Genomic DNA, 46,232 nt, shown 5'->3' with positions numbered 1-46,232 from the left:
ATGTGGCAGCCGTTGTTTAGAAGGCATGACTTTTATCCGGGCTTATTTGTGGAACGCAGGAAGCCCTTGGTTGATGTTAAAGGGAAATTACAAGCGGAGAATCCGCAAGTCGATTACCAAAGCAACCAAGGGTGGCGGATCAGACCGTATTAGTGAAGGTTTTGTAATGAAACCGGAGTGAAGGGGCTGACAAGTTCAGGGTATCTATGGTCAACTATGCAAATGGGAGGAACCACTGAAAACCGCAACCTGAAATGGTTGCAGGAACTTGAAGAGCCGTATGATGGGAGACCATCACGTACGATTCTGTGAGAGGGGCGAGGTGAAATTCCTCGTTCCTACTCGACAGTTACTTCCGTGACCCCCACCTGGCTCCAACTACCGATGAAGTCACTTCCATGACACATATCCACTAAGCAAATTCATTACCGGATGCATGAAAATAGGTAGCAAAAGAAGATCAGAAAAAAAATGTTGCAGGTAAGCACGGAAGTAACTTCCGCGCCAGAATAGAATTTATTTCTTTATCCTGCTGAAAACCCTCAGCTTGATCTCCGTAAGCCTTCTCTTGGTATCCTGGGGAAATTCCCCATTCATCATCCAGTCATAGTATGAAGGCTCCTTTTCAAAAACAGTGGTAACAGGGGTGTTTCGGTGCTTTCCGAAGTTAAAGCACTCAACACCATCACTATTAAGCACGATGCGGCCAGCGAGATCTACCATATTGGAGGCAGTAAGCTCATGCAATATCTGCATGTCATTTTTGATGATACCAATTTTATTACCGAGGTTATCCTCGACTTCCTGGCCTTCGTATTTGGCTACCTGCGCTTTTAACACTTCAAAGGTGGCCAGCGTATCTACTTCGGCGCTATGAGCTCCGTCAAGGCATTTGTCGCAATAGAATTTATAAGCGGCTGATAAGGTTCTTTTCTCCATCATGTGGAATATCTTTTGCGCATCGATGAGCTTGCGCTTGCTCACATCAAAATCCACACCGGCACGTAAGAACTCCTCAACCAGCATTGGTACATCAAACTTCAATATGTTAAAGCCCGCCAGATCGGAACCCTCGAGAAATTTCGCCAGGCTTTTGGCAATATTTTTAAAGGTAGGCGCCTCTTTTATATCTTCATCATAGATACCGTGAATAACACTGGTTTCAGCAGGTATAGGAATGGTGGGATTTATTTTAGTAGTCTTGGTAATGTTCTCACCATTGGGCATTACCTTCACTACCGATAACTCAACAATTCTGTCTTTGACAATATTGGTGCCTGTTGTTTCCAGGTCGAAGAAAGTAAGAGGGTTTTTGAGATTTAAAGTCATGACAATAATTTGGAGTTATTTTAATGTATCTTTTAATTTTTCGAAATCAAGATTGTTAAATGTTCCGGAGCTCATCAGTAGTAGGTTTTTTTCGTCCCATTCTTGTTTTTTGAGGAACGCTACCATCTCTGAGGCGTCATCAAACACATTCAAGTGTTCATCTCCAAAGCCTTTTTTGATATCGTTGGGTGTAATTGGTTCAAGCCTCTTGTGTTCCAACGTCTGAGGATTATAATAAATAACACCAACGTTGGCATATTTCATAGTGCCATTGTATTGCTTCAGGAAATCTTTATTGAGGCTGCTGAACGTATGAAGCTCGAGGCATGCCACCAAATCCCTTTCAGGGTACTGCTCTTTCACCGCCAAAGTGGTTGCCCTTACCTTGGAAGGCGCATGAGCATAATCCTTTATGATGGCCGTGGACTCATTTTCATATACATATTCTAATCGTTTGGATGCTCCTTCGAAGTTCTGGATAGCCTCATAGAACTGGTCATCGGATATGCCAATTTTTTTCAATACTTCTCGTGCACCATTAATGTTTTGCAGGTTATGCTTCCCGAAAAGCCTGATAGGTATACTGTCGTTGCCATTAGTCAGGAACGTAGTGCCGTTCTCAATGGTGAAAGGATGGGTTTTATAAGTTACATTCAGCACATCGGGGCGCTCTTTACTACCGATAACGGTGGCCAGAGGATCTTCTTCACAATACACCAGGGTTCCTCCCTTTGGTGTTGCATCTGCGAACTTATCAAACTGCCTGACATATTTTTCCTCCGAGGGGAATACATTGATATGATCCCATGCCACGCCACTAATGAGGCCAATGTGGTGATGATACTTTAGGAATTTCGGACTGTCATCAATTGGTGAGGATAAATACTCATCACCTTCGATAATAATTACTGGAGCGTCATCTGATAGCTCTACCATTGTTTCAAAACCTTCAAGCTGAGCGCCAACAGCGAAATCAAACTTTCTGTTGAAGAATTTTAACACGTGGATGATGATGGAAGTAATGGTTGTTTTTCCATGGCTGCCCGCTATTACTATTCGCTGCTTGTCCAGCGACTGTTCATACAGATAATCGGGGAACGAATATATCTTTATCCCCATTTCCCTGGCTCGCAATAGTTCAGGGTTATCCTTTCTGGCATGCATGCCCAGGATCACTGCATCCAGACCCTGATGTATTTTATCCGGCTCCCACCCTTCCTTCTGAGGGAGAAGCCCGTATTTTGATAATTTACTAAGTGATGGTTCAAAGATCTCATCATCCGAACCGCTGATGTTATAGCCCTTTTTATGTAAAGCAATGGCCAGATTGTGCATAATACTACCTCCAATGGCAATGAAGTGTATGTTTTTGGCAGTGTTATTCATTTAGTAGCTTAATTAAGCTTCAAAATTAAGATAAAAAAAATAAAATGGAGAGACAATTTAACTTCTTTAGCCACTGTTAATAATTATGTGTATAAACAACTATTTTGTGGATGACCTATTGATTTTTCCACAAAAATGGTGATGCTTTGTGGATAGAAAATGTGGATAATGTGGAAAACCTGTTTAATCTTTAGCGATTTTTTTGGTATATTCTGCACAGGTAAATGTTTTTTGTTGATGGGCTTTATGCAGGCGTTGGAATCCACCTGAATTGCTAGTGCCCGATTTTATTTTTACGTTTGGAGCGTCATTCAGTTAATCAATAACCACTACATGGAAAACAAGTCATCGTCATTGAGGGTAGGTCATAAGTCTAGCAGATTATCCAGGGATATTACCGATGGATTAGGCAAGTTACCACCTCAGGCGATCGATTTGGAAGAGGCTGTTTTAGGCGCCCTTATGCTTGAGAAAGATGCGCTATCCACTGTTATTGATATTCTCAAGCCTGGAAGCTTCTATTCCGATGCTCACAAAGAAATTTATACAGCTATAGTTGAACTCTTCAACAACTCTGAGCCGGTGGATATGCGTACAGTGGCCAACCAGCTTCGAAAGAATGGAAAGCTCGAAATGGCTGGTGGTGCATATTACATAGCTGAGCTTACCTCAAAAGTGAGTTCTGCCGCTAACGTAGAGTATCACGCCAGGATAGTAACAGAGATGGCGATCAAGCGTGAGTTGATCCGCGTGGCTTCTGAGATCCATCACGATGCCTATGAAGATACTACCGATGTATTTCAACTGTTGGACAAAACGGAGCAGTCACTTTTTGAGATTTCAGAGGCTAACATCAGGAAAAATTATGACAATATGCGCTCTCTGATGGCGCAGGCTATCCAGGAGTTAGAGGAACGCAAGAACCATAAAGATGGTCTTACAGGTATTCCCAGTGGATTTTCTGCTCTTGATCGAGTTACCTCAGGATGGCAAAAGTCGGATCTCGTTATTATTGCTGCTCGACCTGGTATGGGTAAAACGGCCTTTGTGGTTTCTGCACTCCGTAATGCCGCGGTAGATTTCAACCATGCAGTGGCCATATTTTCTTTGGAGATGTCCTCTGTTCAGTTGGTCAACAGACTAATCTCCGCAGAAGCGGAACTGGAAAGTGAGAAGATCAAGAAAGGAAATCTTGCAGACTACGAATGGCAGCAGCTTATCCATAAAACTACCAAGCTGAGTAATGCCCCGATTTTCATCGATGATACTCCTGCATTGTCTATCCTGGAGCTCCGTGCCAAGTGTAGAAGGTTGAAAGCACAGCACGATGTACAGTTGATAGTAATTGACTACCTGCAGTTGATGAGCGGGGACAGCTCCAAAGGAGGTGGCAATCGTGAGCAGGAAATCGCATCGATCTCACGGGCGTTAAAAGGGATTGCCAAAGAGCTTGACGTGCCCGTACTCGCCCTTTCCCAGTTAAGCCGGGCAGTGGAAACCAGGGGAGGCGATAAGAGGCCGCAGTTGTCTGACCTTAGGGAATCCGGATCTATTGAGCAGGATGCTGATATGGTGATGTTCCTGTACCGTCCGGAATACTACGGTATCACGGAAGATGAAAGTGGAATGCCTACCATAGGCACTGGAGAGGTGATCATTGCCAAGCACAGGAATGGTTCTCTTGAAAATGTACAACTCAAATTCATTGGTAAGTTCACTAAGTTTGGCGACCTCGACACAGGAGGCTTCGGTGGCGATTTCCCCGGTGGCGGAGGTATTCCATCTGAGTTTGACGATAATCCCGGCACCATCACATTGAGCAGCAGGCTGAACGAAGATAAAGGCAATGCCGGTCCTTCCTTTGGATATGATGCACCCGATGAAGAAGAGGACGCTCCGTTCTAGTCACTGGTTTCTGGTCACTGGTCACTGGTTGATCACACACTTCTGAAAACCGATAAACTGAGAACCGAGAACAGAAAACCTGAACAGAGAACTCAGAACTCAGAACTCAGAACTCAGAACTGAGAACTCAGAACTATAAACACCCCTTCGGTATCCCATTTGTACTCACTTACGGTGTTAAACCAAACTACTAAGTGAGTTATGAAAAAAATAAGATTGATGCTAATGGCATTGCTCCTTCCAATGCTACTTATAGCACAGAATAAAAGCGATATGAAGGACCAGATGGAGCAAAGAGTGGAGGAGACAGCCTCTGAACAGACCGAGTGGATGAAAGCGAACCTAAGCCTCAATGGCGACCAGTTGGAAGATGTGAGGGAGATTAACCACAAATATGTGGAAAAGCGGGAAGAAGTTTTCATGGAAGAGGAAAGCGCTGAGAATAAATGGGAAGAGCTGGAAGAAAACTGGAATGAACAAATGGAAGAGTTGGAAGATGTGCTTGATGCCAATCAGTATGCCAAACTTCAGACTGTGAAAAACCAGTGGTATAATGAGATGCGTCTCCGCTGGCAAACAGATACCAGACATGAGAAGGATGATGGTATGGAAGACGATGATTATTGACGATCTTTAAAGTAATTAGTGTCTCTAAGAAAACGTCAATGTCTGCGTTATGCTCGCCCCAAAAATGCTCACGTACCCCAGTACGCTCCGCTTTTTGGCGGGAACGTTTTCTAAAAGCCACTTAGAGTTTTCTTACAAACACTAAATTAAGCAAGGGCTACCGTGGTAATATGCGAGTAGCCCTTTTTCTTTACCTGTTGCTTTCAATTTTCTGATGCGCAACAATGATATTTCAGGTCTTATCTCTAAATTTAATTTTCGGACTTCCTCTTATAGTGGAGCATATGGAAATAGTAAAAGAAGTTTACGATCAGTGGTGACCATAAAACAAACAACACACCCATGAAATGAGCATAAACTTAGGTTATGGCCATTGAAAATCAAATTACATACAAATGAAAGGACTCGTATTAACAGCACCGGGACGTATTGAGATAGTAGATCTTGAACGACCTAAGATCACAGGATCGCAAGTATTAATCAAATTGAAGGCAGCCGCACTCAACAAGCGCGATCAATTTATCAGGGAAGGAAAATATCCAAATATCCAAATGAACTGTGTGCTGGGATCTGATGGAGTAGGGGAAGTGGTGGAGGTAGCAACTGAGGCTAATGGTACATGGAAAGGTAAAAATGTTGTGATTAATCCTAATATGAATTGGGGAAGTAATCCTGCTGTGCAGTCGCGGGAGTATTCCATTCTTGGTATGCCATCGCATGGCACTTTTGCTGAGTATATAGCCGTAGAGGACGGTCGTATTCATGAGGTACCCAAACACCTCACCCCTGAGCAGGCTGCTGCTCTCCCATTGGGTGGACTGACCGCCTTTCGGGCATGTTTCCATCACGGGAGGATCAGGGGTGGAGAGAATGTTTTGATCTCCGGATTCGGAGGGGGTGTGGCGCAGTTTGCTTTTCAATTTGCATTAGCAGCCGGAGCCAACGTATTTGTTACCTCAGGTAAACAGGATAAGTTAGACACTGCTTTGAAAATGGGAGCAGCAGGGGCATTCAATTATGTCGAAAAAGACTGGTATAAAAATCCGTGGCAGACCAAAGGCGGTTTCGATGTGGTTATTGACAGTGCGGGTGGCGATCAGATCAACAACTTTATTAAGATAATGCGACCAGGGGGAAGGATAGTTTTTTATGGGGCTACCAATGGACTGCCGGGCTCATTAGACCTGTATAGAATGTTTTGGAACCAACTTACCTTGCAAGGATCCACCATGGGCAACGATGAGGAATTTAAAGAAATGATCGACTTTGTTTCGGAGAAAAAGGTTGAGCCGCTGATCGATTCAGTAAGACCCTTTGAGGATATAACGTCAGCTTTTGATACCATAGCCAAAACCACCAAAACCGGTAAAATAGTAGTTAAATTTTAACTTCAATAAGTTTATTTTAATTATTCTGATTTACAAATGTTTATAAAATGAATTGCTAAAAATATTAGTATAATTAATCAATAATAGATCAGCTATAGATTGAGAGGCCGGAGTATATTTTTTTGTGAGGTTTATCTACTCATCATCGAACAAAAATTCGTTGTAAGCGTTTTGAAGTTCGCGAAGAGCCAGGCTGTTGTTTTGCGTTTTTGCCAGGTCGATTCCCTTAAGGAAGGATTCTTCGGCTTGTTGTTTAAGACCAAGCGCCATGTAGAGTTGCGCAACATGATAGTAAGTGGGCAGGTAGTCCGGATGATCCTTTAATAGCTTTTCGAAGTACATGCGTGATTTTGAAGCATCATGGGTTTTATATTCCGTAGCAAGGGCATAGATGGTAAAAGGGTCATTAGGATCTTCCTGAAGAAATTTCAGGAGTTGATTTAATCGGGACGAATTCATTTATGATACAATTTTTATTTGCTCCATTATTCATTATCTTCACGGCAAAAATAATAGGTAATTAAAGAACCAATAAAATAGTTCCAATTTTAAATGAAAATATTAGTTTGTATAACACATGTACCTGATACGACCTCCCGTATCTCTTTCACCGATGGTGATACAAAGTTTGACACTACTGGCGTTCAGTTTATCATTGGCCCTTATGACGATTACGCATTGGCCAGAGCCGTGGAGTTAAAAGAACAGCAAGGTGGGTCTATTACAGTGCTCAACGTGGGAGGTGCAGAAACTGAGCCTACTATTCGTAAAGCCCTGGCTATTGGTGCCGATGAAGCGATAAGAGTGAATGCCGAACCCGGGGATTCATTTTTTGTGGCAGAACAAATAGCCAATGTAGCAAAAGATGGTGGATATGATTTAATTTTAATGGGACGAGAGTCAATAGATTTCAACGGTGGTATGGTGCATGGTATTGTAGGTGAAATACTGGGCTTGCCATCTATCTCACCTGTGATGACGCTGGATATCGAAGGCGATACCGCTAAAATGGCAAGAGAGATAGAGGGGGGTAAGGAGTATCTTGAAGTGAAACTCCCTTTGGTGGCGGGCTGTCAGGAGCCTATCGCTGAGTGGAAAATACCTAACATGCGCGGTATTATGTCTGCCAGAACCAAGCCATTGAAGGTTGTTGAGCCCTCAGGAGATGCTACAAATACCAAACTGCAGAAATTCGAGCGCCCACCTGCAAAAGGTGATGTGAAAATGATAGATGCAGAAAATGTAGGTGAGCTGGTAGGTCTCTTGAAAAACGAGGCAAAAGTTTTGTAAAACCGAAATCAAGTACTAAACCACAAAGAAAATATATCAAATGTCAATATTAGTTTTTGTAGAAAGTTCCGAGGGCCAGGTAAAGAAAACCTCTATTGAGGCTGTGGCATATGCAGCGGCTATGGGGGGCGATGTAACAGCAATAGCCTTAGGTAACAATATAGAAAATTCCGAACTGGAAGGTCTGGGAAAATACGGAGCTTCGAAAGTCCTTCATGCTGATGATGAGCGTTTAAACCAGGGCGTGATCCAGGCGTATGCAGCAGTAATTGCCAAAGCCATGGAAGACACCGGTGCAGAGGTGCTGGTGTTGGCCAACTCATCTTTGGGTAACCCCGTATCTGCGAGAGTTTCCGTTAAGGTAGACGCCAGCCTGGTGTCTAACGTTACAGACTTGCCTGATACTTCCGGCGGGTTTAAAGTAAAGAGAAGCATTTATACAGGTAAGGCATTTGCTGTTGTGGAGCTTACCAAAAATAAAAAGATATTAGCTATAAAAAAGAATGCAGCGGAAGTAAAGGAAACAGGTGGAAGCGCTGCCGTTGAGAAATATAAAGTAACCATTAGTGATAACGATTTTGGTGCTAAGATCACCAATACGGATAAAGCTACAGGTGAAGTGCTGTTGCCTGAAGCAGAAATAGTAGTGTCAGGTGGCCGTGGATTAAAAGGGCCTGAAAATTGGGGTATGGTAGAGGAGTTGGCAAAAGAGCTTGGAGCAGCTACAGGTTGCAGTAAGCCCGTTTCTGATATGGGATGGAGACCTCACCATGAACACGTAGGACAAACCGGTGTTAAGGTAAGTCCTCAGTTGTATATTGCAATTGGAATTTCCGGTGCCATTCAACATTTAGCCGGTGTTAACTCTTCTAAATATATTGTTGTTATAAACAAAGACCCCGAAGCGCCTTTCTTTAAGGCGGCAGATTATGGCATTGTAGGGGATGCCTTTGAAATAGTACCTAAGTTAACGGAAGCATTAAGAGCAGCTAAGTAATTTTGGACAAGATAAAATTAGAAATACTAGGACTTTCATCAAGTCAGTCTCAATCAGGGTCATTTGCCCTTGTACTGGGAGAAACCGAGGGTAGTAGGAGATTGCCTATTATCATCGGTATGTTCGAGGCTCAGGCCATTGCTATAGAGATCGAAAAGATAATACCTAACAGGCCAATGACGCACGACCTTTTCAAGTCTTTTGCACAAAGCTTTGATTATAAGGTTGAGGAAATTGTCATTTCAGATCTTAAGGAGGGCGTATTTTTTGCCAAGATTGTGTGCAGCAATGGCACCAAAGAGGTAGAAATTGACGCCCGGCCATCAGATGCAATTGCCATTGGACTAAGGTTTGATTCACCGATCTATACTTATGAATCGATATTAGCGGAGGCGGGTATCGTTCTTACTGATGAATCGGAAGACGATATTGCCGAAATAAAAAGCGAGATAAAATCATCGACTAAAAAGTCCGGAGCGAAAAGTGACGATCTGAAAAACTTCTCTGTCGATAAGCTTAACGAACTTCTCAATGATGCCATTGAAAAGGAAGATTATGAGAAAGCCGCTAAGATCAGAGATGAATTGAGCCGTAGAAACTAAATTTTATAACAAGCACAAAAGGCCTTTCTAGGTGAATAGAAAGGCCTTTTTGCTTTCTGACACACCAATGGATTACTTACGTGGACTAATAGGGTTGGCTGTTCTGATAGGTATAGCTTTCCTTTTTTCAAAAAATAAAAAAGCAATAGACTGGCGTCTTGTGGGTATTGGCGTTACCCTCCAGATCATTTTTGCCCTGCTTATCACTAAGGTTGGTCTTGTGACCACCGCCTTCGACTGGATCAGTGATAAATTTGTAACCTTCCTGAGCTTTTCAAGTAATGGTGCGGCATTCCTTTTTGGAGACCTTGTAACAACAGATAAGTTTGGGTTTATTTTCGCTTTTCAGGTACTCCCTACGGTAATCTTCTTCTCTACTGTTTCTGCGGGACTATACTACCTCGGTATCCTGCAGAAGATCGTCTATGGTATAGCATGGATAATGGCCCGCACCATGCGCCTGTCAGGAGCCGAAAGCTTATCGGCAGCAGGCAACATATTTCTTGGTCAGACCGAAGCGCCATTGCTGGTACGACCTTTCGTGAAGAATATGACGACCTCTGAATTGATGTGCCTTATGACCGGTGGTATGGCTACCATTGCCGGAGGTGTTCTGGCCGGCTACGTAGCTTTTTTAGGGGGAGATGATCCTGTGGAACGGGCCAAATATGCTGCATACCTGCTCAGTGCTTCTATAATGAACGCTCCCGCAGCAATTGTTTTAGCAAAAATAGTAATGCCTGAAACCCACCCTGAGGAAATAGATACAGACCTGAAAGTGAATAAAGAAAATCTTGGGGTCAACCTCGTTGATGCTCTTGCACGAGGAGCTGCTGACGGTTTGAAACTGGCACTTAATATCGGGGGGATGCTACTGGCTTTTATTGCCATTATTTATGCATTGAATTGGATACTTGTGGATGGTATTGGCTCATGGACCGGACTCAACGACTATGTGGTAGCCAGTACCAACGGAACGTTTCAGGGGTTCTCTCTTGAATACATTCTTGGACAGATATTCAGGCTGTTTGCTTTCGCTATGGGAGTAAGTTGGGATGAAACAATCCGTGTAGGTAGCTTGCTGGGTCAAAAGATTGTGATCAACGAATTTGTAGCGTACTTAAGCCTGGCTGATCTTAAAGGAGCCGGATTGCTGAGTGAAAAATCAATTGTAATTGCTACCTATGCATTGTGCGGCTTTGCCAATTTCAGCTCTATTGCCATTCAGATCGGTGGAATAGGGGGTATGGCGCCAAACAGACAAAGTGACTTGTCACGGCTAGGCATGCGGGCCCTGTTTGCAGCTACATTGGCTACTATGATGACAGCTACTATAGCCGGAGCGCTTTTTGGTTAGTTTACCCGAGTTATGCAATAGACTTCGTGATGAGCGACAAAGTGGCTGTGAGATAAGTGCTCACGCAGAATTTTGCAACGGAGGCATAGCACCGCTATGGTGAGTAGCAAAATTTGAGTAATGCCTGTCCCGGCGAATGACGGGATGCTTAGATTACTGCCAGTTTTGACGCGGAATAGATTTCTATTGCATAACTCGGGTTTAACGTGAGTTCGATTTAATATACTCAGTCATCCTCACAAGTTTTAATTGTCGGCAGTTGGCAAAAGTCATGAATACTGAGTCGAGAGTATTGCGTAGAAGAACGGCAATACGAACTATAAAATGAGATACTCTAGTATTAATACTCAATACTAATATCTCAATACTAAATTCAGGGGCAGGCAGAATGACCTTAAAAAGAGGTATTTTGGCTCTGTTTTCTGATATGCATACCTCTATCGGTTCTTCTATGTCGAATTTCACGTTAGTCTACATAGGAAAATTATATCGATTACCATATACGTCCTCGATGTATTTGAAATAATAGTATAATTTGTAATTTAGCTCCAATCCATAAGCTTTTGCAGGATCATAGTCAATCCTGTTTTCGAATGGGGAATTGGGGCCGTACAGGCCCTGCTGGCTGACTTTTTCATTCCAGGCCTGCACATAGCGCTGGTTTTGATTTTCATAGAATGAAAGCTCGTGAAAATTGACAGGCCTTCTATTCGATACAAACCATCGGTCAAACCCGGGGTCTATTATGATCAATTCATATTCTTCGCCATTTTTGCTCTCAACTATATTAGAACCTTTTGGCTTGTCCTCCATGCTGGTGTAAGATGACCGGCAGCTAATAAGAGCAAAAAATAATAGAAACACCATTGTTGCTTTCATATCACCTCCTTGCTTTATACTAAAACAAAATTCGTTGCTACTTGTTATATCTGATTGGAATTTGTCAGGTGGTACTGATTGAAAAAATCCTTAAATAAATTATTTTAATTTTATTTTGATTATTTTGGTCTTTTGTTAATTTTTCAAAGCCACTTTCCTCTCATGACGAATTTAGTCGATACTACTCCAACCGATATACTTAAAAAGCATTTTGGCTACGATAGCTTCAGACATCAACAAAAGGAGATCATTCATCACATATTAGAGGGTAGGGATGCACTTGTACTCATGCCTACCGGTGGAGGAAAATCATTGTGCTACCAGGTTCCGGCTTTAATTTTTGAAGGAGTAACCATAGTGATATCGCCATTGATAGCCCTAATGAAAGACCAGGTGGATGCGTTGCGATTAAATGGTATCTCTGCAGCATATCTGAATTCAAGTCTATCGCAACAGGAGCAGGCGGAAGTAATGAGGCTGTTGAGAGATAACCGGTTGAAATTGTTGTACCTGGCTCCGGAGCGCCTGGTGTCTGGTGATAAAGGATTCATTAACTTTTTGAAAGACCAGGCAAAGCTGTCTATGATTGCCATTGATGAAGCCCATTGTATCTCGCAGTGGGGGCATGATTTCAGGCCTGAATATACTCAACTGGCGACTCTTAAAAGTGTGTTTCCTGAAGTCCCTGTAGTGGCGCTTACCGCTACCGCAGATAAACTGACGCAAGATGATATTTTGCAACAGCTCAAGCTTCACAACCCGAAGAAATTTGTATCCAGCTTCAACCGTGAGAATATTTATTATTTCGTATCTCCAAAGAGAAGGAGCTATGATCAACTGCTCCAATTTTTAAATAAGCACAAAGATGACACAGGCATTATATATACACTGTCACGGGCATCTGCAGAGAGCCTGGCAGAACAACTTATAGCTGATGGATATGATGCCAGGCCCTATCATGCAGGACTCGACAGGGATGTTAGGGATAAACACCAGGACCTCTTCATCAAAGATCAAATAAAGATCATCACAGCTACCATTGCCTTTGGTATGGGTATCGACAAATCTAACGTACGCTTTGTGGTACATATGGACCTTCCTAAAAATATAGAGGGTTACTATCAGGAAACCGGTAGGGCAGGTCGTGATGGATTGAAGAGCGAAGCGCTGTTGTTTTACAGCTATGCAGACGTGAAAAAGCTGAAGAGCTTTGTCGAGGTGGAGGGGAATACTCAGCAATCGGAAATTATGCTGAAGAAACTTAATGAAATGGCTGAATATGGAGAATTGAGAACATGCCGGAGAAAATACCTGCTTAACTATTTTGATGAGGAGGCTGCTGATGAATGCGGTAGCTGCGATGTTTGCCTCAGCGAGGAGGAAAAATTCGATGGCACAGTTATCGCCCAGAAAGTATTGTCAGCCGTTACCCGCTTGGAGGAACGCTTCGGAACAGGGTATGTTATTGACTTTTTACGTGGATCAAAATCCGCGAAGATCTGGGATAAGCATAAAAGCCTGAAGACATATGGTGTAGGAGCAGATATTGGGAAAGAAGAATGGAACCATTATATCAAAGACCTGATCCACCTCAACTACCTGGCTAAAGATGATGGAAAGTATCCTGTTCTCAAGCTGACGCATAAAAGTAAAAATGTGCTTCAGGGAAAGGAGCAGGTACAGCTATTTATGATCAAACAAATAGAAGAACCGGTTATCTCTGTTCAGACTATTCCTGTCAACCAGGAGCTGTTCACGACATTGAAGGCATTAAGAATGGAAATAGCCCAAAGAGAAAACGTACCTCCCTACATCGTCTTCTCTGATGCTACGCTTCAGGAACTGGCAACGTATAAACCGCTCAGTAGGGAAGATCTTGCTGAGATTTCAGGATTTGGAGCCGTGAAAATGGATAAATATGGGGCTGTGTTTTTAAAGGCAGTTGTGGATTTCTGTCAGGGTAACAGCATTCATTCCCAGATGCACCAAAAACCTAAAAAACGAAAGAAAAAACCAAGTAACACGAAAGCGCCTACCAAGAAGGAAACTTTGAAAATGTTCAGGGAGGGAAAGACCATTGAAGAGATTGCAGACCTGCGTGATCTGAAATTTTCAACAGTGGAAAATCATCTGAATGAGTTCGTACAAACGGGAGAGTTGAATGTATTAGACCTGATATCAAAGGAGGTTTTTGATGAAATTTTGCCGGTTGTGCAAGCCAATGACGGTCTGGCTTTAAAACCTGTGAAGGAGAAGCTCAGAGATGAGATCACATATGGACAGATACGTACTGTTGTGAACCACCTGCGTTATGAGGAAAAGCAGCGGAAATAATAGGCTAAGCGAGTTACATGAGTTCGGTATAAAATGCTTTAAAAAGATCCCTTTTATGCATAGAAATACTGTCAATAAAAAAGGCCGATCCTTTCGGATCAGCCCTTCTTCTTCGTTTAGGTTAATTAACGGTCTATACATTTACTTTAGCTCTTGGCGCAGCCGCCAGTATCTCATCGTTTGCGTTTTCTGCAAACTTTTCGAAGTTTTTATTGAATGCATTAGCCAGGTCATTTGCTTTTGCATCATATGCTTCTTTGTCTTTCCAGGTATTTCTTGGATTCAATACCTCAGAAGGTACGCTCGGACAGCTTACCGGCATGTTAAGTCCGAAGATTTCATGTTTCTCATACTTAACATCTTCCAGGTCACCATTCAGGGCTGCGGTAATCAGCGCACGGGTAATCTTCAGGCTCATTCTGCTTCCTATACCGTAAGGTCCGCCAGACCACCCTGTGTTTACCAGCCAAACGTTCACACCTGCTTCCTGCATCTTCTGGCTTAGCATTTCGGCATAGCTTGTAGGATGGAGGGGCATAAAAGGAGCTCCGAAACATGCTGAAAAAGCAGTTACGGGTTCGGTAATACCAGCTTCAGTACCTGCCACTTTTGCTGTGTAGCCCGAGATGAAGTGGAATGCGGCCTGACCTGGGGTCAGTTTAGAGATAGGAGGCAATACCCCGTATGCATCACAAGTAAGAAAGAATATGTTTTTAGGGTTTTTACCGATAGAAGGCTCGGCTATATTATTAATATGGTAGATCGGGTAGCTTACTCTTGTGTTTTCAGTTTTAGAACCGTTCTGGTAGTCTACTTCACCATTTTTTATAACTACATTTTCCAAAAGAGCGCCATCTTTAATCGCTCTGTAGATGTCCGGTTCTTTTTCCTCTGAAAGGTCGATCACTTTAGCGTAGCAGCCACCTTCAAAGTTGAATACCGTATTTTCATTTGACCAGCCATGCTCGTCATCACCGATAAGTTTTCTTGCAGGATCAGCCGACAATGTTGTTTTTCCGGTACCGGAAAGCCCAAAGAAAACAGCGGTGTCACCTTGCTCTCCTATATTGGCAGAGCAGTGCATGGATAGTGTGTTTTTCTGATGAGGTAAAATAAAGTTTAAGGCGGAGAATATACCCTTTTTGATCTCACCGGTGTATCCTGTACCACCTACAAGCGCTATTTTTTTCTTAAAGTTCAGGATCGCAAAGTTATGCTGGCGTGTTCCATCCACTGCCGGGTCAGCTTTAAAGCCTGGGGCATTGATCACCAGCCATTCGTGTTCGAAAGATCTTAACTCTTCGTGTGAAGGTCTTAAGAACATATTGAAAACAAACAGGTTGGACCATGCATATTCATTGACTACACGTATATTGGTTCTGTATTTTGGATCTGCGCAGGCATAAGCATCGCGTACATATATTTCTTTTCCTGACAGGTAATCAACCATTTTGTCATATAGCTGATCAAATTTGTCTGATTCGAAAGGTATATTTATGTTGCCCCACCATACAGCATTTTCAGTTACATCATCTTTAACTATAAATCTATCTTTAGGCGAACGGCCGGTAAACTCTCCTGTGTCTACCGAAATAGCCCCTGTGTTGGTTCTCTCCGCCTGTCCTTTCTCAACCGATATTTCGGCCAGTCTTTCAGGAGATAAGTTCCAATGAGCAATAGAATTCTTGATTCCCAGTTTTTCAACTGAGGCCTTCTCTGATTTTACCCCTAATTCTTGCATAATTAAGATTTGATTAATTCCTTGTCGATTTCAAAATTAAAGGAGCAAAAATAATAAATTATTCAGTGCAGTAATAGGAATTTTTTATATTTCAATCGTTTGCAAGATGCCTTTCAATCGTTTTCTGCCCAAGAATATACCCACACTGGAATTATATTTGGTTATGTAAATGAACAATGTTAGCTTTAGCGGTATTTTTTGGAACAACGATAATAATTTAATATGTCAAATTTATCTATTAATCACCCTGACCATGCTGCAAATGGTAAGCACTTATTCGGTCATCCGGTAGGGTTATACATCCTGTTTTTCACAGAATTGTGGGAGCGCTTTTCTTATTATGGTATGCGCGCATTGTTTGTATTATTTCTCACCGCAGCAGTTACATCTGAAAACCCCGGTTTTGGCTGGGCTGATAGTCAGGCTCTGGAACTTTATGGCTGGTATACTATGCTTGTGTACGTGGCTTCTATTCCGGGAGGGATATTGGCTGACAAGGTATTTGGTCAGAAGAAAATGGTGATTATTGGTGGTATTTTGCTATGTATCGGTCATGGTATCCTGGCTGTTGAAGCTCTTTGGGCGTGGTATGCAGGTATTACTTTGATCATTTTAGGTGTAGGAGGCCTGAAACCCAATATTTCTACCATGGTGGGCGGCTTGTATAAAGCCAAAGATGAAAGAAGGGATATCGGGTTTACCATTTTTTATATTGGGATTAACATTGGGGCTTTTTTAGCCGGTCTTACTGTTGGGCCACTTGGTGAAAATGTTAACTGGCACCTTGGCTTTGGACTTGCGGGAGCCGGTATGGTAGTGGGGCAAATCCTCTTCATATGGGGAACCCGGTATTTAAAAGGGGTTGGTGAGTTGGAGACCGAGGAGAGTACATTGGGTGTTGAGAAGACGAAAGGGCCATCGTACATCCAGAAATTAATAAGTAACAAGCTTGCTCTGGCAATTAACCTGGCAGTCTTTTTGACGGGAGGGTATTTACTGTTTGACGGCAAAATTGGTTACGGTCTTTTAGTTATGGGTGTTTCCTTTTTTGCGGGCTTTTTTGCTGTGATGCTAAGCGAGCTGGAGGGCATGGAAAAGGATAGAATAGTTGTACTCATTTTAAGTTATTTTATAGTTATCGTTTTTTGGGGAGCCTTCGAACAGGCAGGCGGCCTGATGAATATATATGCTAAAGAAAAGACAGACCGGCTGATAAGCCTGTTTAACCTGGATATGATCTTTGCTATTGCCATACTGCTGATATTTGCCAGGGGAGTATGGTCTAAGGTGAAGAAATCAGTCAGCATGTACTGGTTTTTAGGAGGAGCATTTCTATTGATGGTATTCTTACTGCTAAGAGCATTTATTTTTACCACCACACCGGACACCGTTCCTGAAGGATATTATGAAGTGCCGGCCACGGTGTTTCAATCAGTAAACTCCTTCTTTATTTTCACACTGGGCACGTTGGTAGCATTTTTCTGGTATAACCGTAAGATGAAGGGTAAGGAGTCCAGTTCGTTGTTTAAAATGGCTATGGGGGTGATCATTATGGGGCTCGGCTTTACCTTCATGAGTATTGCCACGAAACAATGGGCGGCTGACGGAAGCTCTGCTATGTACTGGTTGATCCTGGCTTACATGTTCCATACCATTGGTGAGTTGTGTCAGTCACCTGTAGCGATGTCATTCATTACCAAACTGGCTCCTGCCAAATATGTGTCTATTATGATGGGCTTTTATTTTGCTGCTACCGGCTTTGGAAATAAGTTGGCCGGTGAGTTGGGAGTGTTATCTACTGAAGCTGGTGAATTTGAAGTTTTTACAGGTATTACTATTTTCTGTGTGGTATTTGGCCTATTGGTAATTGCACTGCTCAAACCTTTGAAGCGCCTTACCCATGGTGCCGAAGACAAGTCTCCGGATCCGGTTATAGTGGATGAAGGATATTCCAGAAAGGACCAGGCTGATGTGTAATTTTTGATAATTTATATGTAAAAATCAGAGCCCTTATGAAGTATGAGGGCTTTTTTTGTAATAAATAATAAATTAATGGACATTTTCCATTAATTTATTGTTATATTTACAACTTAGTCCTATGTTAATGAATATCAGTGCTTTTGATATAAAAGAGCGTTATAATAAACTTGCACGAAAAGATACTATTTTCAGCTACCTTGGGAGCTTGACTCACCACGAACTTAACCATGTGCTGAAGAGTATCGAGTTATTGCTAACTAATAATTATTCATCCAAAGGGCTAAAGAAAAAGCTATTCAACCTGCTCATCGAAATTACCCAAAATCTCTTTAACTACCTCAATAACCCCCGATTAGAAGACCGTAACGCAGTGTTTGTGTTCATGACCGAATCTGATAATACCTATAAGATCATTACCGGTAATTATTTATTGAACTCCGAAGTGGCGGGCATAAAAACCCGGATAGAAATGATTAATTCATTAAATAATGAAGAGTTGCGAGAGCTGTACAGAAGCATCCTTGATATTGGAATTGTTTCCACTGCGGGTGGTGCCGGCTTAGGTCTTGTGGATTTGGCACGAAAATCAGGAAGAAAATTATCGTATCGATTTGAAGAAGTTGATGATAAATTTTCCTTTTTTACACTGGAAGTTACCTTTACAAATGATTAAATTGTAAGGTAGATTACAAATGAAAATCCATTTTTTAATTTTTTAATATGAACAATTATACGTTGACCCCAACCCCTAAAACTCCGAGGTTATATTTTAATGGTCAAAATGGTGAATTTGAAATATCAGGCCGTTCCATTCCGGAAAACTCAATTGAGTTCTACAAACCATTACTCGAATGGCTTGATAAGTATATAGAAAGTCCTTGTGACGAGACTAAGCTCAGCGTTAATCTGGAGTACTTTAACACCAGTTCATCAAAATGCCTGGTGGAAATATTGAGAAAGCTGGAAAGGGTACACGAAATTAAACCGGTAAATGTGAAGTGGCACTATGAAGAGGAAGATGAAGATATGATGGAATCAGGAGAAGATTTTAAAAAAATAATAAAAGTGCCTATAGAACTCGTAGTGGTAAAAGGAGATAACGATTAGCAACAATATTTTAGTAATTGATACAAAAAAAGGCCTCATCCAAGATGAAGCCTTTTTTGTTGGGATGCTGTTGATATTACATCATACCAGGCATTCCGCCACCTGCAGGCATTCCATGGCCTTTGTCTTCTTCTGGAAGATCAGCCACCACAGCCTCAGTAGTAAGCAGAAGACCTGCGATTGAAGCAGCATTTTCCAAAGCAAGGCGAGTAACCTTTGTAGGGTCAATTACACCGGCTTCGAACATATTCTCATATTTGTTATCGCGAGCATTGTAACCATAGTCATTCTTGCCCTCTCTGATCTTTTGAACGATAACAGAACCTTCAAGACCAGAGTTTTCAACGATAGTTCTCAATGGAGCTTCTAATGACAGTCTTACGATGTTCACACCTGTTGACTGATCTTCATTGGCAGTTTCTACATTGTCCAATGCAGCAATAGCCCTGATCAAAGCAACACCACCACCGGCAACTACACCTTCCTGTACAGCAGCTCTGGTAGCGTGTAAAGCATCATCTACTCTGTCTTTCTTTTCTTTCATTTCTACTTCTGTAGCAGCGCCTACATAAAGGATAGCTACACCACCTGAAAGCTTGGCAAGTCTCTCTTGCAGCTTTTCTCTGTCATAGTCAGAAGTAGTATTCTCAATTTGGCTTTTTATCTCCTTAATTCTGGCTTCGATAGCAGATTTTTCACCGGCACCATTAACGATCGTGGTATTATCTTTATCGATATTTATTTTTTCTGCTGTACCTAAGTAATCAAGAGTAGCATTTTCAAGCTTGTAGCCTCTTTCCTCTGATATAACAGTACCACCGGTTAGAACAGCGATATCTTCAAGCATGGCTTTTCTTCTGTCGCCAAAGCCAGGAGCTTTTACAGCGGCAATTTTCAAAGCACCTCTGATCTTATTTACTACCAATGTAGCAAGGGCCTCCCCATCTACATCTTCAGCGATGATCAACAAAGGTTTGCCGGTTTGAGCTGTAGCTTCAAGAATAGGAAGGAGCTCTTTCATTGAAGAGATCTTCTTGTCGTAGATCAGGATGAAAGGATTTTCCAACTCTGCTTCCATATTTTCAGTATTGGTAACAAAGTAAGGAGACAAATAACCTCTGTCAAACTGCATACCTTCTACAGTTTTTACTTCAGTTTCAGTTCCTTTAGCTTCTTCAACGGTGATCACACCATCTTTACCAACTTTCTCCATAGCATCAGCGATCATTTTGCCGATCTCTGAATCGTTATTGGCAGAGATTGTACCTACCTGGGCTATTTCATGAGAAGTCTCTATAGTTTTAGATTGCTTGTTCAGATCAGCCACCACAGAAGCAACCGCTTTGTCGATACCTCTTTTCAGGTCCATAGGGTTAGCACCTGCAGCTACGTTTTTGAGGCCGTGCGAAAAGATAGCCTGAGCAAGTACAGTAGCAGTAGTTGTACCATCACCGGCATCATCAGCAGTTTTAGAAGCTACTTCTTTTACAAGTTGTGCTCCCATGTTTTCTACTGCATCTTCCAGGTCAATATCTTTAGCTACTGACACACCATCTTTAGTAACTGTCGGTGCACCAAATTTTTTATCAAGGATAACGTTCCTTCCTTTAGGCCCTAAAGTCACCTTCACAGCATTAGCCAGAGCATCAACACCCTTTTTTAGCTTTTCACGAGCTGAAGTATCAAATAATATTTCCTTAGCCATAGTTTTCTAATTTTTTGTTTTTTAGAATGGTTCTTAAAATTCTTTGTTTGTACAATTAGATGATTGCAAATATGTCAGACTCTCTCATAATGAGATACTCTTTACCATCTACAGTAATCTCGGTGCCTGCATATTTACCGTAAAGTACTTCATCACCTTCTTTTACAGTCAAAGGCTCATCCTTTTTGCCATTTCCTACTGCTATAACTTTTCCCTTTTGGGGTTTTTCTTTAGCAGTGTCAGGAATGATAATACCTGATGCGGTCTTTTCTTCAGCGGCAGCAGCTTCTACAAGAACTCTGTCTGCAAGAGGTTTGATATTTACTTTTGACATCTTAGTTATAGGTTTAAATTAAAACTTTTAAAGTCTGTATACGTCACCTCCCATACATGATTTGTGCCAATGTATAATCAGGGGAGTCAAACGGACATTTTAACAGAAATTGACGCATATGTGTTGCCCAAAGTCAGTGAATTCTGTCATATTTTCATTTTGTGACATATGGCAGAATGTCAGTTGTTGATAATTTTGTCATTTTTTTCTATCTTCTCTTTTTGAAAAGCCTGTTAAAATGGCAAAAAAATTGTATCTGATTTTTAAATTATAGAAGTCATGGAGAAGTTGAATAATGATTGGCTTACAGATGGCCTGATCGATTTTGAATATAAAAAGTATGTGCTTTTGGCATATTTTAAGAAGGTACGGGCTTCCTTTCAGCAGCAGGAGCTTTACCCGATCCTTGGTGATTTGGTTTTTCATTACAATAACCTTCTACAGTTCAAAAATAATCACGAATTGATCCAGCAGAATTTCCCCAAAGAGCTGACCGGCGTGGACCTGAAAAAACTGGAGCTGACCTATCAGAAAATTGTTGAAGATGATGAACTGATGTCAGAAATTGAGGAGATTATTGCATATGCACTCCCGTTGTTCAAGGGCTCGCTGTCTGAAGGAAAGGAGATATATGAGTTTGTAGAAAGCAATTGTGAGTTAACTCCTGTTGGATTGCTCCCACTTTATACAGATGAGGGGTATTTTTTTATCAGCCACGATCCGTCCCGTCATACACGGGTATATCGCTATCAGCTTACGTTACTGGAGACCTCTGATGAAAAGTACAGAGGTATCCATGCTACTTTGGTCGATAAGCTGAGACGGGGAATAGGAGATACGTATGAAAACATAAAGATCGGACTTACCAGAAGGTTTAAAGATCTGCCAAATCCTGCCACATTTCTTATACATTCCAAGGTAAAGTTTCCCTATACTTCTACATTGGAGCCGGTGGCTAAGAGGTTGCTTGTCAGGTATATTTCATCTTCATAACCCTGGGCTCTTTTTCTGCGGCAGACAAAAAATGCCGTCCTTTTAAGAGACGGCATCTATGTATTTTTGATATCCGGGTGTTTAGTTGGATGTATCAGGATCAGTTGAAAGATCTTCCAGTCCACGGCCTTCATCATTAGCGGGTTGCTCTTCGATGTCTCCTAAGTCAAGAGTAGGGGCTCCTCCGGCCTCCTCACGAGCTCTGTCTCTGAATTCATCGGTAGGGCCTTGTCTTTCGTTTAAAATGAAATTAGTTGACAGGGTCAAAGCAAAAACAACTATGACCAGTCCCCATGTCATCTTCTCCAGCAGGTCGCCAGTTTTTTTAACGCCTATCATATTGCTTGCCCCTGCACCTCCAAATTGACTTGAAAGCCCGCCTCCTTTAGAGTTTTGAGCCAAAATTACCAACACCAACAATACTGCGGCTAAAATTATTAAACTTAAAATGAGTGTAAACATCTGTCTGACCTATTATTTTTGCAGTTCTTCAATTCGAGATGCAAAGTAAGCCTTTTTTTGCGGAAACTTCCAAATTAATTTTTTATAAATGTCAATGGCTTTATCCCTTTTGCCCTGATTTATGAAAATATTAGCGAGGTTCTCAGACACCAGGTCCTCATTAAAAGAAGTGCTGGCTGCTGATAGATCCGGCTGATTTTCAGATGATTTAAGGGGCTTAGCTGTTATGCTGGGTTCTTTGCTTATAAAATTTTCTATGAGCTTGTTTTGATCTTCTTTCGGAGCTTTGGGCGCCTTATTTTTTTTCTTAGGCTTTTCCTCCTTTTTTTTCTTGGCTTTTGTACCCTTTTTTACCGATAGCTTCTTTTTTGCTGTTTCCTCTCCGGATTTTATGTCAGGTGTGGTTTCCTGATGCTTTTTTGTATCCTTCTTTTCTTTCTGAGTAGAGGTCTTTTCTGATGTTTTTGGGGCTTTTTCATCTCCTGCAATAGGCAAAGTGTCTTCACTTCCTGTAGTAGTTTCCTTGAGCCACTCCATATAGGTGGCTTTACTTTTTTTCAAAGCTTCAAGCTCAAACCAGATCTCGTCTCTTATTAAATCTCCCTCCGGGTTGATCTCTTCCAGATTTACAGTTATCTTCTTTTCTTCTCGTGAAATGACTGGCGTCTGATCAGGTTTGCTGTCAACCGGTGTTTTGGCAGAAGGGTTCACTTCATCTACTTCTTTGGTACCAGAGGGTATGGTGGCTGGTCTTGTCAGCTCCGGAGCATTAGTATGTGTGGCTTTAAGCTGTATCACATCTTTTAAAACCCCGCGGTCGGTGGCATACATGGCTGCGTAGTTCAGGGTTTGACTGGCAATGGAAGTTTGCGCATCATGATTTGCCTTTGCTACCAGGGTATGGATTACCTGGCTGTAGGGATAAGTTTTTGCCAGCTCATGCAGCTTCTCCCGGTCATCGTCCGGAATATTGTGGTAGTTTTGTATGATCTTTGTGAATTTCTGTTTATTCAAAACACTGCAGTTAGTTGACTTTTATTCAAAAAGTTAGTGAGTAAAAATATACCAAAAATTACCAATTGGCAACTGAGGCATTGAATATATCCAAAATTATTTGGTCAAATATCCGGTCAAGCAACTGACTTTCAATGGCTGTCAGATTCTGGTTGCTATCAAAATCTTCGTAAAAGGAGAATGAACGATTTTCAAAATTGAACTGATCATCCTCGGTATTGACATAGGTGACCTGTACCGTGATCGTTAACCTGGTCAGGGCTGATGTGTTACCTCCCAGAAGTTCAGCATTGGCGGCAGTTGGCGCAATAGGGGAGAGCCTGTAACCTGTAACTACTCCTTCAATTTGTAGTTCGCCATCCTCTTTTACCAATGTGAGATTCGTGTTGGACTGGTAATAATCCTGAAGTTTATTGGTGAACGTTTGTGCCATATCAGGCGGCCCACCTTCAGCATCGTTATAAAAAGCAGCAATGGAGATCGTTTCGGCTGTGATGGCCACGCCGGTAAATGAATATACACCACATCCACACAATAGGGCCAGGGGCATGATTTGGAGCAGAAACTTAATGCTTTTAGAGATCCTCAAGTTCGTATTGTTTGATTTTCCTGTACAAAGTCCGTTCCGAAATACCCAAATCCCGTGCCGCATGCTTTCTTTTATTGTTGTTTTTTTGTAATGCTCTGATGATCAGCTCTTTTTCCTTTCGCTCTAGTGATAGAGATTCCTCTTCTTCAGTTTCATGAACGATATCTTCTATGTCAGCATCGTCTTCGTAAGCCTGCGCAGGAACATTACTTGGATGGAGATTGAGTAAAACAGGCTTTTCAGGCGGGGTAGTGTTAATACTATTATCATCCAGGTCCTCAAATAGTTCACTATGGTTTTCTATAACCTTACTGGTCGATCCCTCTGTTTGTAATGCCTCAAGAACGAACTTTTTCAGGTCGTTCATATCCTTTTTCATATCGAAAAGCACTTTATAAAGCAGGTCTCTCTCTGAAAGACTTTGCCTTTCTTTTTCCGGATCATGGTATATGGCAGGAAGCTGGCTTTGATCTTTTGGTAGATAATGTAGTAGCATTTCGGCATCTATAACTTTATTTTCAGTAGATAGCACCGACATCTGTTCTGTTAGGTTCTTTAACTGTCTGATATTTCCCGGAAACCGATACTTTACTAATATTTCTTTGGCTTCATCGGTAAGGGTGATTGGCTTTACTCTATACTTTTCAGCAAAATCTGTGGCAAATTTTCGAAACAACAACTCTATGTCAGCTCCACGCTCACGTAGTGGTGGTACGTAAATAGGGACTGTGCTCAAACGGTAATAAAGATCTTCCCTGAATTTACCTTCCTGTACATTTTTCATCAGGTTGACATTTGTTGCCGCAACCACTCTTACATCCGTTTTCTGCACTTTTGAAGAACCTACCTTGATAAATTCTCCGTTTTCTAATACGCGAAGCAGACGCGCCTGCGTTCCGAGTGGCATTTCACCAATTTCATCCAGGAATATCGTTCCTCCGTTTGATACTTCAAAGTATCCCTTCCTGGCTTCATGAGCACCAGTAAACGATCCCTTTTCATGGCCAAAAAGCTCAGAATCAATTGTGCCCTCAGGGATAGAACCGCAATTGATAGCAATAAACTGATTATGCTTACGTGGACTCAAATGGTGGATTATCTTGCTGAAGGATTCTTTACCACTACCACTCTCGCCTGTGATTAACACAGACATATCCGTAGGCGCTACCTGTGCGGCTACCTGTATAGCATGACCGAGCAAAGGCGAATTGCCAATAATGCCAAAGCGCTGTTTTATACTTTGAATTTCTGATTCTTGCATAGCCATGACTAATCAACAATTTCTCCAAACAATGTTGCGGCAGAGCAATCACTGATTTTTACATTCACATATTGCCCTTTTTGATAGTGTTTTTTTGGAAAAATAACCACTTTGTTAGCTGAGTTTCTGCCCTGAAGCTGGTCTTCAGACCTTTTCGAATATCCTTCGATCAGCACTTTGTGGACTTTTCCTATATCCCGTTTATTACGTTCAAGGGAGAGTTCCTGCTGCCTGGCTATGATCTCATTTAATCTTCTTTTTTTGACCTCAAGAGGAATATCATCGGTAAATTTTTTTGCGGCCAAAGTTCCGGGCCTTTCACTGTAAAAAAACATGTAAGAGAAATCATACTTTACATAGTCCATCAGCGACAGAGTGTCCTGATGCTCTTCCTCAGTTTCCGTACAGAACCCAGCGATCATATCTGATGAAATACCGCAGTCTTCACCAATAATACGTCTGATAGCATCTACACGGTCTATATACCACTCCCGGGTGTACGTTCTGTTCATCAACTCAAGTACTCTGGTATTGCCACTCTGTGCCGGCAGGTGAATGTAATTGCAGATATTCTCATATTTGCTCATGGTATGAAGTACCTCATCGGTGATGTCTTTCGGATGTGATGTAGAGAATCGTACTCTGAGATCGGGGCTTACACCGGCCACCATCTCAAGCAACTGTGCGAAGTTGATGATCTCACTTATATCTGCTGTTTTCTCTAATTTGGCTTTGTTGTTTACCTCGGGAGACCACTTGTAAGAGTCAACATTCTGGCCAAGCAGGGTCACTTCACGATACCCGTTGTTAAACAGGTCCTCCGCTTCTTTAACAATGGAATGCGGATCTCTGCTTCTTTCTCTACCTCTGGTAAACGGTACTACACAAAAGGAGCACATATTGTCGCAGCCCCTCATAATAGAAATAAAGGCGGTAACTCCGTTTGAATTCAATCGTACGGGGCTAATATCTGCATACGTCTCTTCTCTTGATAAGAAGGTATTTACTGCTTTCTGTCCATCATCAACCTGTCTGACCAAGCCAGGGAGATCGCGGTAGGCATCGGGGCCAACTACAAGGTCAACAATTTTCTCTTCTTCCAGCAGTTGGCTTTTCAGGCGCTCGGCCATACACCCCAACACGCCTATCATCATTTCAGGTCTGTTCTTTTTGACAGTATTGAATTGAGCCAGCCTGTTTCTTACCGTTTGTTCTGCCTTTTCGCGGATCGAGCAGGTATTGAGAAATACTACATCTGCTTCATTAAAATCGGAGGTAGTATCAAACCCCTCTTTTTTCATGATGGACGATACTATTTCGCTGTCAGAGAAGTTCATCTGGCAACCGTAGCTTTCTATATAGAGTTTTCTTTCTTTTCCTGTGTTTTCATCGGTTGATACTTTGAAAGTCTCACATGCTTCCGTACCTGTATTTTCGGCAGCCAAAATATCAATATCTTCAATCACCTTTCGCATGATGCTATTCCATTTTTATAGAATTGCAAAGGTAAGAATAACCTGTAAAAGTGACATTATGTCAGGTATATTTTATCTAAAAATTTAGGGTTTTTCATTAATTGACGCCCGTAGGAGCTGGAGTATGGCCTTGGCTTTGAGCAGGCATTCTTCATACTCCAGTTCGGCAATAGCGTCATAGGTGATAGCGCTGCCGACCTGAAATGATAGCTTTTCCAGGCGCTGGTTATATAAAAGGCTTCGGATCACCACATTGAAGTCAAAGTCGCCCTCAGGGGTAATAAAGCCCATAGCCCCTGAGTACAAACCCCTTCTGGCACTTTCGTATTGCTCTATGAGCTGCATTACTTTTATTTTGGGCGCTCCGGTCATACTGCCCATTGGAAATGCGTATTTTATGGCATCAACAAAATGGACTTTTTCGTTCAGTTCCGATGTTACCGTGGATATCATCTGATGCAATTGGCGGAAAGTATAGATCCCGAACATTTCTTCTACTGTTACTGAGCCTGTCTTAGCGCTCCTTGCCAGATCATTCCGAACGAGATCTACGATCATCATATTTTCTGCCAGCTCCTTTTCATCGGTTCGCAACTTTTGCTTGATTATTTCATCTTCGTATGGTGAGACGCCTCTTTTTGCAGTTCCTTTAATAGGCTGAGAGATGAGTTTTCTCCCGCTTTTTTTTAAGAACCTTTCGGGACTGGCACAAATAAGGTAGCTGTCATTGAACTTATGGAACACAGAAAAGGGAGTAGGAGAGATCTCTACCAGTTTTTGATAGATAGTGAGGGGATCCAACCTCACCTGGCTGGCGCCAAATTCCATACAGTAATTGATCTCATAGATATCGCCTTCTTCAATATGTTTTTTAAGCCGGTTGACTGTTTCTATGTATTTTGAACGGCTGGTATTGGCTTCAATGGTGATCTGTTCCCTTCCGGGCGCTTCTTCATAGTTGGTTTGATCATCAACTGCCCCTATACCAGCCATTACTTCATCGGGAGATAAATGGCTCTCAACATAGACGCTGTCGTTTTGAAAGAAGAGCATATGCTCCGGGTTGTAAAAGTGGATCACAGGAAAGTTAACATGATCAGGGTGATCACTGGAAAGCTTTTCTATCTGATTCTTCAGGTCATAGCCCAAATAGCCGATTAACCAATCGTTAAGGCTGTTATGATATTCTCTAAGTTGTACGAAATCGTCCTTTCCGTCAAAATGCAACTGCTTTTGGCAGCCTATAGCCAATATTTCCTCAAAAGGTCCGTATGGATAACGTTTGACATTATTATGGTTGAAGTAGGAGCAATGGCTAAAAGTGGAAGCCCAAAGAAGTGCTTTTTTTCTGAACTGAGAAGGGTTGTCGAGTTTATAGCGAAAGGAATGATTTCTCAATTTGCTGCAAATTTGCGCAAAAGTATATAAAAAAAGGGAATCAGCAGTCAGATTCCCTTTTGTTCTAGTGTAGTGATCACTAATTTCATTCCTTTGTACTCCTTTGTACTGCGCTATCCCGTACAGTTGTTACAGTTGTCGGGATGAGCATTTTTGGGGTGAGCGTAACGCAGACATTGGCGTTTTCTTACAAACACTACACGCTAGTTCTGTGATATGGATGAATTTTCGGTCGCGCTAATATCAAAACCGACATTTACGGTGTTGTATATGAATTTATCCTTGGCTTTGTCTACTACATTGGCTTCGTTGTTGTACTGTAATCCCCATAGCGTTCGGTCGATGTTGAATTTAGCCCTGGCCAACACCTTGTTGTTCTGTATTTTTATGTTGGCAGGAAATGATACGCTAAGCGTTTTACCCCTCATTGTAAGGTTGCCCGTAACTTTATGGGTTGGAGATTCCACCATGTGTTCTTTGGCAGAAGCCGGCTTATATTCAGAATCAAACTCCTTTTTCACCTTTACAGAATCCTCTTTTGAGTAAGTTTCTACAGAGGTAATGACAAACTCCGCAGATGGATGATTTTCCGTATCAAAAAAATCGGGTGATCTCAGGTGGTTTATAAGTTTGAGCTGCATTTCCTGATCACCAGCCAGATCATCATTGCTGATCTCGTTGATGTTCATAGCTATCCTGCCCCCTACAATTTTACCATCTTCTACGGCAATGCTTCCATCGTTTATGGGAATGGTGCCGTTATGTTTACCGGTAGGTTTGCTTCCGATCCATGTTATAGCGCTTTCTGTGGTATTTATGGCATAGGTGTCGGAGCCATTAACATCCTGTACTTCTTTAGCTTCAGAGACCTCCGCATCGGTGCCGTTCTTCTGCTGATCGCAGGCTGTCATCAAGATCATGATGAGAGCCAAGCTTAAAAAATTAAGATTCTTCATTGGTCTTCAGTTGGTTTGATTGATATTTATGTGCATTATTTGAGCATTAACAAATCTAATAAAGAATAACGACATTATTAAATGTTTAAACACTGAAATGGCAATTATTAAAACGATAAGAGATAAAAAGCCGCAATTTGGTCAAAACTGCTTTCTTGCTGATAACGCAGTTGTGGTAGGTGAAGTTACAATGGGGAATAACTGTACCGTATGGTTCAATGCCGTTGTAAGAGGTGATGTGCATTCAATAACCATTGGGAATGATACTAACATACAAGATGGCGCTGTGGTGCATTGTACCTATCAAAAAGCAAAAACCGTAATCGGAAGCAACGTATCCATTGCCCACAATGCTATAGTTCATGGCTGTACTATTGAGGACAATGTGCTGATAGGCATGGGGGCTATAGTAATGGACGATGCGGTGGTGAAAAGCGGGGCTGTAATTGCTGCCGGTGCGATAATACTTCCCGGAACCATTGTTGAGGCTGATTCTATCTATGCAGGGGTGCCCGCAAAAAAAGTAAAGGATACAGGCCCGGAAATGATGGAAGTGATCAGAAGAACAGCCCGGAATTATCCTATGTACGCGGAGTGGTATAAAGAATAAATATGAAGCAGCCCGGCTTTTGTAAAAACCGAACTGCTCTTAGACTACCTTGCCGGGGTGGGAAACACAGGTAAACTGTTTGTATCATTGTTCCCTACGGACTGTACAGCAAAAAAGAAGTTATCTTTTGAATAGGGGATGATAGCAGTTGTATCCTCTACATAAATACTTTGCTCCCAGGTGGCTTGATACGTTTCTCTTATTAATATATTATATCCTTTTGGTTTGGGGCCCTTTGACGGGTGCTCCCATACCAAAGTAGTTTGATTTCCAAGATCCACCTTAAGACCAACGTTTTCCGGCTGGTAGGGCGATAGTGCCAGGTTGGCAAGGGCAGCCAGGTTAACCTGTGTTATTTTAGCTGCATAGTCGTAATTGACATATTCCGGCAGGTCCCCATACTGTACATCTCCTTCTTTTCTGACATCCTGATGCTGGTATAGATAATTTTCGTTCATTTCGCAGAATCTCACTGCTGCAAAACCATTTTGGCTGAAGGGAAGGTGATCTCCGCCTCGCAAATACCTGTCTATCCTGTAATTAAGGGTTATCGAAAAGTTATCTACATATTTTTCTCCGACTGACTTTATATACCTGGCCAACTGGCGTGCGCGGCTGTCATTTTCAGCGCCGGTGTATTTTCGCAAGCGCTCCATATCTTCTGTTTCAAAGGCCGGGATGGTTTCACTGAATATCCGAACCGTGGAATCATCGTGGATACCTGTCTCACTGGACAGCGTATTGCCCACCATATCATTATTAAACATGGCTATGAGGTTAATACTATCCTTTTTGAGCTTTTCGGCCATATATTTGGCGCCTAAGAGTCCTTGCTCCTCACCCTGAACAGCCATAAATATGATAGTAGCAGGAAATTCATGCTTAGCCATCACACGGGCCAACTCCATTACCAGTGCTACTCCTGACGCATCATCATTGGCTCCTGGAGCAAAAGAAGTGCTATCCATAACATCAGAAACCCGCGAATCCAGATGGCCACTAACAAGCATTACCCGGTCATCATCCGGGTCAGTGCCTGCAAGTGTGGCCACTACGTTTTTCATTTCTATCGTATAAGGGATCCTCCTGCCTGCCGATACCACAAAGGGATCTAGTTCTACAGCCATTCGACCATTGCTGTTGGCAGCATAGGCTTCCATCTTTTTCGCTACCCACCTTCGCGCTGCACCAATGCCAAATGTATCGCTTTTTGTATCACTCAGTGAATGCCTGGAACCAAAGCTTACCAGCATACGAACATTGTTTTCGATGCTATCAGCAGACACCTCGTCCAGCATGGCAGTAATTGTAGGATGCAGCCCTTTTTGGGAAATGCCTGTCTCTTTTTTTTCATGGCTGTACTTACAAGACCATAAAGAAACCGACAAAAGAAGGAAATAAGTGATTCTTAATTTATGCATATGGTTATTTTTTAAATTCTAGTATCCTGATGCCTGACCATCTTTCCTCGACTCCGAAGCCCCGAAATAAACACCCCTTTCGGTATCTTTTAAAATAGCCTGATAGCCGCCATAGATCCCATCTCCATAAGATATTTTGTGGCCCCTTTTCATTAATCCCCGAATCACTTCATAGTCAAACCCTGACTCCATATATAAGGTGCCACCATCTGTCATCTCTTCGCCAGTAGGTTGCGATGACCCCAGGTGCTGGATTCGAGGTGCATCGCCCGCTTCCTGCAGGTTCATGCCAAAATCAATCAGATTAACAACGATCTGAACGTGACCTTGAGGCTGCATGGCCCCACCCATTACACCGAAACTAAGCCAGGGTTTCCCATCTTTGGTAATGAAAGAGGGTATTATAGTATGAAATGGTCTTTTTCCCGGAGCATAGGCATTGAAGTGATTCTTATCCTGTATGTTAAATAACTCTCCACGATCCTGAAGGATGAAACCTAAGCCGGGAGGAGTCATGCCAGAGCCCATGCCTCTATAGTTGCTCTGTATTAATGATACCATATTTCCATGGCTATCCGCTACGGTTAAATAGATAGTGTCACCATCTTTTAATTTACCGGCAGGATAGCTTCTGGCTGCACGCTCTTTGATTAATTGTGCTCTTTCCTTGGCATAATTCTTTGATATTAGCTTGTCGACAGGAATTTGATTGAAAGCCATGTCGGAGTAAAATTTGGCACGGTCTTCATAGGCCACTTTTTTTGCCTCAGTAAACAAATGGATGTATTCTTCGCTTCCAAATCCCATGCTGGCCACATCATATTGTTCCAATATATTGAGCATCTGTAACGCAGCGATGCCCTGTCCGTTAGGAGGTAATTCCCATACGTCATAACCCCTATAGTTGGTGCTTACGGGTTTCACCCATTCCGAACTATGTGCGGCCAGGTCCTCGTAGGACAGAAATCCGCCTTGTTCTTTTATATATGCGGCAATTGTTTTTGCAATATCTCCTTTATAGAAAGCATCTCGTCCTCCTGTAGCCAGCTTTTCATAGGTATTGGCCAGAGCAGGATTCTTAAAGATGTCGCCCTTATCAGGAGCATTACCATTGGGCATAAAAACGTCCTTAAAACCCGGGTACTTGCTTAAAAATGGCGCTGAAAGTTGTATGTAATAGCTGATAAGCTCAGTTACAGGGAAACCTTCACGCGCATAATTGATGGCAGGAGAAAGAATTTTGTCTATAGGGAGTGAACCAAATTTCTTGTGCATTTCAAACCATCCGTCAACACAGCCGGGCACTGAAACAGGGAGCGGACCGTGAGAAGGAATTTCTTTGTACCCATTTTTTGTGAAATATTCGAAAGTGAGGCTCTTTGGTGATCTGCCACTGGCATTGAGGCCATAAAGTTGCTTCGTTTTTTCATCCCAGATAATAGCAAATAAATCTCCGCCAATACCGCACCCTGTAGGTTCCATCAGGCCGAGGGTAGCATTGGCTGCAATGGCTGCGTCAATGGCATTGCCACCCTGCTGCAGGATATCAATCGCCACCTGCGTTGCCAGCGGGTGACTTGTGGCAGCCATGGCATGTGGAGCAATGACTTCAGAGCGAGAGGCAAAAGACCTGCCGGTAATCCTATCTTGACCAAGCAATGACTGCCGGAGGCATACAAGAAGTATCAGGAGGAAAACGAATCTGATTTTATTGGTTTTTATGTCCATAAATAGGCACTTTTAGCTTTGGAAATGGAGTTTTATAAAAATAAGATTTAACGATGAATTTTTTAATCAAACTTTTATTATCGGCAATAGCAGTGGTAATTACAGCTTACCTGCTACCGGGAGTTGATATAAGCGGATTTTTAGCGGCCATTTTAGTAGCTGCTTTTCTATCATTTTTAAATGCCATTGTACGGCCTGTATTGGTCATACTCACCATACCGATAACCATTGTCACTCTTGGGCTGTTTTTGCTTGTGATCAATGCCATCATCATATTGATAGCGGACGCTATTATCCCGGGATTTGATGTGAACGGATTTTGGTGGGCGTTGTTATTTAGTATAATACTGGCAATAGTCAATTCGGTTTTTGAAAGTTTGAGTAAAAAAGAGAGGGATCGAAATTAAACAATGTAAAGATTATGCTTTGGTATTAACTTGAATTGAACTATATTAAATAGTGTTTGTAAGAAAACTCACAACATATCGTCATTGCGAACGAAGTGCGGCAATCCCCTCTCTTTAATATGCTTTGAGAAGGGGGATCGCTTCGATTCCTCCCCGTGGCAAGCCCGGGACAGGCGCGATGACAGCAATAGTTTTCATAGACACTAAATAGTAAAAAAAGTTTAAAATCAATTGTTATGAGCGCTGTTAATAAGGGGTTTGATCCTCAAGTGATACAGGAGTACCGCGAAAAAATGAAAAAACGCCACAGGAATCATATTGTAGTGGATTCTGAGGATAATTCTGATGAGTATGTCAATTTCTATTTCATTGGTGTGTATGAAGGCAGGGAAGTAATCTATGACGCAGTGATATGCACTTTGCGGCTGCATCATAATAGCGAGCTTTATGAAATAGCCGAGCACAAAGCTGCACGTCATTTTCCTGAATTTAAAAGCATAAAATATGAAGAGGATGAGAATGGAGATCTGGCAGCGTTGGATGATCTTGAAGAGGAAATAGGGCTATATATGGCCGAGGTAATGCACAACCTTGAGGAAGAGGGGGAAGTTAAAGTCAGGGAATACGTTGAGTTGGATCCTAATATAGATTTTGGGATCGGACTGGATTCAGCGTTGAACGTGGAGAAGATCACACCTGATATTATCTCTAAATTTGTGAAAGATTATAATGAAGAGTCTCTGGAGCTCGATGATACCCTCTATGCATTTCAGCATGAAGAAGCAGACGAGAAGGTGATCTAAATGAATGCTAATTTACAAGGTGAAGGGGTGAGGCTAAGGAAGAGTATCTATTCTACCCTGAGCTTCGTTGCGCTGATCTGGGGAATTAAAATAATAGAATTTACTTTCGACTATAATTTTGGCGAGTACGGTATACTTCCCAGGACCCTGAGTGGATCTCTCGGAATTGTTACTGCTCCACTGATACATGGGGACGTATTTCACCTGATGTCCAATACGCTACCCATCCTGATCCTGGGCGTTGGCCTGTTTTACTTCTATGATAAAATAGCGCTTTCAGTAGTTTTTCTTATTTACTTAATGACGGGTTTTTGGGTGTGGGTGGCAGCCCGTGATGCTTACCACATAGGCGCCAGCGGACTCGTTTACGGTATATTGACATTTTTGTTATTCGGAGGCTTTTTCAGACGTGACTCCGGTACATTGGCCATTTCCTTTATTGTCCTCTTTTTGTATGGAGGGACCTTTATAGCCGGTGTTATTCCTGAAGACTCTGCTATATCGTGGGAATCGCACCTGATGGGGGCCATAGCCGGTATATTATGTGCCGTCTATTTTAGAGGATTTAAAATTAGCACTGCAAAGGCACCTGCTGAGGAAGAGGTGCCTGATGTAACTACCCCCGAGCTTACTTATTTTTATAAGCCGAAAAGGCAGGAATCAGAAATACAAAAAAATAAAGCGGAAGCTTATATCATCAAGTACCCGATACCTCCTGACGATGCTGAATAAAACCTTTGAAAAAAAACGCTAGCAATTCTCTTTAATCTTTACTTTATTTGCCTCCATTTTTAAAACTAAAAATCGAAGAAAGGTGAAAAACTTATCTCTAGCACTTAATATCGTATTGTTGGTAGCAGTAGGAGTATTATATTATTTACATTTTGAAGGAAAGAAGCAAACGGACCAGGATGAGCCGGAAGTTACTCAGACATTAGAGTATACCATTGGCTATATTAATGCCGATTCTGTGTTGAAAAACTACGATTTCTTTAAAGAAATGCAGGAAAAGCTCCAGAAGAAAGGTGAAAAACTGGAAGTGGAATATCAGAACAGAGCTCAGGGATTGCAAAAGGAAGTAAATGACTATCAAAGAAATGTTAATAACTTAACCATTGGACAGGCAAAGGCTCTTGAAGAGAATTTGATGAAGAAGCAACAGAATCTGCGACTGTATCAGGAAAGCCTTGCTCAGGAATTGATGAAGGAAGAATCGAAAGTTAACAGAGAGTTATATGAAAAAGTGACTGCCTTTATTGAAGAATACAGCAACAAAAATGGCCTTGAAATGGTCGTGAAGTATAATCAGGGTAGCGATGTGCTTTATGCTAATAACGGAATGGATATCACTCAGGCAGTTATATCCGGATTAAATAAACAATATAAGGAAGGAAAGACGGGAACAACCACTGATACAAAAGCTGATACTGCAAAGGTGGAGTAAGTTTTTCGCCTAAATAATACCTTAAAGGCTGTTTCAGAAGTTGATAAAAGTGTTTTAGTAGGCCATAAGTGACGATACAGGGCTACTAAAGGACGTGTAACTTTTGAGGCAGCCTTTTTTAATTGTTAAAAATAGGTTGTATTTTACCGAGGGTATTTATAAATTTTCATCATATACATCATAAATACTATTTTTTAATCTTTAGTGAATGCTTAAAGCCTTATTTTTAGCCTTAAATGTGCGGCCTGACGAAGAAAAGCCTGTTTTGTTGCTGCTGGGCAAAGGGTTTTTTATGGGCATTTTTCTTGCTACCTATCAGGTAAGTGCTGAAACATTATTTCTGAACAGGCTGGAGATGTACCTGAAAGAGGCCATTATGGTTTCCGGGTTTTTGGGGATTGTTACCACGGCTCTTTTCGCCACACTTCAAAACAGACTGTCCTTCTCGAAACTGGCCCTTGGCAATTTAATATCTATTTTCTTATTTACAGCGTTAATATATTCCACCTTTATTGAAGCAGATCGTCAATGGCAGGATTATATAATCTTTGTAATGTTTGCCATGATAGGCCCGATATTAGCGGTATCATTGCTCGGTTTTTGGGGTGTTTTTGGCCGGTTATTTGATCTGAGACAATCTAAGCGCATAATCGGTGGGATCGATATCGGTCAGTTATCGGCAGCCATTTTAACCTCTTTTGCCATTCCTTTCCTGGAACCTTTCATTCCCAATACATCAAATTACCTGATCATCAGCGGAATCAGTATATTAATATCCTTCGGTTTCCTGATATTAATTACCGTCAGGTTTGACCTGAAAAAAGCTGAAATATCCACCAGTAAGTCTGAGAATACCGGGACGGGCATCAAGCACCTGGTACGAAATAATTATGTAAGGCTGTTGTCTGTATTTCTTATATTTTCAATGGTGGCATTTACCTTCGTTCAATATTCATTTCAGGGCGTTGTAGCACAGCAATATCCTGAAGAACGAGAATTAAGAAATTTTCTGGCGATATTTAATGGTGCCATTCTAGTTTTGGGGCTTATACTCCAGACATTTGTTAATGATCGTATCATTGGTGAATATGGCCTTAAGACATCTCTTATTATCCTTCCTGTGATTCTGGCCATATTTACCATTGGAGCCATTGTGGCGGGTACAGTCTTTGGTTATACGCTTGAGGCTGGGGCTGCTTTTATTTGGTTCTTTTTATTTATAGCCCTGAGCAGGCTATTTAATTTCTCTCTGCGGGATTCGCTGGAGAACCCAACCTTTAAATTGTATTTCATGCCTCTGGATAATCGGATCAGATTTGACATACAAGCTAAGGTAGAAGGTGTGGTGAACGAGGCCTCTCGGTTTATTGCAGGGTTATTGATCATAGGCCTTTCGTTTCTCACTTTTTTTGAACTTATACACTACTCGTATACGCTCATTTTTATATTGATGGGGTACTTTGTGATGGTGGGCAAGCTATACAACGAATATCGCAACAGGGTTAAAATAAAATTGCAGGACCAGCAGCGCTCATTGGAAGAACTGCCATTAACAGCCGCTGAAAAATTGCTGGGTAGGCTGGAGAGATCAATGGCTGAAGGTAATCCCAACAAAGTAATTTTTGCCTTTAAGCTACTCGAAAAAGTAGAACCTCAACTCCTCCCTCAATACATCAATTCTCTTATGGACCACCAGGCTGATGAGATCAGGGAATTTGCTCAGGTTAAGATGAATGAAATTAAGGGGTTGTCTGTTTCTGAAAGATATGTGATCAGTATAGATAAAGGTTCTCATACTACAGGTAAGCAGGTGGTGAGCGGAAGCGATATTTTGGACCTATTCAAATCCGGTGATGTGTCGAAAGCGAGACTGAGTAAACTTTGCAAGTCTGAGAATAGCGAAGACCGGCAGTATGCCGCAGAATTGTTAAGTAATAAGAGTGACGAAGAAAGTACCTCTTTTCTTATCGAATTATTGCATGACCTGGATCCGAAAGTGAGAAATGCCGCTATTAAAACAGCGCAGAAGAAGTATAATCAGGAAGTACTGAACGCACTTATAGACAATCTCAACCGGCCTTCATTTAGCGTGCAAGCTGCTAACGCCCTCACAATAATAGGTGGCAAGGCATTGTCTGCCCTGGATAGTTCTTTTTATAAATCCGGTCAGCCGACACCCACTATGATTAAGATAGTGCGGATTATAGGGCGTATAGGAGGAAAAAAAGCTACTGAGCAGTTGTGGAATAAAATTGACTACCCGGATAAGCTTATTGTTTCGCAGGTGCTGTTAGCATTGGGTAATAGTGGGTTTAAGGCTAATATTACTCAGATCCCAAGGATTAAGTATGCAATAGAATCGGATATTGAAGACATTGCCTGGAACATAGGCGCCATCAATGAGGTGTCTTCTGATTATTTTGGAAATGAGATCAAACAAGCCCTTCAGGAGGAAATAGACTATGATGTTGAGCATATTTATATGCTTCTTTCTATGCTCTATGATAGCAAATCCATTCAGTTGGTAAAGGAGAATATTGAGAGCAGGACTAATGAAGGGGTAACATACGCTATTGAATTGCTGGATGTGTTTTTATCAGAAGACCTTAAGCAGCGGATTATCCCGGTATTAGATGACCTGCCGTATACTGAAAAGGCTAAGAAGTTGGAAATATTTTACCCCAGGGAAAGGATCGACCCTACACTGGTATTGAAGTTCTTGCTAAACCGGGACTTTTCCCAAACTAACCGGTGGACCAAAGCATGTATATTATACCAGATGGGTTTGATGAAACTGTCGGACTTCGCATTTGATCTGATAGCTCATTTGTTTAATCCTGACAAAATGATCCGTGAAATGGCGGCCTGGGCGCTGCATGAAATTAGTCAGGACCTGTATGGGCAGCATGTAAGCCGACTTAATGAAAATACAAGGCGGCAATTAGATGCTATTATTTTGGATCGTGATGCTGACAGTGGTAAATCACTGGTGTTTGAAAAAGTACTTTTCCTTAAAGGAATTCCGGTTTTTGATCACGTCTATGGCCTGGTGGTGGCCAGTATTGCTGATATTATACAGGAGGTAGTACTCCCTGAGGGAACCTCTTTATCGGTAGATGAACACTATAACGATAATTTTTTCATTATTTATAAAGGGTCCATTAATCTCTATGAAAATGGGGAGGTCAAAGGCATGACGAAGGAAGGTGAGTTTATTGGTGAATTGATTAATTCAGCCAAATATATGAGATCAAATCTTATTGTGGCTATCACCGAAACTACTCTGTTTAAAATAAATAAAGACGACTTCTATGAACTTCTTTCAGATAATATCAATCTGGCAGAAAAAATGGTGTCTTATGTTTAAGATTTGCGCACCATGTTTTATAAGATATTTTTTTTGTATTTTACTGGCTAAACGTTTTCAATTTAAGTATTTAACGACTGTTATTTTTTAGATTCAAAACCCTGCGATATATTTTTTTGATTATTTATAGCTCCTGATAATGTTGAATTACGAGATACAAATGGGTGAACACGAGCGAGAGCCTGAGCAATATGACGGCTATGGCAATCGTATTATCCGTAACCCATTTCCTGGTCTCAGACCGTTCAGCATAGATGAATGCCACCTTTTTTTTGGTAGAGAAGGGCAGGTCGATGAGGTGCTGGTAAAATTGGCCACTAACCGTTTTGTAACGGTAATGGGGTATAGTGGAAGCGGTAAGTCTTCTCTTATGTATTGCGGACTTGTACCCGTACTTTTGGGTGGATTTATGACAGATGTTGGTGGAGATTGGAACATTCTTGTATCCAGACCAGGTACTTCGCCTATTGAAAACCTGGCTGAAACACTACTTTCATCCAGAAAGGACCTGGGTAGCGCCACAGAGGACGATAAGCAAGCCAGCAGAATGGTAATTTCCTCATTGCTGCGATCCGATGTTGAAGGTTTGGTACGCCTAATCGAACTGCAACAGAAAGGATCTGGAGGTAATACCCTCATTCTAATAGATCAGTTTGAAGAACTTTTCAGATATCGCGGCAGCGAAGATAAAACTATTAATGAAGAATCTAAGGCCTACGTAAACTTGCTCTTGCAGGCCTGTAAGCAACAGAGGTCTTCAATATATTTGGCCATAACCATGCGCTCCGATTATGTGGGTGACTGTGCAAAGTTCCCTGGCCTTACTGATATGATCAATCAGAGTAACTACCTGGTGCCGCAGATGACCCGTGATCAGAAGAGAATAGCTATAGAAGGTCCTGTGGCTGTGGGAGGTGGTGCAATATCTGGAAGGTTGGTAAAACACCTGTTAAATGAAGTAGGAGATAATCAGGATCAGCTTCCCATTTTGCAGCATGCACTGATGCGTACATGGGACTACTGGGTCAAGGCAAGAGAGGAAAATGAACCCATCGATATACGTCATTATAATGCGGTAGGGAAGATATCAGAGGCACTTTCTCAACATGCTAATGAGGCGTATGATGAACTATCATCCAGGGAAAAAGAAATCGCTGAGATTTTATTTAAGTCTCTGACCCAAAGGACCAATGATAGTTTCGGTATGAGAAGGCCGGTGAGGTTGGGTCTTGTTTCTGAACTTGCAGAAGTTAACGATCAGGAAGTAATTCAGGTCGTAGAAAAATTCAGGCGTCCCGGCAGGTCCTTTCTTATGCCTCCGTCAGGAGTACCATTGAATTCCGATTCTGTTATTGAAATATCCCATGAGAGTTTGATGAGGATATGGAACAGGCTCAGAAATTGGGTGGATGAGGAGTACGAGTCGGCTCAAATGTACAGACGTTTGTCAGAAGCCGCAGCCATGTACCAGGTAGGTAGAACGGGTCTGTGGAGACCTCCTGATCTGCAACTTGCGCTCAACTGGCAGAAGAAACAACGGCCAACGCGTGCATGGGCGCAAAGATACGATGAGGCTTTTGAGCGAGCCATAGTGTTCCTGGATACCAGCAGAATTACCTACGAGGCGGAGCAAAAAAACCAGGAGATGCTCCAGAAACGCTTGCTAAAACGGACGAAGATCGTTGCAGTGGTGTTAGGTGTGGCTGCTGTGATCTCTATTCTGTTTTTTGTGTTTGCCATTACCAGAAACATTGAGGCAAATAAACAACGTGAGCTGGCGGAGCAGAAAAGGATAGAAGCTCAGAAAGAGCGGGAATTGGCTATTACCAGTGCGGAGATAGCTCAAGAGCAAAAGGAAGCAGCCCAATCACAAAAGGAAAGAGCCGAAAAAGAGGAACAAAATGCCAGAGAACAGGCTGAGAAAGCCAAGCAGGCGCTTGAAATTGCCGAACAGCAGCGAAACTATGCGCAGGAGCAGTCAAGAATTGCTGAAGAGCAACGCGAGATAGCAGATTCGGAAAAGGAGAAAGCTCAATCTGCCAGAGAGGCAGCCTTAACAGAATATCAACGTGCAGAGACCAATTTTAACAGGGCTGAAAAGTTACTATACCAGTCTGTTGCCCAGTCTATGTCCGTCAAGTCGTTAAGCATAGAAGATGATAATTTGAAAGCCCTGCTTGCTCAACAGGCGTATATGTTTAATAAGAAGTACGAAGGCCGTACCTACGATCCGTATATCTACAACGGTTTGTACTCTGCTTTGGCGCAGATTAAGGGAGCCTCTTATAATACAATTTCCAACATTCATAGAAATGCAGTACGATCCATTGTATTTCAGCATAATACTAACACATTCTACAGCACCGGTAGTGCGGGTAAAGTAGCCAGTGCCACTTTGGAACACCCTGATGTCCACTCAATTATCGGATCCAACCCCTATCCTAACAGGGTGTTGAAAGTGAGCCCTGATGACCGGTGGCTGGTAAATGGTAGTGATTCATCAGCTATAAAACTGTATGACCTGCAAAATGCATCGTCATTGCCAAAAGAAGTAAAGGGGCATAGCAGCTTTATTAATGATATAGTATTCATTCCGGGCCAAAATGTTTTTATTTCAGTAGGTGGAGATCAGGAACTAAGGCGTAATGATATTTCATCTGGTACCTCTTCTTTATTGAAAAAATTGAATGAACAATACAAAGTAATTGTCATCAGCCCTGACGGGAAATCGTTGGCTTCGGGCACATTAAGCGGGAGAGTTATACTTACCAACCTGTCTGATCTTTCTGAGCAAGTATTGCTTCAGCTCAATGAGAATCCGGTTCAGGCGCTAGCTTTTAGTCCTGATGGGAAGTACCTGGCGGTTGGTGACGAAAAAGGTGTAGTTAGACTATGGAATATGACCAATGGCAAGATAGATTATGAGTTTGCAGGGCAAAAGGGAAGGATAAGTGACTTGGAATACAGCAGAGATGGTAAACTGCTGGCAGCTTCCAGTCTAGACAGGTCTGTTCAGATGTGGGTTACCGATGAAATTGATGAACTGCCAATAAGAATGACTGATAATGATGCTTATGTTTGGGATATTGCCTTTAGTCCCGATTCGAAATATCTTGTAGCAGCGTGTGGCGATGGTGAGATCCGAATATGGCCTACTAACCCGGAGTTTATGGCGGAAAATATATGTTCGGAAATTTCCAGAAATATGAGCGTAGATGAATGGAAATTATTTGTTGGTAATGATATCAACTATCAAAATACCTGCGTAAATCTGTTGCTAAATGATTATAAATGACAACAAAAGGTCTAATAGCACTTGTAATTGTTAGTCTTATTCCTTTATATAAGATGTCAGCCCAATCATGTGCTGAAGTGCTCAATCATGCCAGGGAAAACTTCACTGCAGGCCATCTTTATGGTATTCCTGCTACATTAAAGACGTGCCTTGATAATGGTTTTAACAAAGATCAGCGTATAGAGGCTTATTGGTTGCTCGCCAGAACGTATCTCTTGATTGATGACCCTATAAGTGCCGAAGATAGTTACCTAAAACTATTGAAACTAGATCCTGAATATAATATAGACTCGGATAGAGACCCAATTGATGTTGTCTATTTGAGTCGTAAATTTAAAACGACCCCCATATTTGTTATTTATGGGAAAGGAGGATTAAATATGTCATCTGTAGCTGTAATTCATAATTATGGTATAGATAATACCACGGAGTCAAATGAGTCGTATAAAAGCAAATTAGGGCTGCATATCGGAGGCGGAGGTGAGCTCAATATTAATGATCATTTTAGTTTGGGGCTGGAGGTAAATTTGTATACGAGGAGATATAATTACTCGAATACATTGTTTAATGCCGATAAGCAAACTTTTGAAGAAGCTCAGATAGGCTTTGATCTGCCGGTTTATGTTAAATACCGGTGGGATTTTGATAAATTCCGACCATATATATACGGTGGGTTTGGCCTGGATTACCTGTTGCAGGCGAAGGCCACTGTTAAGCTTATCGACCGTGTGAATGCTGGTACCGAGGACCTTACTGAAATACCTGTAGCCGGACCTGAGGTCACAATTAATGAGCAAAGGACACAGTTTACCCAATTTACTCATGTTGGCCTTGGTTTGAATTACAGGTTCGGCTACAACTATGTAGTTATCGACCTGCGTTATAAAATGGGATTGTCAAATATCGTCAGTGAAGAAGGGCAATACGGTAACAGTACTTTGCTGTATAAATATGGTTTTGTTGATGATGATAAAAGGCTAAATAATTATGCTGTTTCCATTGGTTTTGTAAAACCCTTGTATAAGCCAAGGAAGATTAAAACCACCTCAAAGGGATTTCTCACCCGGTTATTCAATAAAAGGAATTAAAGTATATGCGATTACTACTTGTGATTTTGTGTATCTCCGGTCTTGCTTTGTTTTCATGCGATAATGAGGACAATGTAGTGAGGCGTTTTGAAAACTATTTCATAAAATATTATGGAGAAGAGGGTAATCAATACGGTTATGATGTGCAGAAACTCAACAGCGGCTTTATAATATTAGGGCACAGTACTTCTCTTGAAATGGGCCGTCAGATATTGGTGGTAAAGGTAGATGAACTGGGTAATATGCAATGGCACAGGCAGTTTGGGGGGGCAGGAGAGGACACTCCCGCTGCATTGAGAGTAGATGCCGCAGGCAATTTTATAATAGCAAGTACAATTGAAGTAGCACCTGGGGATCAAGATATTATGATATTAAAAATAGATTCCAATGGGGTTAAGCTGGATAGCGCCATTTTTGGCTATCCGGGAAAATTGGAGGTCGCCAGGAATATTACTATAACTGCAGAAGGAGATTTTATCGTAACGGGGTCTACCACGAATGTCGATACCTCGAAACCAGGGTTTTTAGCTTCAACAGATCTGGAAGATATTTATTCTATCCGTACCAATTCTGATCTGGTGCAATATAGTCCCGCAGATTGGAGACGTGTGTATGGCTTTCCGGGGATTGACAGAGGGGTGGAGGTGAAGCAAAAAAATGATGGTTCGTTTCTTTTCTTTGGAACGACTAATAAACCCCCAACTTCAAATTCACAACAGGCAGGTTTTAATATGTTCTTATTTCCAGCCGGTACTGATGGAATAGCATCATCAGCGAGCCAGCTTCAGTTGTTTGGTACACTGTCAAATGAAGAAGCTCAAGCAATAATACGAACTTCTGAGGGAGGATTTACAATGTTGGGAACAAGCACTGGCCAGGGATTGAATGCCCCCTTTTTGGCGAGAGTCAGGAGCAATAATGATTTTGTTAGTTCCGGAACTATTCCCGTTGAGCGCAATGTTGTTGCTAATTCTATAGTTGAGGCGTCCACAGGAGGCTTTATAGTTTTAGGTGAAGAAATAGGGAACGGGACTGATACCAATATATACTTAACCAGAGTAGCTGCTAACGGCTCTGTAGTTTGGAGTCAATCTTTTGGTGGGCTTGAAATAGATTCGCCGGGAAGAGTTCTGGAATTAGAAGATGGATCAATAGTATTTGTTGGAACGGTCACCCTGGACAGCCAGGCAAAGATTTGTCTGATTAAGACTAATCCAATTGGCGAATTAAAGCCTTAGAAAATGCAGTTAAGGTTACTTTCATTGAAGTTTTAATATTAAAAAATACTATATTACCAGTTTCAACTATAGCCACATGCTAAATTCCCATTCCAAAGCCCTTGCCTGTGCTTCAGGCTCACCTTTATTTTATGGGTCTTTTATGCTAAAAATAGGCAATGTAAGAGCTCTTTTCCGCTCTGGCTGGTGGGGGTTATTGTTTATTCTCCTTTTACTAAATAATTCCCCAATATGGGCTCAGTGTGGTTTTTCAGGGCTTAATGCCAATTACTGCACTACGGATGCCGCGGTAACTTTATATGAGACCACCACCGGAGGTACTTTTTCCGGTCCGGGTGTTAGTGGAAATACTTTCGATCCTGCTGTAGCCGGACCTGGTACGCATTCTATTGATTATGTAAACTATGATGTTTATACTGTTAATACTACCGGGACTTATAATCCTTTTGTGTCTACTATCCTTTGGACTAAAGTACCCAGTAGTTTTGGAGGCGATCTTCAGAACCAGGATGATGACCTTTCTCCGGCCGTAAGTATCGGCTTTACCTTTAATTTTTTTGGTACTGATTATACAGACATATATATATCGTCAAATGGAAACGTAGCTTTTACTGCTTATGCGGAGTCAATATTTTGGAACACTTCAATTCCTGCTCCTGAAAGTCCTAACAACATGATCGCAGTAATGCGTACAGATCTTGATCCTAATGTTACGACTACTGACCGCATTAAGTATAGGGTGGAGGGCACTGCCCCTAATAGAGTATTTATTTTATTCTATGAGGATGTTGAACGATTTGGTACTGGTACAGGAGATATTGTCAACGTACAGTTGAAGCTATTTGAGACTACTAATGTAATTGAAATACATACAACGGAAAATAGTGCATCGGTAGCCAGTGAAACTACTCTTCAGGGTGTTGAGAATGCTACTGGCTCTATCGGATACACTGTACCTGGCAGAAATGATGAATTCTGGACTGCAACTAACGATTTCGTTGCCTTTATCCCATGTACCGACTCCCAACTTGTTACCGTTAATGAGCAACCTGTAGCCGATGCAGGAGCAGGTGGCAATGTATGCGGCAAAGATGCCGGCAACCCTTTCACCTTCACCGGTGTATCGAGTGTAGGGGCAGGCACATGGACCCAACAATCAGGCCCTGGTGTAAGCAACTTCACCGACAACACCAGCGCCACGACCACCGTAACAGTAGATACCTACGGCACCTATGTATATAGATGGACCGAAGTAAACGGCGGTTGCAGCGATTATGATGAAGTAACAGTGACCTTCTACGAACCTACCGTAGCCGATGCAGGTCCCGCGACAGCAGAAGAATGCGATCTGGACATTGCCCTGGGGGGTATCCAAAGCATCCCCGGAAGCACCGCATCATGGAGTGTAGTAGGGGGCAACCCTGCCGACATCACCTTCAGCAGCACTACGATCTTCAACCCGACAGCAACAAGCACCGCCTACGGCACTTATACCTTCAGGTTGACCGAGACCAACGGCAACTGCAGCAGCACCGATGATATTACAGTGACCTTCACCGAGCAACCTGTAGCCGATGCAGGAGCAGGTGGCAATGTATGCGGCAAAGATGCCGGCAACCCTTTCACCTTCACCGGTGTATCGAGTACCGGTACCGGTACGTGGACCCAACAATCAGGCCCCGGTGTGAGCAACTTCACCGACAACACCAGCGCCACGACCAC

General features: G+C 42.0%; 39 protein-coding genes. 23 read left to right on the top strand and 16 right to left on the bottom strand.

The window, feature by feature from the left end; genetic code table 11:
• On the top strand, positions 1–181 hold a 181-nt coding region (locus C900_RS30435), incomplete at its 5' end, for a hypothetical protein (protein ID WP_221408156.1).
• 335 nt (positions 182–516) lie between these two features.
• Here C900_RS30435 and C900_RS21395 read toward each other — a convergent pair.
• Positions 517–1,329 (bottom strand): 3'-5' exonuclease, encoded by an 813-nt coding sequence (locus tag C900_RS21395; protein ID WP_009582305.1) that lies wholly within the window; start codon positions 1,327–1,329, stop codon positions 517–519.
• A gap of 15 nt (positions 1,330–1,344) precedes the next feature.
• Entirely contained in the window at positions 1,345–2,715 is a 1,371-nt protein-coding gene (locus C900_RS21390) for a UDP-N-acetylmuramate--L-alanine ligase (RefSeq protein ID WP_009582304.1), read from the bottom strand.
• Between the two features lie 333 nt (positions 2,716–3,048).
• On the opposite strand from C900_RS21390, the gene dnaB reads away from it, so the two are divergent.
• The 3 genes from dnaB (at position 3,049) to C900_RS21375 (ending at position 6,635) form a co-directional block, all read left to right on the top strand.
• The gene (dnaB, locus tag C900_RS21385; protein ID WP_009582303.1) at positions 3,049–4,620 is read left to right on the top strand and encodes a replicative DNA helicase; all 1,572 of its coding nucleotides are present in this window, start codon (positions 3,049–3,051) and stop codon (positions 4,618–4,620) included.
• A gap of 201 nt (positions 4,621–4,821) precedes the next feature.
• Positions 4,822–5,247 (top strand): hypothetical protein, encoded by a 426-nt coding sequence (locus tag C900_RS21380; protein ID WP_040497247.1) that lies wholly within the window; start codon positions 4,822–4,824, stop codon positions 5,245–5,247.
• A gap of 395 nt (positions 5,248–5,642) precedes the next feature.
• On the top strand, positions 5,643–6,635 hold the full coding sequence (locus C900_RS21375) for a quinone oxidoreductase family protein (RefSeq protein WP_009582301.1): 993 nt from the start codon (positions 5,643–5,645) through the stop codon (positions 6,633–6,635).
• 135 nt (positions 6,636–6,770) lie between these two features.
• Here the strand turns inward: C900_RS21375 and C900_RS21370 are convergent, their stop codons facing one another.
• Positions 6,771–7,094 carry a tetratricopeptide repeat protein gene (locus C900_RS21370; RefSeq protein ID WP_009582300.1) on the bottom strand — a complete coding sequence of 108 codons (324 nt, stop codon included), beginning with the start codon at positions 7,092–7,094 and terminating at the stop codon, positions 6,771–6,773.
• Positions 7,095–7,187: 93 nt separating this feature from the next.
• On the opposite strand from C900_RS21370, the gene C900_RS21365 reads away from it, so the two are divergent.
• The 4 genes from C900_RS21365 (at position 7,188) to C900_RS21350 (ending at position 10,881) form a co-directional block, all read left to right on the top strand.
• Positions 7,188–7,925, top strand: a complete 738-nt coding sequence (locus C900_RS21365; RefSeq protein WP_009582299.1) for an electron transfer flavoprotein subunit beta/FixA family protein — start codon at positions 7,188–7,190, stop codon at positions 7,923–7,925.
• A 40-nt stretch (positions 7,926–7,965) separates the two neighbouring features.
• Positions 7,966–8,922, top strand: coding sequence for an electron transfer flavoprotein subunit alpha/FixB family protein (locus C900_RS21360; RefSeq protein ID WP_009582298.1), 957 nt, complete (start codon positions 7,966–7,968; stop codon positions 8,920–8,922).
• Positions 8,923–8,924: 2 nt separating this feature from the next.
• The gene (locus C900_RS21355; protein WP_009582297.1) at positions 8,925–9,524 is read left to right on the top strand and encodes a bifunctional nuclease family protein; all 600 of its coding nucleotides are present in this window, start codon (positions 8,925–8,927) and stop codon (positions 9,522–9,524) included.
• A 67-nt stretch (positions 9,525–9,591) separates the two neighbouring features.
• On the top strand, positions 9,592–10,881 hold the full coding sequence (locus tag C900_RS21350) for a NupC/NupG family nucleoside CNT transporter (RefSeq protein ID WP_040497246.1): 1,290 nt from the start codon (positions 9,592–9,594) through the stop codon (positions 10,879–10,881).
• Positions 10,882–11,352: 471 nt separating this feature from the next.
• Here the strand turns inward: C900_RS21350 and C900_RS21345 are convergent, their stop codons facing one another.
• A complete protein-coding gene (locus tag C900_RS21345; RefSeq protein ID WP_009582295.1) occupies positions 11,353–11,760 on the bottom strand; it encodes a DUF6146 family protein in 408 nt (135 codons plus the stop codon).
• A gap of 162 nt (positions 11,761–11,922) precedes the next feature.
• On the opposite strand from C900_RS21345, the gene recQ reads away from it, so the two are divergent.
• On the top strand, positions 11,923–14,094 hold the full coding sequence (gene recQ, locus C900_RS21340) for a DNA helicase RecQ (protein ID WP_009582294.1): 2,172 nt from the start codon (positions 11,923–11,925) through the stop codon (positions 14,092–14,094).
• A gap of 133 nt (positions 14,095–14,227) precedes the next feature.
• Here recQ and pckA read toward each other — a convergent pair whose 3' ends face one another.
• A complete protein-coding gene (gene pckA, locus C900_RS21335) occupies positions 14,228–15,835 on the bottom strand; it encodes a phosphoenolpyruvate carboxykinase (ATP) (protein WP_009582293.1) in 1,608 nt (535 codons plus the stop codon).
• 222 nt (positions 15,836–16,057) lie between these two features.
• On the opposite strand from pckA, the gene C900_RS21330 reads away from it, so the two are divergent.
• The 3 genes from C900_RS21330 to C900_RS21320 all read left to right on the top strand — a co-directional run bounded on the left by C900_RS21330 (position 16,058) and on the right by C900_RS21320 (position 18,922).
• Entirely contained in the window at positions 16,058–17,812 is a 1,755-nt protein-coding gene (locus tag C900_RS21330) for a peptide MFS transporter (RefSeq protein ID WP_009582291.1), read from the top strand.
• A gap of 127 nt (positions 17,813–17,939) precedes the next feature.
• Positions 17,940–18,488, top strand: a complete 549-nt coding sequence (locus C900_RS21325) for a SiaB family protein kinase (protein WP_051052945.1) — start codon at positions 17,940–17,942, stop codon at positions 18,486–18,488.
• Positions 18,489–18,535: 47 nt separating this feature from the next.
• Positions 18,536–18,922: a DUF1987 domain-containing protein gene (locus C900_RS21320; protein WP_040497245.1), complete on the top strand. Its 387-nt coding sequence runs from the start codon at positions 18,536–18,538 to the stop codon at positions 18,920–18,922.
• A 76-nt stretch (positions 18,923–18,998) separates the two neighbouring features.
• Here the strand turns inward: C900_RS21320 and groL are convergent, their stop codons facing one another.
• Both groL and groES read right to left on the bottom strand, forming a co-directional pair.
• The gene (groL, locus tag C900_RS21315) at positions 18,999–20,627 is read right to left on the bottom strand and encodes a chaperonin GroEL (protein WP_009582288.1); all 1,629 of its coding nucleotides are present in this window, start codon (positions 20,625–20,627) and stop codon (positions 18,999–19,001) included.
• Between the two features lie 55 nt (positions 20,628–20,682).
• Complete coding sequence (gene groES / locus C900_RS21310; protein ID WP_009582287.1) at positions 20,683–20,961, bottom strand: co-chaperone GroES; 279 nt, start codon at positions 20,959–20,961, stop codon at positions 20,683–20,685.
• Positions 20,962–21,240: 279 nt separating this feature from the next.
• Here groES and C900_RS21305 point away from each other — a divergent pair, with 279 nt between their 5' ends.
• Entirely contained in the window at positions 21,241–21,954 is a 714-nt protein-coding gene (locus tag C900_RS21305; protein ID WP_009582286.1) for a hypothetical protein, read from the top strand.
• Positions 21,955–22,035: 81 nt separating this feature from the next.
• On the opposite strand, the gene secG is transcribed toward C900_RS21305, so the two are convergent.
• The 7 genes from secG to C900_RS21270 all read right to left on the bottom strand — a co-directional run bounded on the left by secG (position 22,036) and on the right by C900_RS21270 (position 29,109).
• Positions 22,036–22,416 carry a preprotein translocase subunit SecG gene (gene secG / locus C900_RS21300; RefSeq protein WP_009582285.1) on the bottom strand — a complete coding sequence of 127 codons (381 nt, stop codon included), beginning with the start codon at positions 22,414–22,416 and terminating at the stop codon, positions 22,036–22,038.
• Between the two features lie 12 nt (positions 22,417–22,428).
• Positions 22,429–23,430: a tetratricopeptide repeat protein gene (locus tag C900_RS21295; RefSeq protein WP_009582284.1), complete on the bottom strand. Its 1,002-nt coding sequence runs from the start codon at positions 23,428–23,430 to the stop codon at positions 22,429–22,431.
• 58 nt (positions 23,431–23,488) lie between these two features.
• Positions 23,489–24,019: an LptE family protein gene (locus C900_RS21290; RefSeq protein ID WP_245558470.1), complete on the bottom strand. Its 531-nt coding sequence runs from the start codon at positions 24,017–24,019 to the stop codon at positions 23,489–23,491.
• Positions 24,006–25,280, bottom strand: a complete 1,275-nt coding sequence (locus C900_RS21285; protein WP_040497251.1) for a sigma-54 interaction domain-containing protein — start codon at positions 25,278–25,280, stop codon at positions 24,006–24,008. Before C900_RS21285 ends, C900_RS21290 begins: the two co-directional genes overlap by 14 nt.
• Before the next feature lie 8 nt (positions 25,281–25,288).
• Positions 25,289–26,755, bottom strand: a complete 1,467-nt coding sequence (miaB, locus tag C900_RS21280) for a tRNA (N6-isopentenyl adenosine(37)-C2)-methylthiotransferase MiaB (protein WP_009582281.1) — start codon at positions 26,753–26,755, stop codon at positions 25,289–25,291.
• An 84-nt stretch (positions 26,756–26,839) separates the two neighbouring features.
• Positions 26,840–28,153, bottom strand: coding sequence for an anthranilate synthase component I family protein (locus tag C900_RS21275; protein WP_009582280.1), 1,314 nt, complete (start codon positions 28,151–28,153; stop codon positions 26,840–26,842).
• A gap of 203 nt (positions 28,154–28,356) precedes the next feature.
• Entirely contained in the window at positions 28,357–29,109 is a 753-nt protein-coding gene (locus tag C900_RS21270) for a YceI family protein (protein ID WP_040497244.1), read from the bottom strand.
• 97 nt (positions 29,110–29,206) lie between these two features.
• On the opposite strand from C900_RS21270, the gene C900_RS21265 reads away from it, so the two are divergent.
• Positions 29,207–29,719 (top strand): gamma carbonic anhydrase family protein, encoded by a 513-nt coding sequence (locus C900_RS21265; protein ID WP_009582278.1) that lies wholly within the window; start codon positions 29,207–29,209, stop codon positions 29,717–29,719.
• A 44-nt stretch (positions 29,720–29,763) separates the two neighbouring features.
• On the opposite strand, the gene C900_RS21260 is transcribed toward C900_RS21265, so the two are convergent.
• On the bottom strand, positions 29,764–31,140 hold the full coding sequence (locus C900_RS21260) for a M20/M25/M40 family metallo-hydrolase (protein WP_009582277.1): 1,377 nt from the start codon (positions 31,138–31,140) through the stop codon (positions 29,764–29,766).
• Positions 31,141–31,158: 18 nt separating this feature from the next.
• Entirely contained in the window at positions 31,159–32,868 is a 1,710-nt protein-coding gene (gene ggt / locus C900_RS21255; protein WP_009582276.1) for a gamma-glutamyltransferase, read from the bottom strand.
• A gap of 53 nt (positions 32,869–32,921) precedes the next feature.
• Here ggt and C900_RS21250 point away from each other — a divergent pair, with 53 nt between their 5' ends.
• The 9 genes from C900_RS21250 to C900_RS21210 all read left to right on the top strand — a co-directional run.
• The gene (locus tag C900_RS21250; protein ID WP_009582275.1) at positions 32,922–33,275 is read left to right on the top strand and encodes a phage holin family protein; all 354 of its coding nucleotides are present in this window, start codon (positions 32,922–32,924) and stop codon (positions 33,273–33,275) included.
• A 236-nt stretch (positions 33,276–33,511) separates the two neighbouring features.
• Positions 33,512–34,078 carry a hypothetical protein gene (locus C900_RS21245; protein ID WP_009582274.1) on the top strand — a complete coding sequence of 189 codons (567 nt, stop codon included), beginning with the start codon at positions 33,512–33,514 and terminating at the stop codon, positions 34,076–34,078.
• On the top strand, positions 34,079–34,810 hold the full coding sequence (locus tag C900_RS21240; protein ID WP_009582273.1) for a rhomboid family intramembrane serine protease: 732 nt from the start codon (positions 34,079–34,081) through the stop codon (positions 34,808–34,810).
• An 82-nt stretch (positions 34,811–34,892) separates the two neighbouring features.
• The gene (locus C900_RS21235; RefSeq protein WP_051052943.1) at positions 34,893–35,522 is read left to right on the top strand and encodes an OmpH/Skp family outer membrane protein; all 630 of its coding nucleotides are present in this window, start codon (positions 34,893–34,895) and stop codon (positions 35,520–35,522) included.
• A gap of 208 nt (positions 35,523–35,730) precedes the next feature.
• Positions 35,731–38,889, top strand: coding sequence for a HEAT repeat domain-containing protein (locus C900_RS21230; RefSeq protein ID WP_009582271.1), 3,159 nt, complete (start codon positions 35,731–35,733; stop codon positions 38,887–38,889).
• A gap of 139 nt (positions 38,890–39,028) precedes the next feature.
• Positions 39,029–42,184, top strand: a complete 3,156-nt coding sequence (locus C900_RS21225; protein ID WP_009582270.1) for a WD40 repeat domain-containing protein — start codon at positions 39,029–39,031, stop codon at positions 42,182–42,184.
• Positions 42,181–43,272, top strand: a complete 1,092-nt coding sequence (locus C900_RS21220; protein WP_040497243.1) for a porin family protein — start codon at positions 42,181–42,183, stop codon at positions 43,270–43,272. Before C900_RS21225 ends, C900_RS21220 begins: the two co-directional genes overlap by 4 nt.
• Before the next feature lie 5 nt (positions 43,273–43,277).
• The gene (locus tag C900_RS21215; protein WP_009582268.1) at positions 43,278–44,510 is read left to right on the top strand and encodes a hypothetical protein; all 1,233 of its coding nucleotides are present in this window, start codon (positions 43,278–43,280) and stop codon (positions 44,508–44,510) included.
• A gap of 76 nt (positions 44,511–44,586) precedes the next feature.
• Positions 44,587–46,232, top strand: a 1,646-nt coding sequence (locus C900_RS21210; protein WP_040497242.1) for a hypothetical protein, incomplete at its 3' end; no start/stop codon positions are given.

This window comes from Fulvivirga imtechensis AK7, assembly GCF_000331535.1.
GTDB classification, from domain to species: Bacteria; Bacteroidota; Bacteroidia; order Cytophagales; family Cyclobacteriaceae; genus Fulvivirga; species Fulvivirga imtechensis.
The sequence above is the reverse complement of the archived record's forward strand: the minus strand, read 5'-3'. Positions and strand labels throughout refer to the sequence as shown.

Bases quoted from the DNA above. Each gene is read 5' to 3' on its own strand.
- C900_RS21395 (WP_009582305.1), bottom strand. From the start codon at position 1,329: ATGACTTTAAATCTCAAAAACCCTCTTACTTTCTTCGACCTGGAAACA.
- C900_RS21390 (WP_009582304.1), bottom strand. From the start codon at position 2,715: ATGAATAACACTGCCAAAAACATACACTTCATTGCCATTGGAGGTAGT.
- dnaB (WP_009582303.1), top strand. From the start codon at position 3,049: ATGGAAAACAAGTCATCGTCATTGAGGGTAGGTCATAAGTCTAGCAGA.
- C900_RS21380 (WP_040497247.1), top strand. From the start codon at position 4,822: ATGAAAAAAATAAGATTGATGCTAATGGCATTGCTCCTTCCAATGCTA.
- C900_RS21375 (WP_009582301.1), top strand. From the start codon at position 5,643: ATGAAAGGACTCGTATTAACAGCACCGGGACGTATTGAGATAGTAGAT.
- C900_RS21370 (WP_009582300.1), bottom strand. From the start codon at position 7,094: ATGAATTCGTCCCGATTAAATCAACTCCTGAAATTTCTTCAGGAAGAT.
- C900_RS21365 (WP_009582299.1), top strand. From the start codon at position 7,188: ATGAAAATATTAGTTTGTATAACACATGTACCTGATACGACCTCCCGT.
- C900_RS21360 (WP_009582298.1), top strand. From the start codon at position 7,966: ATGTCAATATTAGTTTTTGTAGAAAGTTCCGAGGGCCAGGTAAAGAAA.
- C900_RS21350 (WP_040497246.1), top strand. From the start codon at position 9,592: ATGGATTACTTACGTGGACTAATAGGGTTGGCTGTTCTGATAGGTATA.
- C900_RS21345 (WP_009582295.1), bottom strand. From the start codon at position 11,760: ATGAAAGCAACAATGGTGTTTCTATTATTTTTTGCTCTTATTAGCTGC.
- recQ (WP_009582294.1), top strand. From the start codon at position 11,923: ATGACGAATTTAGTCGATACTACTCCAACCGATATACTTAAAAAGCAT.
- pckA (WP_009582293.1), bottom strand. From the start codon at position 15,835: ATGCAAGAATTAGGGGTAAAATCAGAGAAGGCCTCAGTTGAAAAACTG.
- C900_RS21330 (WP_009582291.1), top strand. From the start codon at position 16,058: ATGTCAAATTTATCTATTAATCACCCTGACCATGCTGCAAATGGTAAG.
- C900_RS21325 (WP_051052945.1), top strand. From the start codon at position 17,940: ATGAATATCAGTGCTTTTGATATAAAAGAGCGTTATAATAAACTTGCA.
- C900_RS21320 (WP_040497245.1), top strand. From the start codon at position 18,536: ATGAACAATTATACGTTGACCCCAACCCCTAAAACTCCGAGGTTATAT.
- groL (WP_009582288.1), bottom strand. From the start codon at position 20,627: ATGGCTAAGGAAATATTATTTGATACTTCAGCTCGTGAAAAGCTAAAA.
- groES (WP_009582287.1), bottom strand. From the start codon at position 20,961: ATGTCAAAAGTAAATATCAAACCTCTTGCAGACAGAGTTCTTGTAGAA.
- C900_RS21305 (WP_009582286.1), top strand. From the start codon at position 21,241: ATGGAGAAGTTGAATAATGATTGGCTTACAGATGGCCTGATCGATTTT.
- secG (WP_009582285.1), bottom strand. From the start codon at position 22,416: ATGTTTACACTCATTTTAAGTTTAATAATTTTAGCCGCAGTATTGTTG.
- C900_RS21285 (WP_040497251.1), bottom strand. From the start codon at position 25,280: ATGCAAGAATCAGAAATTCAAAGTATAAAACAGCGCTTTGGCATTATT.
- miaB (WP_009582281.1), bottom strand. From the start codon at position 26,755: ATGCGAAAGGTGATTGAAGATATTGATATTTTGGCTGCCGAAAATACA.
- C900_RS21270 (WP_040497244.1), bottom strand. From the start codon at position 29,109: ATGAAGAATCTTAATTTTTTAAGCTTGGCTCTCATCATGATCTTGATG.
- C900_RS21265 (WP_009582278.1), top strand. From the start codon at position 29,207: ATGGCAATTATTAAAACGATAAGAGATAAAAAGCCGCAATTTGGTCAA.
- C900_RS21260 (WP_009582277.1), bottom strand. From the start codon at position 31,140: ATGCATAAATTAAGAATCACTTATTTCCTTCTTTTGTCGGTTTCTTTA.
- ggt (WP_009582276.1), bottom strand. From the start codon at position 32,868: ATGGACATAAAAACCAATAAAATCAGATTCGTTTTCCTCCTGATACTT.
- C900_RS21250 (WP_009582275.1), top strand. From the start codon at position 32,922: ATGAATTTTTTAATCAAACTTTTATTATCGGCAATAGCAGTGGTAATT.
- C900_RS21245 (WP_009582274.1), top strand. From the start codon at position 33,512: ATGAGCGCTGTTAATAAGGGGTTTGATCCTCAAGTGATACAGGAGTAC.
- C900_RS21240 (WP_009582273.1), top strand. From the start codon at position 34,079: ATGAATGCTAATTTACAAGGTGAAGGGGTGAGGCTAAGGAAGAGTATC.
- C900_RS21230 (WP_009582271.1), top strand. From the start codon at position 35,731: ATGCTTAAAGCCTTATTTTTAGCCTTAAATGTGCGGCCTGACGAAGAA.
- C900_RS21225 (WP_009582270.1), top strand. From the start codon at position 39,029: ATGTTGAATTACGAGATACAAATGGGTGAACACGAGCGAGAGCCTGAG.
- C900_RS21220 (WP_040497243.1), top strand. From the start codon at position 42,181: ATGACAACAAAAGGTCTAATAGCACTTGTAATTGTTAGTCTTATTCCT.
- C900_RS21215 (WP_009582268.1), top strand. From the start codon at position 43,278: ATGCGATTACTACTTGTGATTTTGTGTATCTCCGGTCTTGCTTTGTTT.